Source organism: Streptomyces sp. D2-8 (genome assembly GCF_023184515.1).
GTDB lineage: Bacteria > Actinomycetota > Actinomycetes > Streptomycetales > Streptomycetaceae > Streptomyces.
Genome location: NZ_JAAHBP010000001.1, coordinates 172,413 through 229,450, shown reverse-complemented (window position 1 = coordinate 229,450; position 57,038 = coordinate 172,413). Strand labels below are relative to the sequence as shown.

Here is a 57,038-nt window from a genome sequence, read left to right as displayed (position 1 = left end):
TTTCGATGATCGCCATCGGCGGTGTCATCGGCGCCGGACTCTTCGTGGGGTCCAGCTCCGGTATCGCCACCGCCGGGCCCGGCATCCTGCTGTCGTACGCCCTCGTCGGCACGCTCGTGGTGCTGGTGATGCGGATGCTCGGTGAGATGTCGGCCGCCAACCCGACCTCGGGTTCCTTCTCCGCGCACGCCGACCGGGCCCTCGGGTCGTGGGCCGGTTTCTCCATCGGCTGGCTGTACTGGTTCTTCTGGGTCGTCGTGCTGGCGGTCGAGGCGACCGCCGGAGCCGTGATCCTCGAGGGGTGGATACCGGCCGTGCCCCAGTGGGGCTGGGCCCTGATCGTGATGGTGGTGCTGACCGCCACCAACCTCGTCTCCGTCGCCTCCTACGGCGAGTTCGAGTTCTGGTTCGCGGGCATCAAGGTCGTCGCCATCGCCGCGTTCATCGTCATCGGCGGGCTGGCCGTCTTCGGGCTGCTGCCGGGCGTGGACAGTGAGCAGGCCGGGCTGAGCAACCTCACCCAGCACGGCGGCTTCCTGCCCAACGGGGCCGGCGCCATCCTCACCGGTGTGCTGCTCGTCGTGTTCTCCTTCATGGGCAGCGAGATCGCCACCCTGGCCGCCGGTGAGTCCGAGAACCCGCGGCAGGCCGTCACCAAGGCCACCAACAGCATCATCTGGCGTGTCGCCGTCTTCTACCTCGGCTCGATCGCCGTCGTCGTGTGCCTGCTGCCGTGGGACAGCAAGTCCATCACCAAGGACGGCTCCTACGTCGCCGCGCTCGACTCCCTCGGCATCGCGCACGCCGGTCAGATCATGAACTTCATCGTGCTGACCTCGGTGCTGTCCTGTCTCAACTCCGGCCTCTACACGGCCTCCCGCATGGCCTTCTCCCTCGGTCAGCGCGGCGACGCGCCGAAGGCCTTCGCCCGCACGACCTCCAACGGCGTGCCGCGCACGGCGATCCTCGCCTCCGTCGCCTTCGGCTTCGTCGCCGTCTTCTTCAACTACAAGTTCCCGGACTCCGTCTTCCTCTTCCTCGTGAACTCCAGCGGCGCGGTCGCCCTGTTCGTGTGGCTGGTGATCTGCTTCTCCCAGCTGCGCATGCGGAAGATCATCAAGGCCGAGGCGCCCGAGAAGCTCGTGGTGAAGATGTGGCTGTACCCGTATCTGACCTGGGCGACCGCCGCGCTGATCGTGTTCATCCTCGGCTACATGCTCACCGACACCGAGCACGACGGGCGCCAGACCATCCTGCTGTCGCTGCTCGTCGCGGCGGTGGTGCTCGCCATCGCCTTCGTGAAGAAGGGACTGCGTGGGGGACGGCCGGCCGCCGACGCCTCGCAGGTTCCGACTGAGGAGCGCAACAAGGTGTCGGCCGGCTGATCCTCCGGCCGCTCGCCGTTCGTCGTGAACGGGGGCCCGTGGTGCGTGCTGCCGCACGCGCCGCAGACCCCTTACGTCTGCCTACAGCACCGTGAAACCGTCCTTGACCTCCTCGTAGACGGCGAGAGCCTCCTGCTCGATCCCGGCCTGGTACCACGTGTTCACCTGGTACGACTTGCCGGTCACGTTGAAGCCGAGCAGGCGGGCGTGCCAGTGCACGCCCTTCAGCGTGAACGTGTACTCCCAGACCACCGCCGGGTGGCCGCGGAACGTCGTCTCCTCCAGGCGGACCTTGCGGTAGTCCTGGCCCTGGTGGGCGTTGCGCTCCGAGGTCTGCCAGGTCTCCAGCAGGTCGCCGCGGGCCAGGGAGGACTTGCCGACCAGCTCCTGGGCTCCGTCCGGGGAGGTGTAGTGCACCTCCGCGCCCGTCTTCACGTCCCGCCGCCAGCCTTCGGGCGTCGCCCAGGCGAACCCGCCGGCCTCCCGGTGCGTACCGGGCGGCAGCGTCTGCGGCCTGGTGGTGCCCTCGACGGTGGGCGAGGGGGTGGTACCGCCGGTGGTGGCCGGCGCGGACGCCGAGGATCCGGCGCGGGGGGTGTCGTCACCGCCCGGAGAGCCTGATGACGTCGCCAGCAGGATTCCGGCGACGGTCCCGGCGAGGGCGAGGGCGGCTGCCGCGGCGGCGAGCACGTAGCGGCGACGCCCTGCGCCGGTACGGGAACGGGGGCGGCGGCGAGGGGTGACCGGGGCGGCGGGGCCTGGGAGTTCGCCCGGCGGCATCGGCACGGGTCTGGGGCGGGGGCGGCGCTCGGTCTCCGCTTGTGCGCGGGTGAGGGAGACGGGGCTCCGGCGGTGGGTGGCGCCGCCGGCTCGGCTTTCCGAAACGGCCGCCACCGGCTGGGCCTTCGCGGCGGCTTCCGTGGGTGTGAGTGCAGGTGTGGCGTGGTGGTGCCGGCGGGGGTCCCGTGGATCGGCGGGACCGGGAGCCGGGAGGCAGGCGGGAGTGGGTGACTCCCGTGGGGGTGCGGGGAGGGGTGTCCGCGACTGCCCTTCCGGAGCTGGTTGTTGCCCTCCAAGGGGTTCCGGGTCCGGGGCGGACGCGAGGTCCGGACCCGGCGCGGGCTCATGGGCGGACGCGAGGTCCGGGGTGGACGCGAGGTCCGGACTCGGCGCGGGCTCATGGGCCGACGCGAACTCCGGTTCCGGCTCCCGTGCTCGCTCCGGTTCCGCCTCCCGCAGCCCCACCGCGACCGTCGGGGTCGGGGCCGGAAACGCCACCGGTTCCAGCGCCGACTCCAGTGCCTCCAGGTCCGGGCGAGCCGTCGGCTCCTTGGCCAGCAGGGACGTCAGGATGTCCCGCAACGGGCCCGAAGCGGCGGGGAGTTCCGGTTCCTCGTACAGGACCGCGTGCAGGGTCGCCAGCGTGGTGTCGCGGGAGAACGGGGAGCGACCGCCCAGGGCCGCGCAGAGGGTCGCGCCGAGGGACCAGATGTCGGAGGGTGGGCCCTGGGGGCGGCCGGAGATGCGCTCGGGGGCCATGTAGTCGGGCGAGCCGACCAGCATGCCGACCATCGTGAGCGCCTTGGCGTCCTGGATCGCGGCGATGCCGAAGTCCGTGAGGACGACGCGCCGTCCGGGGCCGGAACCGGTGCCGTTGCCGCGTCCCGATCCGGCCACCCCGTACGCGTGCTCCACGAGCACGTTTCCGGGCTTGATGTCGCGGTGCAGTACGCCCCGTTCATGCACCTGCCGCAGCGCCGCGACCAGACCGAGTCCGACGCGGGCCGTCTCGCCGGGGCCCAGGGGGCCCGTCTCCGCGAGGATCCGTTCGAGGGAGCGGCCCGCCACCAACTCCATGACGATCCACAGGCGTTCACCTTCGTCGACCACGTCGTACACCCGTACGACGTTGGGGTGGTCGATCCGGGCCGTGGCCCTCGCCTCGCGCAGGGTGCGTTCGCGGCGGGTCCTGCTGTCCTCCGCGTCGAGACCGTCGATACGCATTTCCTTGACGGCGACCGGCCGGTCGAGTATTTCGTCGGCGGCTCGCCACACCCGCCCCATTCCCCCCTGGCCGATACTTTCGACCAACCGATAGCGTCCCGTCACCAATATCCCTGGAACACCGCCGCTGTTCGCATTCCCCGGCAATCCGCTGCACCCCCTCCACGACGCCGCGACCGACTCCAGTGAAACACAACGGTCACACTTCGCGCCGTACCAGGATAGTGCGGCGAAAACTTGTGGTACCTCTTTCAGTGCTGCGAATTCAGGCGCAGCCCAGGGGGACGCGAGGGGGGACGAACATGAGTTCTCGTCGTACGACAGCGGTCACGGGATCGCTGGTCATGGCATCTTTCTCGGCGATGATGATCCTTTCCGGCACGGCCGGCGCAGAGGACGAGGGACCCGCAAGCAGCAAGGGGGGAAAGGTAGTCGGCGAGGCGCCCGCGGGCGTGAAGCTCACCACGCTGCTGCCCGAGAAGATCTCGGTCGACAACGGTTCGGAAAAGACGGCTATTACCGCCACGGTGAAGAACGAGGGGAGCAAGGACAGCGGGAAGATCAGGCTGTTGGTCGTCGGTTTCGACGGGCTTGTCGTCAAGGGTGTCGAGGGATGTTCGGCGATACCCGAGAACGGACTTCCGGAGGGTTCGAACAGCGGATTCGCATGCCCGATCGACAATCTCGCGGCCGGTAAGTCGAAGTCGTACGCCGTCGACGCGACGTTCGACCTCGGCAAGACCGGGAAGATCTGCCTGCCGGTGCAGGCGAGCGACGGGAAGAGGACGTTCTGGCAGCAGGGCCCGGTGCCGTTCGGCACGAGCAACCCGTCGCCGGACGCTCCGGCCACTCCCCTGCTGCTCGGCACGGACAACGAGCCGGCGGGCCCGGGCGGCAAGGAGCTGCCGAAGACCGGTCCGGCCCGTGACGTGCTGCCGCTGGGTGCGGTCGGCGCGTCGCTGCTCGCGGCGGGCGTGGCCGGAATGTGGTGGTCGCAGCGGCGGCGGCCGGGGGCTCAGGAGGACTGAACCGGCCCCCTGTCGCGCCGTGCGGACGACAAACCGTGCGGACGACAAGAGGCCCGCCGGGGGACGTCGCGCCCCCGGCGGGCCTCTCGGCAACGCCTGCGGTGTCAGCGCTTGTTCGCGAACTTCCAGGCCGTCGGCAGGGCGCCCATCGCCAGCGCGGCCTTCACCGCGTCGCCGATGAGGAACGGCGTGAGGCCGGCCGCGATCGCGGCGGTGGCGGACATGCCGGCGGCGAGGGCCAGGTAGGGCACGCCGATCGCGTAGATGATGGCCTCGCCCACGAGCATCGTGCCGGCCATGCGCAGCATCGAGCGGTCGGCGCCGCGGCGGGCCAGGGCGCCCACGACGGTGGCGGCGAGGATCATGCCGAGGATGTAGCCGAAGGAGGGGGCGACACCGGAAGTGCCGCTCGCGAACCACGGCACGCCGGCGATGCCCGCCACGGCGTACAGCGCGAGCGCGAGGAAGCCGCGGCCGGCGCCGAGGGACGTGCCCACGAGCAGCGCGGCGAAGGTCTGGCCGGTCACCGGTACCGGGGAGCCCGGCACGGGCACGGAGAGCTGGGCGGCGAGGCCGGTGAGCGCGGCGCCGCCGAGCACGAGGGCCGCGTCCCGGACTCGGGAGGCGGGGAGCAGGTCGGCGAGGACCTGTCCGGCGCGGGCGGGTGTGGCGGCAGCGGTGCTCATGGGGACTCCGCGGGAGTGAGGGCCGGTCGGGACACCGCGACGCTATCCCAGCGCCCTCGCGCCGATCACCGTCAGCGCTCGACAAAGGCGTGGACCGGCGCTTGGTCGACTTCGAACAAAGGATGCGGGTTACAGCGAGTACGGCGTGATGCCGGTCACGGTGATGGGGTGCCATGCGACACGGAAGCGGGAATCGAGGCGTCTGTAGGTTTCCGCCAAAGGCAGCGAGTCCACCGTCTCGCCCGTCGGTCGCCGTCCGGGCAGCCCCGGGCCACTTTTCCGGCGGCGCGAACATGGTTGCCCAGGCCCGGCGCACTACGCCGTCACCGGGGACATCCCCGTGGGCATCGAGGGCGACGCCTCGCACTACACGCCGGTCGCCGCCCGGCCACACAGAGCGACGCGACCGTCCGCATAGTGGGATGCCTCTCCGTGTGAGCGGAGAGGCATCCGAGACTGGCGGCGTTTTTGCTCTCGTACGCCTCTCACGCATAGGACGAGCCGCGCCCATGCCCAGCACCACCACGGGGACGCCGCCCACCACGGACGACGCCTCCCTCTCCCATGGCCTGAAGCAGCGCCACCTGTCGATGATCGCCCTCGGCGGGGTGATCGGAGCCGGTCTGTTCGTCGGCTCCGGTGCCGGTATCGCCGCGGCCGGTCCGTCGATCGTGGTCGCCTACGCCCTCTCCGGTGTCCTCGTGATGCTGGTGATGCGGATGCTCGGCGAGATGTCGGCCGCGTATCCGTCGTCGGGGTCGTTCTCGGCGCACGCCGAGCGGGCGATCGGCCCCTGGGCCGGATTCACCGCCGGCTGGTCCTTCTGGGTGCTGCTCTGCACGGCCGTCGGCCTGGAGGGCATCGGCGCCGCGAAGATCGTCAGCGGCTGGCTGCCGGGTACGCCGGAGTGGGCGTGGGTGGCGCTGTTCATGGTCGTCTTCTGCGCCACGAACCTCGCGGCCGTGAAGAACTTCGGCGAGTTCGAGTTCTGGTTCGCGGCGCTGAAGGTCGGCGCGATCACCCTGTTCCTGGTGCTGGGTGTCCTGGCGATCCTCGGGATCCTGCCCGGCACGGACTCGCCGGGCGCGAGTCACCTCACGGACTTCCTGCCGAACGGCGGCGAGGGCCTGGTCATCGGCCTGCTCGCGTCGGTCTTCGCCTACGGCGGCCTGGAGACGGTCACCATCGCGGCGGCCGAGTCGGAGAACCCCGTCAAGGGCGTCGCGAGCGCGGTCCGTACGGCGATGTGGCGCATCGCGCTGTTCTACATCGGCTCGATGGCGGTCATCGTCACCCTGGTGCCGTGGGACTCCAAGGCGGTCGTCGAGAAGGGCCCGTACGTCGCCGCCCTCGACGAGCTCGGCATCCCGGGCGCCGGCCAGCTGATGAACGTGGTCGTCCTCGTGGCCCTGCTGTCCGCCATGAACGCCAACATCTACGGTGCCTCCCGCATCGCCTACTCGCTGGTGGAGCGCGGCCAGGGCCCGAAGGGGCTGGGCCGTGTCTCGGGCGGGGTGCCGCGGATCGCCGTCCTGGCGTCCTCGGTCTTCGGGTTCCTGTGCGTGCTGCTGAGCTACTGGCGGCCGAACGACGTCTTCCCCTGGCTGCTGAACATGATCGGCGCGGTGATCCTGGTCGTCTGGATCTTCATCGCCGTCTCGCAGCTGCGCCTGCGCCGCCGCCTGGAACGCGAGGCACCCGACAAGCTGGCCGTACGCATGTGGGCGTTCCCCTACCTGACCTGGGCCGCCCTGGCCGGCATGGCCGCGGTCTTCGTGCTGATGGCCCGGGAGCCGGACACGCGGGTGCAGTTGTACTCGACGGGCGGGATGGTCCTGGCCCTGGCGGCGGTCGGGTACGGCTGGCAGAAGGCCCGCGCCAAGCAGTAGCGCCCCCCCACCCCGGTGAAAGGCCCCCGCGACACACGCGGGGGCCATTTGCGTGCCCTGACCACCCGTTCCCGCCTTCCTGCTGCTAGCGTGCAGTTGCAAGTCTATTGCAACAAGAGGTCCGGAGGGGAACCCGCCCATGCCCGTCTACACGCTGCCTGAACTGCCCTACGACTACTCCGCACTCGCCCCCGTGATCAGCCCCGAGATCATCGAGCTGCACCACGACAAGCACCACGCCGCCTATGTGAAAGGTGCCAACGACACGCTGGAGCAGCTTGCGGAGGCGCGGGACAAGGAGACGTGGGGGGCGGTCAACGGGCTGGAGAAGAACCTCGCCTTCCACCTGTCCGGGCACATCCTGCACAGCATCTACTGGCAGAACATGACCGGCCCCAAGGACGGTGGCGGCGAGCCGCTGGCGCAGGACGGGGTGGGTGAGCTCGCGGACGCGATCACCGAGTCCTTCGGTTCCTTCGCCCGCTTCAAGGCGCAGTTGTCCAAGGCGTCGGCCACCACGCAGGGTTCGGGCTGGGGCGTACTCGCCCACGAGCCGCTGAGCGGGCGGCTGATCGTGGAGCAGGTCTACGACCACCAGGGCAACGTCGGCCAGGGCGCCACCCCCATCCTCGTCTTCGACGCCTGGGAGCACGCCTTCTACCTCCAGTACCGCAACCAGAAGGTCGACTTCATCGAAGCGATGTGGCAGGTCGTCAACTGGCAGGACGTGGCCCGGCGTTACGAGGCCGCCAGGTCCCGGGCGGACGTGCTGCTGCTGGCCCCCTGAGGCCGTGAAGCGTCCTGCCTCGTGATCGTCTTCTCACCCTCACGAACGGCAGGCGGAGAGAAGGGGACCCCCGCGAGGACGTGACTCGCGGGGGTTTCCCGTTGGGCGCGCTACGGCTTGCGGCCCAGACCGCCGTGCTGGCCGATCGGCTCGGTCGGCGCGCCCGGCTCCGGGTGCCACAGCGGCACCGACACCACGCCCGGTTCCACCAGCTCCAGGCCCTCGAAGTACGCCTCGATCTGCTCGGCCGGCCGCAGGAAGTACGGGACCGCGCCCGTCTCGTTGTAGGCGTCCTGGGCCTGCTCGTAGGCCGGATCCGTGCCGCGGGAGCCCTCGTTGAGGGAGAGGTAGCTGCCCGGCGGCAGACCGGCCAGGAGGCGGCGGACCAGGTCGCGGGCCTGCTCGTAGTCGGCCACGTGGCCCAGGATGCCGCTGAGGATCAGGGCCGTGGGCCGGGTGAGGTCGAGGGTCTTCCCGGCGGCCTCGACGATCTGCTCCGGCTCGTGGAGGTTGATGGGCTCGTACGCCGTCGCGCCCTGAGGGGTGGAGGTGAGCAGGGCGCGGGCGTGGGCGAGGACCAGCGGGTCGTTGTCGACGTAGACGATCCGCGCCTCGGGGGCCAGACGCTGGGCGACCTCGTGGGTGTTGTCGACGGTCGGCAGGCCGGTGCCGACGTCGAGGAACTGCCGTACACCGGCCTCCTCGACGAGGTACCGGATGCTGCGGCCGAGGAAGGCACGGCTGCTGCGGGCGATGGTGACGATGCCGGGGAAGACGGCGGTGTACGCGTCACCGGCCGCCTCGTCCACCGGGTAGTTGTCCTTGCCGCCCAGCCAGTAGTTCCAGATCCGGGCCGAATGCGGCACCGACGTGTCGATCTGCGTCATGTGCTCATAGTGCTACGGGGACATCCGTCTCGCACGGCACATTGAGTGAGAGGAGTGCGGCGGAACCGTCGGGGTTCATGCGCAGCTCGCTGATCGCCGCGTTCCGCAACCGCGGGAGCACTCTGCGGTACTCGCCGACCGGAATCGACAGCAGGGTGCACAACACCAGGCGCAGCAGGGTGTTGTGGGCGACGACCAGGACGCGTTCACCGGGGTGGGAGGCGGCGATGTCCCGCAGGGCGCGCACACCGCGGGCCGCCGCGGCCAGCGGGTCCTCGGCGCCGGGGAAGGAGTGCTCCACCGGGTCGGCCCGGTAGGCCGCGGCCCACTCCGGGTCCTCGGCCTCGAACTCGGCGAGCGTACGGCCTTCGAGCACGCCGAAGTCGCATTCGCGCAGGTGGGGTTCGCTCTGGGAGGTGAGGCCGAGGGCCTGGCAGGCGGGCTCGGCGGTGGCGACGGCGCGGGACAGCGGGGACGTCCAGATCGCGTCGACGGGATGGGCGGCGGCCCACCGGCCGAGGGCCTCGGCCTGGGTGCGGCCGGTGTCGGTGAGGTCGATGTCGCTGATGCCGGCGTAGCGGTTCTCGGCGTGCCAGACGGTCTGTCCATGGCGGACCAGCAGGAGGGTCGTACTCATGACCCGGAAGTATCCCTGCTCAGACGGCTGTGTGCGTGCGCGGCGACCGGACCGGGCAGCCAGTCGCGGTCCCGCAGGGCGTCGACCAGACGCGCGTACGGCTCGGCGAAGACGGCCGTGCGGCCGGGGCGGGGTTCGACGACGGTCCGGACGCGGACCATGCGCTCGGCGACGTCCGCGAGTGCACCGGCCCCCGAGGCCCCGTACGCGGCCAGCGCCGCCATACCCAGGGCCGGTTCCGTCTGCTCGGGGACGCGGGCCGGGCGGCCCAGGATGTCGGCGCGCAGCTGATTCCAGTACGGGCTGCGGGCGCCGCCGCCCGTGAAGGTGAGCGGGCCGTCGAGGGGCGCGCCGAGGTGGTGCAGATAGTCCAGGCACAGGCGTTCGGCGAAGCCGACGCCCTGGAGCAGCGCGGCCCACAGGTCGGCGTCGTCCGCAGGGTCGCCCAGGACGAACGGAGTCGCCTCCGGTGCCCGGAACGGGAACCGCTCCCCCGGCGAGACGAGGGGGTAGGCGACCGCACTCGACGGTTCGAACGCCATGGCCGGTGCGTCCATCTCGGACGGGTCGGCCTCCGGGAAGTGCGCCGCCAGTGCCCCGGCCCCGACACTCGACGCCCCGCCGGGCAGCCATGTGCCGTCCGGGGCACGGTGGTTGTAGACCACGCCGGTGGGGTCGCGGACCGGGTCGCGGGCGGCGCCCTTCAGCACGAGCGTGGTGCCGAGCACGGAGTTCCAGGAGCCGGGCCGCAGCGCACCCGACGCGATCTGGGCCGCGCAGCCGTCGGTCATCCCGGCGAGCACCGGTGTGCCGGCGGGGATGCCGGTGGCGTCGGCGGCGGCCGGACCGACCTCGCCGAGGCGCGTCCCCGGGGGGACGACACCGGGGAACAGGCCGTCGGGGACGCCGAGTCGAGCCAGCTCGGCCTCCGGCCAGCGGTCGCCCTCCAGGTCGTAGCCCGTCTTCAGAGCATGGCTGGAATCGGCCGGGGGCGGCTCACCCGTGAGCCGGGAGACGATCAGGTCGGGCTGGTGCGCCAGGCGCAGCGAGGCGCCGCCGTACTCCCCCAGCAGCCACAGCGCCTTCGGCAGCGCCCACGTGTCCTGGACCGCGAGCCCGGCCTCCCGGGCCCGAGCGGCCTCGGTCTTCGCCCGTCCGTCGTCGTACATCAGCGCGGGGCTCACCGGACGGCCCGAGCCGTCCGTCAGCAGGACCGTGCCGGACGTGCCGCACACCGCGAGTCCGCCGATCGGCAGGCCCCCGGGCGCGGAGCCGAGGGCCGCCCGGGACGCCGTGCACAGCGCCGCCCACCACCGCAGCGGGTCCTGCTCGTGCCGCACCCCGTCCCGCCGGCCCGTCAGCGGGGCCGAGCCGCTGCCGAGGACCGTGCCGTCGGCGGTCACGAGCAGCACGCGGACGCTCTGCGTGCCCAGGTCGACGCCCAGCCAGCCCGCACCCTCGTCCACCATCCGGAACCTCCCACGCCGTCGCAGCCGGATCTGTGAACTTCTCACTGTGCCCCGATATTTTCCCGTGCGCGAGGGATTGACGCCCAACTTCAGCCGTTCCACCCTCTGTTAACGAGTCGACTCGACGTGTTAACCAGGCTCCACGCGGAGGTACGGATGGACACGCACGTGCACGACCGCCGGCGCTTCCTCGCCCTCGCCGCCGGGGCGGCGACGGCCCCGTTACTCGCGGCCTGCGGCGCGGGTTTCGGCGGGAACGACGACAAGAGCGACGGCTCCGCCGCGGACGACGTCACCGGTTCCTTCGACTGGAAGCGGGAGAAGGGCACCACCGTCAAGGCGCTGCTCAACAAGCATCCGTACACGGACGCCCTCATCGCCGACCTCAAGTCGTTCACGGCGAAGACCGGCATCAAGGTCGAGTACGACGTCTTCCCCGAGGACAACTACTTCGACAAGCTCACCGTGGACCTGTCCAGCGGGCGTGCCTCCTACGACGTCTTCATGCTCGGCGCGTACATGGTGTGGCAGTACGGGCCGCCGAACTGGCTGGAGGATCTCGGCCCCTGGATGCGCAACTCCTCGGCGACGGGCGCCGAATGGGACCAGGCGGACTTCTTCCCCAACCTGCTCCAGGCCGACCAGTGGTCGCTGAAGGCGGGGGCGCCGCTCGGCCAGGGCGGGCAGTACGCGCTGCCGTGGGGCTGGGAGACGAACGTCGTCGCGTACAACACCGAGGTGTTCCGCAAGCTCGGCGTGAAACCGGCCGAGACGTTCGACGAGCTGACCGAACTCGCCGGCACCATCAAGCGGAAGGCACCGGGCGCCGGGTTCGACGGGATGTACGGGATCGCCGTGCGCGGGTCCAGGAGCTGGGCGACGATCCACCCGGGTTTCATGACGATGTACGCCCGCAACGGGCTGAAGGACTTCACGGTCGACGGCGGGAAGCTCACGCCCGCGATGAACAGCCCCGAGGCCGTCGCCTTCACCGAGGACTGGGCCCGCATGGTCAAGCGGGGCGGACCGCCGTCCTGGACGTCGTACACCTGGTACCAGTGCTCCAGCGACCTCGGCGCGAAGAAGGCAGGGATGCTCTTCGACGCCGACACCGCCGCCTACTTCCAGGCGGTGAAGGGCGCCAGCCCCGCCTCCGGGAAGATCGCCTTCCACCCCGGGCCGAAGGGGCCGGACGGGTCGCTCGCCACCAACATGTGGATCTGGTCGCTCGGCATGAACGCCAAGAGCAAGAAGAAGAGCGCCAGTTGGCTGTTCCTGCAGTGGGCGACCGGCAAGGAGCACCTGCGCAAGAGCGCGATCACGCACAACCACATCGACCCGGTGCGCAAGTCAGTCGCCGACGACGCCGCGTACAAGGACAAGATGCGGCATCTGCCGGGCTTCCTGGAGACCTTCGAGACGGTCGTCGACCAGACGAAGATCCAGTTCACCCCGCAGGCGCAGTTCTTCGACGCGACGACCAGCTGGGCCGCGGCCCTCCAGGAGATCTACGGCGGCCAGGGCGCGAAGTCGGTCCTGGACGGGCTGGCGGACGACCTCGCCGGCAAGGTGGGCTAGCCGATGGGGTGGCGGCTCACCCTGCGCCCGTACCTCCTCATCGTCCCGGCACTGCTGCTGACCTGCGGGATCCTCTATCCCTTCGGGCTCGGGCTGTACTACACGCTGTTCGACTTCTCGGCGAGCAAACCGCAGCCGGACATGGTGCGGTTCGAGAACTACAGAGCCGTCTTCACGCAGGAGGCGTTCTGGAACTCGGCGTGGGTGACGGTGCTGTACGCGGTCGGGGCGGCCCTCGTGGAGACCGTGCTCGGGGTGACCGTCGCCCTGCTGCTGCACCGCTCGACCCTGCTGGGCCGGATCCTGGAGAAGATCCTGATCCTGCCGCTGATGATCGCCCCGGTGATCGCGGCGATCATCTGGAAGCTGATGCTCCAGCCGTCGGTCGGGGTGGTCAACCACCTGCTGAGGCCCTTCGGCCTCGGCGGCGTGCAGTGGACCGACACCCCGACGGGTGCGCTGCTGTCGTCGATCGCCGTGGACGTGTGGGTCTACACCCCGTTCGTGGCGATCCTCGCCCTGGCCGGTCTGCGGTCGCTGCCCACCTCCCCGTTCGAGGCGGCGGCCGTGGACGGCGCGGGGTGGTGGTACACCTTCCGCCGGCTGACCCTGCCGATGCTGTGGCCGTACGTGCTGGTCGCGGTGATCTTCCGGTTCATGGACTCGCTGAAGGTGTTCGACATCATCTACGCCCTGACGGAAGGCGGGCCGGGTGACTCGACCGTCGTCCTGCAGATCCGGGCGTATCTGGAGGCCATCCGCTTCCAGCGCTACTCCTTCGGGATCAGCTACACGATCGTGCTGTGGGCCGTGGTGTACCTGGCCGCGATGGTGCTGGTGAAGCACCTGGGGAAGATCCAGCGGAAGGCCGCGGAGGTGACCACATGAGGAAGCGCCTGGTGGGGTGGCTGTGCGACGCCGCCCTGATCCTCTACTTCGTCTTCGCGCTGTTTCCGATCGCCTGGATGGTGATCCTGTCGCTGAAGCCGACCGACCAGCTCTTCTCCACCTATTTCTCCTTCTCCCCCACCCTCGACGGCTACCGGACGGTCCTCGGCGACAGCGAGGGCATCCCGTTCGTGCGGTTCTTCGTCAACAGCCTGGTGGTGTCGGTCGGGGCGGTCGTGCTGTCGCTGGTGGTGGGGCTGCCGGCGGCGTACGCCTCGGCGCGGTGGCGGTTCAAGGGCTCGGAGAACCTGATGTTCACGCTGCTGTCGTTCCGCTTCGCGCCCGAACTCACCGTCATCATCCCGCTGTTCGTGCTGTACCAGAAGCTCGGGCTGTTCGACACGTACGTCGGCATGGTGTGGGTGCTGCAACTCGTCACGCTGCCGCTGATCGTGTGGATCATGCGGTCGTACTTCGCCGATCTGACCCCGGAGCTGGAGCAGGCGGCCCTGCTGGACGGCTACACCCGCAAGCAGGCGTTCTTCAAGGTGGCCCTGCCGCTGGTGAAGCCGGGCATCGCGGCCGTGTCGCTGCTGGCGTTCATCTTCGCCTGGAACAACTTCGTCTTCCCCCTGATCCTCACCTCCAACGCGGCCCAGACGGTGACCGTGGGCGCGCTGTCCTTCCTCGGCGGGGACCGGCCCAAGTACAACCTCACGGCCGCCGCCGCGCTGGTCTCCGTCGTACCGCCGCTGCTGCTGGCCCTGACCATCCAGCGGTATCTGGTGCGGGGCCTGTCGTTCGGGGCGGTGAAGTCATGATCCGGCTGAGCGCGATACGCAAGGCGTACGGGAAGACGCTCGCGCTCGACGAGCTCGAACTGGACGTGCGGGAGGGCGAGTTCTTCTGCCTGCTCGGGCCGTCCGGCGCGGGCAAGACCACCACGCTGAAGACCGTCGCCGGGCTCGAGCAGCCCGACTCGGGCACGGTCGTGCTCGACGCCAAGGACATGCGGGGTGTCGAGCCGTACGACCGGGGCGTGGCGATGTGCTTCGAGAGCTACGCCCTCTACCCGCACCGCTCGGCCTACGACAACCTGGCCTCGCCGCTGCGCTCGCCCCGGCACCGGCTGCCCGCCGCCGAGGCCCGGCAGCGGATCGGCGCGATCGCCGAACTGCTCGGCATCTCGGGGCTGCTGGACCGGCCCGTCGGCCAGTTGTCCAACGGCCAGCGGCAGCGCGTCGCCCTCGGCCGGGTCCTGGTCCGCCCCGCCCGGGCCTTCCTGCTCGACGAGCCGCTCTCCCACCTGGATGCCAAACTCCGCCAGCAGATGCGGGCCGAACTGAAGGCCATCGGGGCCGTGCAGCACACCACCACCCTCTACGTCACCCACGACTCGGTCGAGGCGCTGGCGCTCGGCGACCGGATCGGGGTCATCCGTCAGGGCCGGATCGTGCAGACGGGCACCCGGGAGGAGATCTGGTACCGGCCCCACGACACCGAGGTCGCGCGGGCCTTCGGCCGGCCCCGGATCAACCTGCTGCCGGGCGTCGTGACGGAGAGCGGCGTGCGGTCGGACGGCGAGGTCGAGCTGCCGGTCCGGGCACGGGCCGCGCCGGGCACGGACGTCCTGGTCGGCCTGCGTCCCCGGGACATCGCCCTGCACGGCGAGGGCCACGAGCTGACCGGGACCGTGTACGTGACCGAGGTGCTCGGGCGGTCCGTCGAGATCACCGTCCGGCTCGGGAGCGGGGAGCAGCGGGTGTCGCTGGTGGCCCCCCGGGCCGACGCGGCGCGCCTTCGTCCGGACGATCCGGTACGGCTCGTGGTCCGGCCTGAGAACCTGCTGCTGTTCGAGGCCGACCGGCCGGAGCGACCGGGACGACGGATAGAGACACAGCCATGAGCAGCAACAGCAGTGGTGGACAGCAGGGGCCCGCGGCACGCCAGGCCGCCATGGCCGAGCAGGTGCTGGCCGACGGCTCGGCGACGGCGGCGGATCTCGCCGAACGGTTCGGGGTGAGCCTGATGACCATCCACCGGGACCTCGACGAGCTCGAACGGCAGGGCATCGTCAGGAAGTTCCGGGGCGGGGTGACCGCGCAGCCGTCGGGGGTCTTCGAGTCGAACGTGCAGTACCGGCTGAAGAGCATGCGGGCCGAGAAGGCCGCCGTCGCCGAGCACGCGCTGCGGATGGTGGAGCCCGGGATGGCGATCCTGCTGGACGACTCCACGTCCACGCTGGAGATAGCCAGGCGGCTGCGCACGGCCGAGGTCACACCGCTGACGGTCGTCACCAACTTCCTGGAGGCCATCAACCTCCTCTCCGACCAGCGGGGCATCCACCTGATGGCGCTCGGCGGCGACTACGACCCGCTGCACTCCTCGTTCCTCGGGGTGTCGTGCGTGGAGGCGGTCGAGCAGCTCCGGGTGGATGTGTGCTTCGCGTCGACGTCGGCCGTGCACGGGGGCTACGCCTACCACCAGGAGCAGCACATCGTGTCCGTGAAGCGGGCGATGCTCGACGCGGCGGCACGCAACGTCCTGCTGGTCGACCACACCAAGCTCGGCCGGGTCGCCCTGCACCGGGTCGTCCCGCTGTCCCGCTTCGACACGCTCCTCGTGGACGACGGGGCGTCGCCGGAGGCACTGCGGGATCTGGACGAGCACAAGGTCCGTTACGAGGTTTGCGGGACGAAGGGCGGCCATGACGGGACTGGAGCTACGTGAGCTGCGCAAGACCTACCGGTCGCGGGGGCGGCCCTCGGTGGACGCCGTACGCGGCATCGATCTGAACCTGCGGTCCGGCGAGCTGCTCGGACTGCTCGGGCCCTCCGGGTGCGGCAAGTCCACGACCCTGCGCATGATCGCCGGGCTGGAGCCGGTCACCGGCGGGGACATCCTGGTCGGAGGGGCGTCGGTCGTCGACCGGCCCGCCCAGCAGCGCAACATCGGGGTCGCGTTCGAGAACTACGCGCTGTATCCGCCGCTGTCGGTCGCGGAGAACCTGGCGTTCGGCCTGAAGGCCCGGCGCAAGGCCGCCCGCGGGGACGTCGACCGCAAGGTGAAGGAGATCGCCGAGCGGGTCGGCCTGACCGGCCTCCTCGGCGCCCGCCCGGCCGGCCTGTCCAGCGGCCAGAAGCAGCGCGTCTCCCTGGCCCGGGCCCTGATCCGCGAGCCCGACGTGCTGCTCCTCGACGAGCCCCTCTCGCATCTGGACGCGGCCCAGCGCGACTCCACCCGCCGGGAACTCAAGCGCATCCAGAAGGACCTGGGCCACACCACGATCCTGGTCACCCACGACCAGGAGGAGGCCCTCTCCCTCGCCGACCGGATCGCCGTGATGAAGGACGGCGTCATCCAGCAGCTCGGCACGCCCTACGAGATCTACGACAGTCCGGCCGACGTGTTCGTCGCGGACTTCGTCGGCGAACCGGCGATCACCCTGCTGCCCGGCCTCGCCGACGACGGGCACGCCCGTCTCTCCGACACGGTGCGCGTCGCGCTGCCCGTGCCGGTGGACGAGGGCCGTGAGGTGGTGGTCGGGATCCGCCCCGAGGACGTCCGGCTCACCGCCGAAGGCGGCCTGCCCGCCCGGGTCGTCGCCCACGAACCGCTGCTGGAGTCGGGCCTGGCGACCCTCGCCCTGGACGGTGTCGAACGGCATCTGGTCGTCCTCACCGACCCCGAGGTACGGCTCGCCCACGACGAGCGGGTCCGGGTCACCGCCGACCCCCGGCACACCCATGTCTTCGACGCCGAGACAGGAGCCTCACTGCGATGACCGACGGAAACAGCGTGCGTGTCCTGGCCGCCGGCGACCACTTCGTCCTGCCGTCGCTGATCACGCGGGCGGTGGAGCACGAGGTGGGGCGGGCGGACGTCAGGGAACTGAAACTCGGCTGGCCCCTGGAGCCGTTCGGGCCGGTCGCCGAGGTGCAGGAGGCCAGTGACGCGGAGGACGCGATGATCGAGGCACTGGCCGGGGCGCAGGTCCTGGTCACGCAGATGGGCCCAGTCACCGAGAAGGTCCTCGCCGCCTGCCCGGATCTGAAGCTGGTCGTGGTCTGCCGGGGCGGGCCGGTCAACGTCAACCTGGACGCGGCCGGGAACCGTGACGTGCGGGTGTGCTTCGCGCCGGGCCGCAACGCCGCCGCCACCGCCGAGTTCACCGTCGGCATGATGCTGGCGGCGCTGCGCCGCATCCCCCAGGCCCATACCCCGCTCGCCGGGCAGGGCAGTTGGGAGGGGGCGACGTACTACACGTACGAGCAGAGCGGACTGGAGCTGGAGGACCTGCCCGTCGGGCTGGTCGGGTACGGGGCCGTCGGCAGCCGGGTCGCGCGCGTGCTGTGCGCGTTCGGGGCACGGGTGATGGTCTACGACCCGTATGTGCACGGCGAGATCCACGGCCTGCGCGTGACCTCGCTCGACGACCTCCTGCGCCGCTCCCGGGTGATCACCCTGCACGCCCGGCTCACCCCCGAGACGCGGGGGCTGATCGGCGCCCGGGAGCTGGGGCTGCTGCCGTCCGGCGCCGTGGTGGTGAACGTGGCCCGGGGCCCGCTGCTGGACGAGGGCGCGCTGTGCGACGCCCTGGAGAGCGGTCAGGTGTCGGCGGCGGCGCTCGACACCTACGAGCGGGAGCCGCTGCCGGCGGATTCCCGGCTGCTGGGGCCGGCCGACCGGGTGGTGCTGACCCCGCACCTGGGCGGTGCGTCGCGGGCCGTGGCGGAGAAGGCGGCGCGGATCGCCGCCGAAGAGGTGGGCCGCTGGGTGCGCGGGGAGCCGCTCGCGCACTGTCTGACCTGAGGACCGGGAGGAGAGCCGCATGTACGTCGGTATCGATGTGGGCACGTCCATGGTCAAGGCGGCGGCCTTCGACGCCACGGGCCGTGAACTCGCCGTGGCCTCCCGCCCGGTGGACCTCTCCCTGCACGGCGGGGTCGTCGAGCAGGACATGGAGGAGGTGTACGGGGCGGTCGTCGCCGTGCTCGGTGAGATCACCGAACGGGTCCCGGAGCCGGTCGAGCTGGCCGGGCTCACGGGGCAGGGCGACGGGGTGTGGCTGGTCGACGGCGAGGGCCGGCCGGTGCGCCGCGCCGCCTCGTGGATGGACGGGCGGGCGCACGAACTGGTCGACCGGTGGCTGGCGGACGGCACGTTCGAGACGGTGTTCCGGCTGACGGGCAGCGCGATGTTCCCGGGGTGTCCGGGGCCGCTGCTGGCGTGGCTGGACCGTCGCGAACCGAAGGCGCTGGACGCCGCGAAGGCCGCCCTGTACTGCAAGGACATGGTGTTCCAGCGGCTGACGGGCACCGGACCCACGACGGATGTGTCGGACGCGTCGATGCCGTTCCTGGACCCGCGGACCCGGGCGTACGACAACCGGGTCGTCGAGCTGCTGGGGCTGACGCACCGCCGGGGTCTGCTCGCCCCGGTCAGCGACCCGGTGGCGACGGCCGAGGCACGGGGCGAGGGCCTGCCGTCCGGGACCCGGACGGCGAACGGGCCGTACGATCTGCCGGCCTGCGCGCTGGGCGCCGGGGTGACGTCCCCGGGGGACGGTCTGCTGATCGTGGGCACCTGTCTGGCCAGTCTGGTGGCCACGACCGAGCTCGACCTGACCGGCGAACCGGCGGGCCTGTACATCTCCACGGACCGGCCCGGGCACTGGCTGCGCGCCATGCCCGCGATGGTCGGGACGGCGGCGCTGGACTGGGTGCTGTCGACGACCGGGGTGCGGCACGACGAGGTGGACGGCCTGCTGGCCGAGACGCCGCCGGGCGCGCACGGCGTCCGCGTGCTGCCGTACTTCGCGCCCTCCGGCGAACGCGCCCCCTTCGTCGAACCGCGGCTGCGCGCCGAACTCACCGGTGTCTCCCTGGAGTCGACCCGGGGCGATCTGGTCCGCGCCACCTGTGAGGGCATCGGGTACGCGGCCCGGCACTGCCTGGAGGCGGCCGGCCTCACCGGGAACCTGGCGGTGTGCGGCGGCGGCACCCGCAGCTCCGCCTGGATGCGGCTGCTGGCCGATGTGCTGGGCCGGCCACTGCGGGTCGTCGAGGGCGAGGTGGGAGCGCGGGGGGCGGTCCTGGCGGCGGCCGAGCGGTACGGGGTGCCGCTGGACGCGACGGCGTGGACGAAACCGACGGCGGTCGTCGAGCCGGACCCGGACCGGGCGGCGTTCTACACCCGGGGCTACGCGGAGCACCTGGACCGGCTGGCCGGGGCACGGGCCCGCGCGAGGGCATGAACACACCTGCGGAGAAAGGGATTTGGATGCACCTGAGACGCCGATCTCTCCTGCTCGCGGCGGCCGCGGGAACGGCCACGGCGGCCACGGCCGCTCCGGCGGCGGCCGAACCCGGCAAGGGCGGCGGCCCGGTCGTCATCGGTCACCGTGGAGCGGCCGGCTGGCGCCCGGAGCACACGGCGCCCTCGTACACGTACGCCGTGCAGACCGGGGCCGACTGGATCGAACCGGACCTGGTGCCGACGAAGGACCACGTGCTGGTGGTCCGGCACGAGAACGAGATCTCCCAGACCACCGATGTGGCCCGCCACCCGGAGTTCGCGGACCGCCGCACGACGAAGACGGTCGACGGGCGGCCGGTCACCGGCTGGTTCACGGAGGACTTCACGCTGGCCGAGCTGAAGACGCTGCGGGCGGTGGAGCGGCTGCCCGCGGTCCGCAACCGCAACACCGTCTTCGACGGGCGCGAGGAGGTCATGACCTTCCAGGAGGTCGTGGACCTGGCCAGGCGGCTGTCACGGGAGCACGGCCGGACGATCGCGGTCTTCCCGGAGACCAAGCACCCCACGTACTTCCGTTCCCTCGGCCTGCCGTTGGAGCCGAAGCTGGCGGCCGCGATCCGTCGGAACCGGCTCGGCCGGCGCGAGTGCGTGGTGCAGTCGTTCGAGCCGACGAGCCTGAAGCGGATCGCGGCGCAGCGGCTGGGCGTGCCGCTGTGGCAGGCGCTGGGGACGACGGGCGGGCCGTACGACCTGGTCGCGGCCGGTGATCCGACGACGTACCAGGACATGATGAGCCCGGCGGGACTGGCGCGGATCGCCGCGTACGCGGACTGGATCGGCCCGGACAAGTCCTCGGTCGCCGGCACGTCGCTCGTCGCGGACGCGCACGCGGCGGGGCTGCGGATCGGGCCGTACACCTTCCGCGCGGAGAACCAGTTCCTGCCGGCGGAATTCCGACACGGGAGCGGAGCGAACGATTTCGGGGACGCGTTCGCCGAATACGCGCTGTACTACCGCATGGGGGTCGATGCGGTAGTAACCGACTTCCCGGACTTGGCGGTGATCGCGAGGAGGAGCTGATGACGGTGAGCCGGGCGTGCCGGACCTGCGGCACCATGCAGGAGTTCCGGATGTTCAACGCCGCCGAGCGGGCGGCCGTCCGGGCGGAGAAGGGGGCCGGGCACTTCGTGGACGACTACTGGCGCTGCACCGCGGCCGGCTGCCGGTGGTACCAGCGCTATCTCAACCGTGGCGAGGACGGGCTGCTCCCGGAGGAGCTCAGGATCCAGCCCGCCCCCGCCGGGTGAGTCCTACAGGTTGGAGAAGTCCGGGCCCTTGGTGCGGGTGCGCTTGATCTCGTAGAAGCCGGGGACCGAGGCCACGGCGAGGGTGCCGTCCCAGAGGCGGCCGGCCTCCTCGCCCTGGGGGGCCGGGGTGACGACCGGGCCGAAGAAGGCGATCTGCTCGCCGTCGGAGCCGGGCACGGCGATGACCGGGGTGCCGACGTCCTGGCCGACCTTGTCGATGCCCTCCTTGTGGGAGGCGCGCAGCTCCGGCTCGTACGGGGTGGAGTCCCAGTGCTCCAGGAGGGACTCGGGCAGACCCACGTCCTTCAGGGCGGCGGCGACGGTCTCCTTGCCGGGGCCCTCGCCCTGGTTGTGGATGCGGGTGCCGAGCGCGGTGTAGAAGTCGCCGAGGACCTCGGGGCCCTGCTCCTGCTGTGCGGCTATGACGACCCGGACGGGGCCCCACGCCTTGGTCTCCAGCAGCTCGCGGTACTCCTCGGGAAGGTCGTCCAGCTTGTCCTCGTTGAGGACGGCGAGGCTCATGACATGCCAGCGGACCTCGATGTCCCTGACCTTCTCCACCTCCAGCACCCAGCGGGAGGTCATCCAGGCCCAGGGGCACAGCGGGTCGAACCAGAAGTCGACGGGGGTCTTGTCCGACATGTCTCTCCTCAGCAGGAAACCGTTTCTCCGGCAACGCCGTTGCGCGTTCCCGTCATTCCCGGCTGCCCCGTGTCAGGTGCACGTGGCAGGATCGGCCCTGTTCAGCCCTGCCCCACGACCTTGAGGAGTGCCGCCCGTGCCCGGTGAGAATCTGTCCCGCGACGAGGCCCGGGAGCGGGCCGCCCTGCTGCGCGTCGACGGGTACGAGGTGTCCCTCGACCTGCGGTCCGCGGTCGGTGAGGACCGGGGGGACGGGCCGCGCACCTTCCGCTCCGTCACCACGGTCCGGTTCCGGTGCAACGAGCCCGGGGCGAGCACCTTCGCCGATCTGATCGCGCCAAATGTGACGGCCGTCTCACTCAACGGCCGTGATCTGGACCCCGGCGAGGTCTTCGACGGTTCCCGGATCACGCTGGAGGACCTGGCCGCGGACAACGAGCTCGTCGTCGACGCCCGGTGCGCCTACTCCCGCACCGGCGAGGGCCTGCACCGCTTCGTCGACCCCGAGGACGGCGAGGTGTACCTGTACACGCAGTACGAGCCGGCCGACTCGCGCCGGGTCTTCGCGAACTTCGAGCAGCCCGATCTGAAGGCCCCCTACCGCTTCGAGGTGCGGGCGCCCGAGGGCTGGACGGTGTGGAGCAACGGGGCCGGCGAGCAGGCCGACGGGGTGTGGCGGTTCGCCGAGACCAAGCCGATCTCGACGTACATCACGTGTGTGGTGGCGGGCCCGTACCACTACGTGACGGACTCCTACTCGCGCACCTTCGACGACGGCACGACGCTGGAGATCCCGCTCGGCGCCCTGTGCCGCAAGGGCCTCGCGCCCCACTTCGACGCCGACGACGTGTTCCTGGTCACCAAGCAGGGCCTGGACTTCTTCCACGACCACTTCGACTACCCGTACCCGTTCGGGAAGTACGACCAGGCGTTCGTGCCCGAGTACAACCTGGGCGCGATGGAGAACCCGGGCCTGGTGACGTTCCGGGAGGAGTTCATCTTCCGCGGGAAGGTGACGCAGGCGTCCTACGAGGGCCGGGCCAACGTCGTCCTGCACGAGATGGCGCACATGTGGTTCGGCGACCTGGTCACCATGGAGTGGTGGGACGACCTGTGGCTGAAGGAGTCCTTCGCGGACTTCATGGGCGAGTTCTCGCTCGTCGGCGCGACCCGCTTCGTCAACGGCTGGATCACCTTCGCCAACCGCCGCAAGGCCTGGGCATACCGCGCCGACCAGCTGCCCTCCACGCACCCGGTCACCGCGGACATCCGCGACCTGCAGGACGCCAAGCTGAACTTCGACGGCATCACGTACGCCAAGGGCGCGTCGGTGCTGAAGCAGCTCGTGGCGTACGTCGGCGAGGACGCGTTCCTGGAGGGCGCCCGGCGCTACTTCAAGCGGCACGCGTACGGCAACACGCGCCTGGGCGACCTGCTCTCGGTGCTGGAGGAGACCAGCGGCCGGGACATGAGCGCCTGGTCGCGGTCCTGGCTTCAGACGGCCGGGGTGAACTCGCTGACCCCGCAGGTGCTGCTGGGCGCGGACGGCCGTGTCGAGGAGCTGGCGGTGCTGCAGGAGGCCGCCGAGTCCCACCCCGAACTGCGCCCGCACCGGGTGGCGGTGGGCCTGTACCGGGTGACGGACGGCGGGGCGCTGGAGCGGTACGCGCGCGTGGAGACCGACGTCGACGGGGCGCGGACGGTCGTGGCGGACCTGGCCGGCGCCGACGCCCCCGACCTGGTCCTGGTCAACGACGACGACCTGACGTACTGCAAGATCCGCTTCGACGCGACCTCGCTGGCGACCCTGCGCGAGCACCTGGGCGCGGTCACCGACCCGCTCGCGCGCGCCCTGTGCTGGTCGGCACTGTGGAACATGACGCGGGACGCGCTGCTCCCCTCGCGGGACTTCGTGGACCTGGTGCTGCGGTTCGCCGGGCGCGAGTCCGAGATCGGTGTCGTGCAGATGCTGCACGCGTGGGCCGAGTCGGCGGTCACGCACTACGCGGCGCCCGCCCGGCGGGAGACGGCCGCCCGGCTGCTCGCCGAGGGCGCCCGGCGCGAGCTGTACGCGGCGGTGCCGGGCAGCGAGCACCAGCTGGCCTGGGCGCGCTTCTTCGCCCGGACGGCCACCGCCGAGGCCGACTTCGAACTGCTGCGGGACCTGCTCGCGGGCACGGCGACGGTCGAGGGCCTCGACCTGGACCAGGAGCTGCGCTGGGTGTTCCTGGAACCGCTGGCCGCGCACGGGGCCGTGGACGAGAAGGTGCTGGCCGAGGAGCTGACCCGGGACGCCACCGCCTCCGGCAAGCGCCACCAGGTGCGCTGTCTGGCCGCCCGCCCGTCCGAGGCGGTCAAGGCGCAGGCGTGGGCGCAGGTCGTGGAGTCGGACGCGCTGTCCAACGCCATGGTCGAGGCGACCATCGCGGGCTTCTCCCAGGGCTCGCAGCGGGAGCTGATCGCGCCGTACGCGGAGAAGTACTTCGCGGTGATCGAGCGGGTGTGGGCCGAGCGGTCCATCCAGATCGGCATGCACGTGGTGCAGGGCCTGTTCCCGTCGCTCCAGCAGTCCCAGGAGACGCTGGACGCCACGGACGCGTGGCTGGACGCCCACAAGGAGGCGGCCCCGGCGCTGCGCCGGCTGGTGCTGGAGTCCCGTGACGATCTGGCACGGGCGTTGCGCGGACAGGCGTGCGACGAGACCTCCGACCAGTAGCTTTGGCCTGAGATTTGGGCGTTCCTCATTCGTTACGAGATGAGTGCCCCGTGAGCCGTAACCCCTGGTCCGCACCCGAACGGACCAGGGGCTTTCGGCATCCGAACATGCGTCCTTTAGTACTGCGTTGTCCGTGTTTGTCGACGGACCTGTAACAGCGGTTCAAGGGGGGCCTGAGCGCGGGAAATTGCGGGTCATGACCCACAACACCCCCCTCTCCCCCCGCCCCCTGCACGACGTGTCCGGCGGTGGCCGCCCCCGTGTGATGACGACGGCCCAGCTCCGCTCGCACGGTGTCTCCACAGCCGAGACGAACGAGCAGTGCCGCGCGGGCGGCCCCTGGCAGCAGTTCCTCCCGGGCGTCGTCCTGCTCCACCCGGGCCCGCCGACCAGCGAGGAGCGGCTGCACGCGGTGCTGATGTACGCGGCGCGGGAGCGCGGCACCGGGGTACCGGCCCAGCCCGACGCGGGCCGGCCGCACGCCCCCGCCCACCCCGAGGCGGTGATCACGGGCCTGGCCGCGCTGACGCTGTACGGCTTCTCCTCCACTCCCCCGCTGCCGTCCCTGGACGCCATCGACGTCCTGGTCCCACGGCTGCGGCGGCTGCGCTCCACGGGCTGCGCGCGCATCGTCCGCACGCCCGTCATGCCCGCCCCCGAGCAGGTCACGGGGGTACCGGTGGCTCCGGTCGCCCGCGCGCTGGCCGACGCGGTGGCCGGACTCGCGGACGCCGGCATCGTCCGCCGTCTGCTCACGGAGGCGGTGCGCGGCGCCCACTGCGACCCGACGGCGGTGGTCCGCGAACTGAACCAGGCCCGGCTGCTGAGCCGCCCCCACGTCGTGGACGCGGTGGAGTCCCTGCTCGCCGAGGGCCGGGCACGCGCGGAGGACCGCCTGTACCGGATGGTCCACGCGTACGACCTGCCCGACCCGGTCTGGAACGTCGACCTGCGCCTGCCCGGCGGCCCCTACCTCGGCGGCCTCGACGCGTACTGGCCCGACCATGCGGTGGCGGTGGAACTCGACACCCGGGCGCCCCGGCAGGACGACGACGCCCTGTGGTCCGAGTACGCCCGCAAGCGCGAGCACTTGGAGCGCCTCGGCATCACGGTCGTCCACATCACGCCCCGCAAGCTCCGCGACTCCCCGGAGCAGCAGGCGACGGTGATCCGCACGGCCCTGATGGCCGCGGCCGACCGCGAACCGGCCGCGTACGTCGCGGTTCTGCCCCGGTAGTGGCGGACCCGGAGGGGGCGGACCAGGAGGGAGGTGGAGGGGCTGCCGGGTTCTCATCACCGGCGGCGGCCCCTCCTCGTGTCGCGGAGCCGCTACCGGCCGCAGAACTCGGCTTCGACGACCGCCGCTGTGTCCCCCGACCAGTCGCCGTTGAAATTGAAGGCGAGGGACCGGCGGCCGTCCTTCGTCGTGACCGCCTCGGAGACGGAGCCGTGGATGCCGCCGCCATGGCCCCAGACGGTCACTCCACAGGTCAGCTTCGTCTTCATCAGGCCGAGGCCGTAGGCGTTGGTCTTGTCCATCGGGACCGTGTCGGTCATCGCCTTCAGCTGCTTCGGCGGGAGAAGCCTGCCTCGGAGCAGGGCCGTGTAGAAGCGGTTCAGGTCGGCCGAGTCGGAGATCATCTCGCCGGCCGCGTAGGCGAGGGACGGGTTGAGCTTCGTGACGTCGTACGTCGGACCCGTCGCCGTCTCGGCGAGTTTGCCGTACGCGCGGCTGCTGGGCCGCGGGACGGTCGCCTTCGTACCGGGGACCGACGTGGCGGTCAGGTGCAGCGGCTTGACGACGCGGTCGCGGATCTCCGCGCCGTACGGGCGGCCCGTGGCCTTCTCGATCACCATCCCGGCCAGGACGTAGTTGGTGTTGGAGTAGTTCCAGGATGTTCCCGGCTCGAAGTCCGGCTTGTGGGCCATGGCGACAGCCACCAGCTCTTGGGGTGTCAGCGTGTCGTAGCGGTGCTCGAAGAAGCCGTCCTTCAGGAAGTACGTACGGCCGAAGTCGTCGTCCGCCGTGTAGTTGAAGACGCCGCTGGTGTGGTTGAGGAGTTGGCGCAGGGTGACGCGCGTGCCGTCGTGGCCGTTGCCCTCGACCACGCCCGGCAGCCACGTGTCCACCGTGTCGTCCAGCGACAGCCGCCCCTCCGCCTCCAGTTGGAGCAGTACCGTGGCCACGAAGGTCTTGGTGATACTGCCCACGCGGTAGCGGTCCTGCTCCGAGCGCGGCTTCCCCGTCTTGAGGTTGCCGACTCCCGCGGTGGCCGACCAACTGCCGTGCCCGTCCTTCACGGTCGCCGTCACGCCGGGGACACCGGCCTCGACCGCGGCCCGCATGGCTTTGCGGGTGGCCTCGTGACCGGCCCTGTCGGGCGCGGCGACCGCTGGTGCCGCCAGAGCCACCGTCAGCGCTGCCGCGGTCGCCGCGATCACGGTCGCACGTATGGTCATTTCTTCCCCCATCTCGCTCGGGCTTGAGCTCGTCGGGGGGACAGACCCGGAGTGCGGACGAGAAGGTTGATGCAGCTTGCGGCAGTTGAGTGCGATTCAGCCCTTCTTGAGCACCAGCTCCGTGTTGCGGTCCTTCCGGTCGCCGGCCAGGGTCGTGCGTGCGCCGGGGGCGTTGAGGGACAGCTCGCGGTAGAGGGCGGCGAGGCCGGTCTGGGAGAGGTCGGAGAAGTCCGTGCGGTGCGGGGCCGAGGACTCCACCAGGGTCGTGAACAGGGAGATCGTGCCGTCCTTGTTGTCGGTCAGCTCGATCACCCGGGCCAGCTGCGGGAAGTCGACGTGGGAGGCGGTGGAGATCTCCCAGAAGGAGCCGCCGCTCGCCATGGCGTGCGGGGTGATGACGTTCTTGTGGATGTGGCCGTTCACCCAGGCGAGCACCCTGGGGTGGTTGCCGAGCAGGGCGAGGACCTCCTGGCCGTTGTGGCGGCGCTCGCCGGGCCTCGCCGGGTCGCTGCGGAGGTTCGTCATCGTCTTGCTGGTGTGATGGCTGAAGATCACCGCGTAGGAGTCCTTGTTGTCCCGCAGCGTCTTGTCGAGCCACTTCAGCTGGGCCGTGCCGATGGACCCCTCGTAGTGGCCGCCGGCGTCGGTGGTGTCCAGGCTGATGCCGATGACGTCGTCGGAGATGCGGAAGGCGTAGTACTGGGTGCCCGCGTCCAGGTTGGCGGCGGAGTAGCCGTGGCCTGCCGGGCCGACGCCGCGGTGGGCCGGGTCCAGGTGCGCCCGGAGGTACTCGGCCTGCGTGAAGGGCGCGCGCTTCTCGTCGGGGGTGACCGAACGCATGGAGCGGGCGTGGGACTTGAGGAAGTCGTGGTAGCCGACGCCCTGGGGGTCGCGGGCCTTCTTGATCTGTGCCTGCAGCTGCTGCGCCTCGGCCGCGGTCACGTTCATCAGCTTCTTGCCGCCGACGGCCAGTTCGGTGAGGTACGAGTCGCCGTGCGAGGCGTAGCAGCCCATCGGCAGGGAGTCGTGGTTGCCGACGGTCGAGTACCAGGGCAGGTTGAGGCCGGGGCTGCGGACCTCCCGGATGGCGGCCTTCAGGAAGCCGTCGAGGTGCGGGAAGCCGGCCTGCTTGTCGCTGTCGCGGACGGCGGCGTCGGGCTGCCAGTACTGCTTGAGGCCGCTGTTCTGGACGCCCTCGTACCGGCGCGGGTCGCCGGTGTTGGGGGTGATGCGCCCGCCGCTCATGATCTTCAGATACCACTCCAGCTCGGACTTGGCGTTGTTGTCCGTGTTGTCGCCGGTGGTCATGGCGAAGTGCAGCGGGGTGCCGGTGACGGGGGCGCCGCGCAGTGCGTTGATCCGCTCCACGAGCGCGATCGCGCCCTGCACGGTCAGAGCCTCGTGCGGCCGCCAGGCGTGGATGTCGGCCGAGCGCAGGTACTCCAGGCGCAGCGGGTGCTGGGCGTCGATGATGTGCAGGTCGGTGAGCTGCACGAAGGCGGCGAGCGCGGTACGGCGGCCGGCGCGGCCGGACTTGGGCGCGGCCAGCTCGGAGCGGACGACCCGCTGCCAGCCGGGCCCGTCGCCCAGGCGCCGGTAGCCGGAGCCGCCGCGCGGGGCGGCGACGGACGCCACGGTGGTGCCCTTGGTGTACGGGGCCAGCGGCGCGGCCGGGGCCCGGCGGGAGGAGGCGGCCACGGCCTGCGTGGTCTCCTCGGCCGTGGCGGCCTGGCTGTCGCTGGGCCGCAGGGCGTAGCCGACGCCCCCGGAGAGGGCGACCGCGCCGGTGGCGGCGAGGACGGAACGACGGTGGATGCCCTGGCCGGAGCCGGCGACTGAGCGTGTGCGCGACATGCGCTTCTCTCCCCGAGTGCGAACGCGTCGGCAGTGGTCGCGGGGCGTTCACGTCGTGAACACCCCGCTCGTACTGGATCGTTGGCACCGGGGATGACCTGTGCGTGAACGAGGCGGCAACGCGCAGCGCCGATCACCGAACGTGGATCTTGGACTACCCTGCGCGTCGCCGCCTGCTCCGGATACCGCCCGGAGCCGGTCACGCGGCGTTCATCTTCCGGGGTAGTGCACCTACTCCAGGGCGTCGGCCAGCCGTCCGGTGACCGGGCGTTCGCGCCACATCCGCAGGGCGATGTCCACCATCGAGATCCGCACCAGCCCGGGCACCGTGTCCAGGTCCTGCCAGGCGGCGAGGTCGGTGGAGCCGTTCACCTCGTTGCGCAGTTCACCGCCGATGATCCGGCCCTCGTAGACGAACCGGACGCCGTGATGGTCGACGGGGCGTCTGAAGCCGTCGCGGAAGACGCGCTGCGAGGAGTTCACACCGAGCAGCCCGGTCACCTCGATGCGGTACCCGGTCTCCTCCTCCACCTCCCGCACCACGGTGTCGTAGGGATCCTCGCCGTGCTCCATGCCGCCGCCCGGCAGGACCCACTCGGGCGTGCCGTCCCGGGCGGGCGAGCGGGCGAGGAGGATCTGTCCGTCCCGGACGCATATGGCGTAGGCCGCCACCCTCAACTTCCTTCGCACTCCGGGACGTTAACCGATTTCTTCGTCACCTTCGGGACTGATGCTCACAAATCGCATCGCGGGTTTTCCCCATACATCCATTTCGTTTCGGTCAACCCTCCCCAAAGAACTTCCCCTTGCGTAAGGCTGTGCGATCGTCCGGGCTTGCCGTTCGGACCGTCTGCTACCAGGACCGATCAGTCCCGGTCGCTTCCCGCTCGTTCCTTTACCTACAAGGGATGCCGATGACCCCTCCCACCCCGCGCGATCAGATATCGGGCCCGAGACGTGTGGCACGCATCGCCGTGGCTGCCGGTCTCGTCGCCGCGCTCTCCGCGGCCGGTCCGATCCCGATGGCCTTCTCCGCCGACGGTCCGGGCGCGGACGCCCCGGCCGACCCGGGCGTCAAGTCCGCGCACGCCAAGCTCGGTTCGGACGACGCGGAGCTGCTCGCGGAGGCCAAGGCCGACGGCGACAAGTCCGTCACGATGATGATCGCCACCGCGCCCGGGAAGACCGAGCAGGTGGCCGGGCAGCTGGACGCGGTCGGCGGCGCGCTCGTCGGCAAGAGCATCGACCGGCTCGGCTATGTTCGGGTCACCGTCCCCACCAGCCGGGCCGACAAGGCCATCGAGTCGACACAGAAGCTCCCCTCCGTCCAGGCTATCGACCTCAAGGAAGAGATCGCACTGGACGACCCGGCCCCGGGCGGCAAGAACTCCGGCGGTACCGCGGCGGCGGGAGCGGGATACGCGGCACCCGACAAGAACACCCCGGCCACCAACCCGTACAACCCGTCCTTCGAGACGGGTGCCGTCTCCTTCGTGGAGGACCACCCGAAGTACGACGGACGCGGCGTGACCATCGGCATCCTGGACTCCGGTGTCGACATCGCCCATCCCGCGCTGCAGAAGACCACCACCGGCGAGCGCAAGATCGTCGACTGGGTGACGGCCACCGACCCGGTGTCCGACCGGGACGGAACGTGGCTTCAGATGACCGGCTCGGTGACCGGTCCGGTGTTCACCACCGGGGGGCGCACCTGGAAGGCACCCGCGGGCTCGTTCCAGTTCCGGACGTTCGCGGAATCGGCGGCCGCGGGCGGCGACGTGGCCGGCGACCTGAACAGGGACGGCGACAAGACGGACGCCTGGGGCGTGCTGTACGACCAGGCCGCCGGCACGGTCCGGGTGGACCTCGACAACGACGGTGACTTCACCGACAACGAGGCGATGAAGCCGTACAAGGACGGCTACCAGATCGGCTACTTCGGCACGGACGACCCGAACACGCCGATCGCCGAACGCATCCCCTTCGTGGTCGAGATCCGCAAGGACGTCACCTTCAACCCGGCCGGTGACAAGGCGGACTACGTCAGCATCGGCGTCATCACCGGCCGGCACGGCACGCACGTCGCCGGTATCGCCGCCGCCCGCAGTCTGTTCGGCGGGAAGATGAACGGCGCCGCCCCCGGCGCGAAGCTCGTCTCGTCCCGCGCCTGCTCCTGGACCGGCGGCTGCACCAACGTCGCACTCACCGAGGGCATGATCGACCTCGTCACCAAGCGCGGCGTCGACATCGTCAACATGTCCATCGGCGGGCTTCCGCCGCTGAACGACGGCAACAACGCCCGGGCCCGCCTCTACACGCGGCTCATCGACGAGTACGGCGTCCAGCTGGTGATCTCCGCGGGCAACTCCGGCCCCGGCACCAACACCATCGGCGACCCCGCCCTCGCGGACAAGGTCATCTCCGTCGGCGCCGCCGCTTCCAGGGAGACCTGGGCGGCCAACTACGGCTCGGTGGTGGACAAGAAGTACGCGATGATGCCGTTCTCCTCGCGCGGCCCGCGCGAGGACGGCGGCTTCGCCCCGACCATCACGGCGCCGGGTGCGGCCGTCAACACCATCCAGACCTGGGCGCCCGGCGCCCCGGTTGCCGAGGCCGGCTACTCCCTGCCGCCCGGCTACGGCATGCTCCAGGGCACCTCGATGTCCTCCCCGCAGGCCGCCGGCGCCAGCGCACTGCTGTTGTCCGCCGCCAAGCAGCGGAAGATCGACCTGTCCCCGCTCACCCTGCGCACCGCGCTCACCAGCACCGCCCGTCAGATCAAGGGCGTGCAGGCGCACGAGCAGGGCGCCGGTCTGATCCGCATCGTGCAGGCCTGGGACGCCATCAAGGACGGCGCCACCGCCCACGGCTACACGGTGAAGGCCCCGGTCGACACCGCGCTCGACGGTTCCCTGAAGGAGCCCGGCTTCGGCACCGGCCTCTACGACCGCGAGGGCGGTCTCAAGGCCGGCCAGAGGAAGACATACGAGGTGACCATCACCCGTACCACCGGCCCCGACCGCCCGCTGCGGCACGAGCTGGAGTGGAAGAACAACGACGGCACCTTCCGGCTCCCCGGCGACGACGACGTCGTGCTGCCGCTGAACAAGCCGGTCACCGTCAAGGTCCAGGCCCGGGCGAAGACCGGGGGCGTGCACAGCGCCATCCTCGAGGTGGACGACGAGCGCACCGAGGGCGTGGACCAGCAGATCCTCACCACCGTCGTCGTGGCGCACCAACTGGCGAAGCCCTCCTACTCGTTCAGCGCCTCCTCCTCGGTGCAGCGCAACAGCAACGTGTCGTACTTCGTCACGGTCCCCCAGGGTGCGAAGACGCTGGAGGTGGCGCTCGGCGGTCTGAAGGAGAAGAGCCAGACGCGGTTCATCTCCCTGCAGCCGGCGGGCCTTCCCGTCGAGGACTCGGCGACGATCTACTGCTACCCGCACTACTCGCTGCCGTCCGACCCCAACACCTGCCGTCCCGACCTGCGGACCTACACCGATCCGCAGCCGGGCGTCTGGGAGATCGAGATCGAGTCGCGGCGCACCTCCCCCGAGCTCGACAACCCCTTCAAGCTGGACGTGTCGGTTCTCGGCACCGCCTTCGACCCGGCGGTGACCACCGTTCCCGAGGCTAAGCCCGGCACTCCGGCCGCCGCCACGTGGACCGTGACCAACGACTTCGCGGCCCTGGAGGGCAAGCTGGAGGGCGGCTCGCTGGGTTCGGCCGCGCTCGGCACGCCGAGCATCGGCCACCAGCAGGTGCGGACGACGACGGTCGAGGTGCCGGCGGGCGCGGAACGGCTGGACGTCTCCATCGGCAAGGTCTCCGACCAGGGAGCGGACCTCGACCTGTTCGTGGTCAAGGACGGGGTGACGGTCGGTCAGTCCGCGGACGGGGACTCGGAGGAGTCCGTCCGTCTGGACAAGCCCGCCGCCGGCACCTACACGATCCGGGTGGAGGGCTACAGCGTGCCGTCCGGTTCGACGGAGTACGCCTACAAGGACGTCTACTTCACCTCCGCCCTGGGCTCGGTGAACGTCGCCCCCGGCACCACGGTCGCCCTGCCCAGCGGCACCTCCGCCAAGGTCACCGCCGACGTGCTGGTCAAGACGGCCGGTCCGGCGGGCCGTCAGTTCTTCGGCGAGGTCAGGCTGGTCAACGCCCGCGGCAGCGCGGCGGGCCTGGGCACGGTCGTCATCGAGAAGGTCACCGGCTGACGGCGACCCCTGCCACGCGATGAGGGGCGGGTGCTCCCCTGCGGCACCCGCCCCTCACCTGTCCCCGCGCCCCCCTGTGCGCGCGGGGACGCTTCGCGCAGGCGCCCTGCTCACTGCCCGACGGACAGCGCCCACCGGACCCCGGAACCCGCGGTCACCTGAAGCACGGCATCCTTGCGCCCCTTCTTCAGGGCAATCTGGTTGTAGGTACTGCTCACCTCACCGGCGACGCACTCCAGCGGGAAGTTCAGCCCCACCGGCTTCAGTTCCACCTTCAGCGTGCCCTTGCCCTGGCAGTTCACGGCGATGGAGACCGGCCCGCTTCGCACCCCGCCGTCCAGCGGCACGGCCCGGTTCCCGCGGGCGTCCGCCACCGAGGTGATCACTTCGCCGTCGACGACCTGCGGCGCCTTGGTCACCGTCTCGCCGTCGATGTGCTCGGCCCGGTCCGTGGGGGCTCCGGACTGTGCGGACGGCGTGCTCTGCCGGGCCGTGGCACCAGCCGAGTTCGCCCGCGGTGAGTCGTCCGCCGTGCAGCCACTGCTCAAGGCCACCGCCAGGCAGACCGCCACGAGCGCGGCGGCCCGGCCGGAGTTGGCCTTGCTCAGTTCTCCCACAGGTACCAGCCGACCTTCAGCGGCGTGTAGCTGGTGACGGTCTTCTTCGCCGACGTCTGGCAGTTGTCGTAGATGATGTAGCTGACGCCGGTGTTCTTCAGGCGGTAGACGCCGTACTTGGCGTTGGTGGTCGTCTTCGACGGCGTGTTCACACTGATCTTGTTGCCGAGCTTGGCCGTGAGCGAGGCCGACAGATTGACGTCGTACTTCCCCTCGATCTTGCCGATCATCGCGTTGACGCTGACCGTGAGACCGGCCGAGACACTCACGCCCACCGTACCGCTGACCTCGGAGGTGAAGGTCGACTTGGCGGTGCGTGAGGTTCCGTTGTAGTTGGACAAGGTCGGGCCCACGCCCTTGTGGTACTGCTTGCCCTTGCTCTGCGGGATGTAGACGTTGGAGCGGTCGCAGTACTCGCGGTCGGGCCGGTCCGTCGGCTTGCTCGGGGCGGGCAGCTGGATGTCCTCGCCCGGCTCCACACCGGGCTCCTGGGTGACCTGGTCCGCGGGCACGTCGACGACGTCCTCCTCCGGCTCCGCCGGCGGCTCCGTGCCGATGACGATCTCGTCGCCGGCCGGGTCCGTCCCGTCCGCGTAGGCGGTGACCGGTGCGACGGCGGCCAGTGTGGTGGCCGCGGCGACCGTGACGGCGATCCGGGTGGCCTTGCGCCAGGCGGATCTGTGCGGGCGGTGAGACATGGGCGAACTCCTGCGGAAGAAAAGGTGGTGGAAACCGGGGATGAAGCGGAACTTGCTGTTCGCTTCCCGGCGCCTCCGACACTAGGCCCGCCCGGATCACTCGGGAGTCCCATTCACCTGGCACACGGAGGCCATGACCGGGGGCTGCCAGCCCGGTGATCCCGACGGATTCGCACAGAAGATCGGGTACCGTCGGCCCATCTGACCTGACCAGTCACCGACCCAGCCAGGGGGAAACCATGCTGGAGACCGTCGGCATCGACACACTCGCCCACGACGTCTACCGGGCCCTGCTGCTGCATCCGTCCTGGACGCTGGAGGACATCGCCCGCGAAACCGGCCTCACCGACACCGAGGTGCGCTCCGCTCTCGACCAGCTCACCCAGCTGTCGCTGCTGCACGAGGCGGCCGGGCACCAGTTCATACCGGCGAGCCCCGAGGTCGTCCTGTCGCCTCTGCTGCAGCGCAAGGAGGCCGAACTGGACGAGCAACGAGCCCGGCTGTCCCGGGAGCGAGCCGTGCTGGCCGCCCTCAACTCCGAGTACGCCGCACGTGCCGCAGGCCGCGGCGACAGCGGTGTGGAGAGGCTCGAAGGCGTCGAGGCGGTGCGGGTGCGGCTGATGGAACTGGCGCACCGGGCCGACACGGAGGTCTGCACTTTCGTACCCGGCGGGGCGCTCAGCGCCGCGGCTCTCGAGGCAGGCAAGCCGCTCGACGAGCAGAACCTCGGACGCGGCGTGCGGATGCGGACCGTCTACCTGGACAGCGTCCGCAACGACTCGGCGACCGTCGACTACGCCACGTGGCTCGCCTCCGTCGGCGGAGAAACCCGTACGGCGCCCACAGTGCCCATGCGCATGATTCTGTGCGACCACAATGCGGCCGTGATTCCCCTCGACGCCGACGACAGCAGAAAGGGCGCTCTGCTGATCCGCTACCCCAGCATGGTCCGCGCGTTGGAGGAACTCTTCGACTTGGTGTGGGAAAACGCGCGGCCGCTCGGCACAGCGCCGCGGGACGCATCCGAGAACGCCCCGACTGATCGGGAGGCGGCCCTGCTCAAGATGCTGGCCGCGGGACTGACCGACGAGGGGATCGCCCGCAAGATGGGTGTCTCGCTGCGCACGATCCGCCGCAACACGGCGGATCTCCAGAAGCGCCTGGGGGTCCAGAGCCGTTTCCAGGCAGGTGCCGAGGCCGTCCGGCGCGGCTGGATGTGACGGCACGGGGCGTGTCGGCTGGGGCGCTCGCCCGGTGTGCTGGCCGCTCTTTGCCATGACAGGGGGCGGTCAGCCCGCGAGCGTCGGCGCAGCCGGGTCTCGTGCCTAAGGTCGGGCGGTGTACGCAGTCAAGGTCGTTCTCCTGCCTTCGCCCGAACCCGTCGGATCGGACGGGCCCGACCCGCCCGTGGGCATGCCCGGTGATCGACGGCTCGGCGAAATCGCCGACCGCGCCCGGATCGATCCCCAGCCGGGCATCGCCCATGTGTCGCTTGCCCGATGGGGCGGGCGTCTCGTGGGCATGACCTTCGTCGAGGCCGCGGACCTCGACGAGGCTGTGCTCCGGGCCCGGAGCGGCTGGGACCGCTGGCTGAACCTGCCGGGCCTGCTGCCCGGCTGGGTGCTCGGAGACTGTATGGCCGACCGCTATCTGACCGCCGGTCACCGTGCCCCGCCCGCGCCACGTGGCTGGCATGACGGTGCCATGTCCACCTGAGGCCAGCCCGGACCTGCTGACACCGGCAGGTGTGATCCGCATGATCGGATTCGGCGCACGCTCGCCGACCAGCTACCAACGAAGACAGAGGCACAGGATGAGACACATCACCGGGCGAGTCCGGACCGTCGTCAGCACCACGGCAGCTATCACCGCCCTGGCACTGCCGGTGGTACTCGGAAGCACCTGCCTCACGAACCCGGACAGCGTCGGCGTCGTCCGGGCCGGGCAGGCGGCGGCCGTCGACGGCACCGATCCGGGAGAGTCCGGGGAGCTTGTGGTCCCGAAGCCGAAGGACCCCATCGACGGCAAGGGCAGCTGGGTGTGGGACAAGGAGAAGCCGTAGGGGCGGAGCCGGATCAGCCGGCGGAACGGCGAGGGGGCGGGTGTCCGAAAGACACCCGCCCCCTCGCCGTTCCGCCAGCGGGGTGCCGCGGACTCTGATGCGGCGCGGACAGGGCGGCGCCTACTCGCAGCTCGGCTCTCTCACCATCGGCAGCTCCCTCAGGATCCACGCCCGCTCGCGGGCGATCTCCTTCTCCCCCGTCGTCCACAGGTCGGGCTCGGCCTGTACGCCGGAGATGCCGACGAGAGCGTGGTCACCGGCCCGGAGCCGGGGCTCGACGCCGGTCTCCATGGGGAAGGTGATCCGCTTCCGGCCCTTGTCGGGCTTGTAGTAACGCGTCACATCGAGGGTGACGCGGTCCTGGCCGTTACCGGCAACGGTCTCGACCTTTGCAACGGTGCCCTCGACGACGATCCGGGCGCAGGCGAGATACCCGGCATTGCTGAGCTTGGCGTCCTCCTCGGCGTGCTCCCGCCCGGCGGAACGGTCGGCGGCGGACGACGCGCCCTGATCGCCCCCGGCGCTCATGCCGCCGCTCTGGACGACGAGCCAGCCCATACCGATCACGAGACCGGCACCGACGGCCGCGACGAGGCCCTTCAGGGCCACGTCCAGGGGCTTGCGACGGTCGCGGCGCGCGGACAGCGGGGTCACGGAGGCGCCGCCTCCTGCCCCCGGTCCGGGCTCGGGGTCCTGCTCAGGGACCGGTTCGGAAATCCGTTCGGGCCCGGCGAGTGCCTGCCCGATGAGGTCCAGCTGCTCGCGCAGCAACGCCACATCCGCGGTCGCGGACCGGTACTCGGCCATGAAGGCGTCGTCCGCGAGGGCGTCGTCCGGTGGCGCCTCGCCGGTGATCACTGCCATCAGCGCCGCCTCGTCGCGCCCGTCCTTGTCATGCTCGGCGGTCACGTCACACCACCTCGTCCTCGTGCAGGCGGGCGCGCAGGGCCCGTACCGCCGTGTGCAGCCGGCTCTTGACCGTGCCCTCCGGAACGCCCAGCTGCTCGGCGATGGACCGGACCGGCAGGTCGGCGTAGAAACGCAGGACGACGACCTGCCGCTGGGCGTCGGGCAGCTCGTCCAGGCCCTGGGCGACGGCGACGGACAGCACGCTGCTGTCCTCGCCGGAGGGATGCGCCGGCTGGCGCAGGGCGGCCAGCCGCTCCCCGAGCCGCTCCTGGCGGCGCTTGGCCCGGTGCCAGTCCATGGCGAGGTTGGAGGCGACGACCGCCGCCCACGCCGAGACGTCCCGCGGCGCCTCCCGGCCGCTCGCGGCCCGCTCCAGCAGCCGCAGGCGGACCTGCTGTACCCCGTCCGGCAGGTCCGCCTGCGGCACCCCGCCGAGCGCGAGCACCGCCCGCACCCGGCGCTCCTGTGCCGCGTCCAGCGGGTCGGCCTCGCTCAGCGGATCGGCCCCGCTCAGCGGATCAGCCGCGTCCAGCGGATCGTCGCCGGTCCCGGCGTGCGCCTCCCGGGCGCGCCGGGCCCTTCCGCGCAGCAGCACAAGCCACCCCCCTCACCGTGTTTCCCCTACGACGCCGGGACGGCCCGGAACGTTCGGTCACCTGCCGAAAAGTTCCGGCGACTTCCGCCGAGGCGTACATCACACTTCCGTGTGGCCGAGACCGACAGGGGCAGGCGAGCTTGCGGCGCACGACCCCTGCCGGACGAATTCCTCCAGCTCAGCGGGGTCGACACCGCAGGTCCGCAACCATGGGGCGGGACAGGCCGTCCCACTCTCCGGGCAGACCGGGGAAAGAAGTGGACAGGCGGGCCGTGGTCGGCCGCATGATGGAAAAGCCTCGGCCAAGCAACGAGTACGTGAAGAGACGCAGGAGAGGGAGTCACCGTGAGGGTCGGAATCGTCGGAGCCACCGGACAGGTGGGCACGGTCATGCGCAGGATCCTCACGGAGCGGAACTTCCCGGTCACGGAGCTGCGCCTGTTCGCCTCGGCCCGCTCGGCGGGCTCGGAGCTGGACGGCGTGACGGTGGAGGACGCGGCGACCGCCGACTACACCGGCCTGGACATCGTGCTGTTCTCCGCGGGCGGTGCCACGTCCAAGGCGCTGGCCGAAAAGGTCGCCTCCCAGGGCGCGGTCGTGATCGACAACTCCTCGGCGTGGCGCAAGCACCCGGAGGTGCCCCTGGTCGTCTCCGAGGTCAACCCGCACGCGATCAAGAACCGCCCCAAGGGCATCATCGCCAACCCGAACTGCACGACCATGGCCGCGATGCCGGTCCTGCGTCCGCTGCACGACGAGGCGGGCCTGGAAGCCCTGGTCGTCGCCACGTACCAGGCGGTCTCCGGCTCCGGCCTCGCGGGCGTGGCCGAGCTGCACGGCCAGACGCAGAAGGTCGTCGCCGAGGCCGAGAAGCTCACCCACGACGGTGAGGCGGTCGACTTCCCGGAGCCGGGCGTCTACAAGCGCCCCATCGCCTTCAACGTGCTGCCGCTGGCGGGCTCGATCGTCGACGACGGTCTGAACGAGACCGACGAGGAGCAGAAGCTCCGCAACGAGTCCCGCAAGATCCTGGAGATCCCCGAGCTGAAGGTCTCCGGCACCTGTGTGCGCGTCCCGGTCTTCTCCGGCCACTCCCTCCAGGTCAACGCCCGCTTCGCGCGTCCCCTGAGCCCGGAGCGCGCCACGGAGCTCCTGAAGGACGCCCCGGGCGTCGTCGTCACGGACATCCCCACCCCCCTCCAGGCCGCGGGCAAGGACCCGTCCTACGTCGGCCGCATCCGCCGCGACGAGACGGTGGACAACGGCCTGGCGCTCTTCGTCTCCAACGACAACCTCCGCAAGGGCGCCGCCCTGAACGCGATCCAGATCGCGGAGCTGGTGGCGGCGGAGCTGAAGGGCTAGTCCCTGCGCACCTCGTAGAGGAAACAGCCGTACTCGACGGCCCGGACGTGGACGAGTGCCACGGCCGGGTCGTCGAACGCTTCCAGGAGGGCCTGCTGGAAAGCGCCGGGTTCCTGGACGAGACGGCCGCCCAGGATGCGGCCCTCGGCCGAGTAACGGCGGACCGTGCGGTGGGAGCCGGTGAAGGGGAGGCCGTCGCCGGCCGGGCCCTCGCACTCCTCGGCGTGGATGAAGACCGGGCCCTGTTCGTCGTAGGCGCCCGGGGTGGCGCCCGTTTGCGAGGCCCAGCGGCGCAGCGGGGCGTAGGAGACCAGGGCGATGCGTTCGCCCGGCTCGCTGCGGCGCAGGCAGCAGCGCAGTGGGTTGCCGCCCTCGGTGTCGGTGAAGGCGCTCGTGGGGCGGCCCGCGTCGTCCGTCGTGCGCAGTTCCTTCAGGGCGCGCGGGGCGATGGGGCGTGCGGTGTACGGGATCGTCGTCATGCTCATCAGACTCGCTCGCGCGGGGCCGTGTCACCGGCGGGATCCGGACGCCGTGTTCGCACGCCGAGTCCCACGGCCGCGTCCCACGGCGCGAGGACGTGGCGTTCGTGCCGGTGGAGGGCGTGCCCGGGTCGGCGCTCGGCCTGGTCCGGCACCACGACGAGGGGTCGGCGGCCGTGCACGCGTTCGCCGGTGCCCTCACCAGCCGAGGGGTATCCCTAGAGACGTCCCGGTCGTCGCCCGACGCCGAGCCGCCGTGGAAAGATGGCGCAACCCACCCATAACGAGGAGATGACCGCGTGCCTGGCACAAACCTGACCCGCGAAGAGGCGCAGCAGCGGGCGCAGCTGCTCGCCGTTGACTCGTACGAGATCGAACTCGATCTCTCCGGCGCGCAGGAGGGCGGCACCTACCGGTCCGTGACCACGGTGCGCTTCGATGTGACGGCCGAGAACGGCGCGGAGTCGTTCATCGACCTGGTGGCGCCGGCCGTGCACGAGGTGACCCTGAACGGGGACTCCCTCGACCCGGCCGAGGTCTTCGCGGACTCCCGGATCGCCCTGCCCGGCCTGCTGCAGGGCCGCAACATCCTCCGGGTGGTCGCCGACTGTGCGTACACCAACACCGGTGAGGGTCTGCACCGGTTCGTCGACCCGGTCGACGACCAGGCCTACCTCTACACCCAGTTCGAGGTCCCGGATGCCCGCCGGGTGTTCGCGAGCTTCGAGCAGCCCGACCTGAAGGCGACCTTCCAGTTCACCGTGAAGGCACCCGAGGGCTGGACGGTCATCTCCAACTCGCCCACCCCCGAACCGCAGGACAGCGTCTGGGAGTTCGAGCCGACCCCGCGCATCTCGTCGTACATCACGGCGCTGATCGTCGGCCCGTACCACTCGGTGCACAGCGTGTACGAGAAGGACGGCCAGTCCGTGCCGCTCGGCATCTACTGCCGGCCCTCCCTCGCCGAGTACCTCGACTCGGACGCCATCTTCGAGGTGACCCGGCAGGGCTTCGACTGGTTCCAGGAGAAGTTCGACTACGCGTACCCGTTCAAGAAGTACGACCAGCTGTTCGTGCCGGAGTTCAACGCGGGCGCGATGGAGAACGCCGGCGCGGTGACCATCCGCGACCAGTACGTCTTCCGCTCGAAGGTGACGGACGCGGCGTACGAGGTGCGCGCGGAGACCATCCTGCACGAGCTGGCCCACATGTGGTTCGGCGACCTCGTGACCATGGAGTGGTGGAACGACCTGTGGCTGAACGAGTCGTTCGCCACGTACACCTCCATCGCCTGCCAGGCGCACGCTCCCGGGAGCCGGTGGCCGCACGCGTGGACGACCTTCGCCAACTCCATGAAGACCTGGGCGTACCGTCAGGACCAGCTGCCGTCCACCCACCCGATCATGGCGGAGATCCGCGACCTGGACGACGTCCTGGTCAACTTCGACGGCATCACCTACGCCAAGGGCGCCAGCGTCCTGAAGCAGCTCGTCGCCTACGTCGGCATGGACGAGTTCTTCCAGGGCGTGCAGGCCTACTTCAAGCGCCACGCCTACGGCAACACGCAGCTGTCGGACCTGCTGGGCGCGCTGGAGGAGACCTCCGGCCGTGACCTGAAGACCTGGTCGGAGAAGTGGCTCCAGGCGGCCGGCATCAACGTGCTGCGTCCGGAGATCGAGACGGACGCCGACGGTGTCGTCACGTCCTTCGCCATCCGCCAGGAGGCCCCGGCGCTGCCCGCCGGCGCCAAGGGCGAGCCGACGCTGCGCCCGCACCGGATCGCCGTCGGCCTGTACGACCTCGACGAGGCGAGCGGCAAGCTGGTCCGCGGGGAGCGGATCGAGCTGGACGTGGACGGCGAGCTGACCGCCGTACCGCAGCTGGTGGGCAAGCGCCGCCCGGCCGTGATCCTGCTCAACGACGACGACCTGTCGTACGCGAAGGTCCGCCTGGACGAGCAGTCCCTGGCCTTCGTCACGGAGCACCTGGGCGACTTCGAGTCCTCCCTGCCGCGTGCCCTGTGCTGGGCGTCGGCCTGGGACATGACCCGCGACGCCCAGCTCGCGGCCCGCGACTACCTGTCCCTGGTGCTGTCCGGCATCGGCAAGGAGTCGGACATCGGCGTGGTGCAGTCGCTCCAGCGCCAGGTGAAGCTGGCGATCGACCTGTACGCCGACCCGGCGGCCCGCGAGGCGCTGCTGGCCCGCTGGACCGACGCGACGCTGGCGCACCTGCGGGCGGCGGCTCCGGGCAGCGACCACCAGCTGGCGTGGGCGCGCGCGTTCGCCGCGACGGCCCGCACGCCGGAGCAGCTGGACGTGCTGGACGCGCTGCTGGACGGCTCGCAGACCGTCGAGGGCCTGGTCGTCGACACGGAGCTGCGGTGGGCGTTCGTGCAGCGGCTCGCCGCGGTCGGCCGGTTCGACGAGGCGGAGATCGCGGGCGAGTACGAGCGTGACCGCACGGCCGCCGGTGAGCGCCACGCGGCCACGGCGCGCGCGGCCCGTCCGACGCCGGAGGCCAAGGCGGAGGCGTGGGCGTCGGTCGTCGACTCCGACAAGCTGCCGAACGCCGTGCAGGAGGCGGTCATCGGTGGCTTCGTCCAGACCGACCAGCGCGAGGTGCTCGCCCCGTACGCGGACCGGTACTTCGAGGTGGTCAGGGACATCTGGGAGTCCCGCTCCCACGAGATGGCCCAGCAGATCGCCGTCGGCCTCTACCCGACCGTCCAGGTCTCCCAGGCGACCCTGGACAAGACGGACGCCTGGCTGACCGCCGCCGAGCCGAACGCGGCCCTGCGGCGTCTGGTCTCGGAGTCCCGGGCGGGCGTGGAGCGCGCCCTGCGGGCCCAGCGGGCGGACGCGGCGGCCGGGGAGTAACCGGCCACGGCAAGCAGTGGGGGCGTCCGGCGCGTGCCGGGCGCCCCTTCGCTTGCCCTCGGCCCAGCCGTGGGCGGGCGGGGCCGTTGCGCCCGCGCGGCCCGCCTCTACCGTCGCAACGCCCCGTCCCGCGCGTCCGCCGCGTCGGTGCGGACGTTCCTCCCGGTCGAACCGGGGGTCCGCGACGGCCGGGTGACGAACTGCCCCGCCACCGTCGCCCCGAACGCCAGCCCCATGCCGACCAGTTGCACGGGCGTCAGCGCCTGCCCGAGCGCTGCCCAGCCGACGACGGCCGCGGTCAGCGGGGAGAGCGGGCCGAGGAAGGTGACCTGGGTGGCGGTGAGGCGGCCGATGCCGCGGAACCACAGCCAGTACGCGAGTGCCGTGTTCGCGACGGCGAGGTAGAGGTAGCCGCCGGCCGCCCGGCCGTCCAGCGCCGGCGGAGCGCCCTCGGCCAGGAAGGTGAGCGGCGCGATGAGCAGGCCTCCGGCGGTCAGCTGCCAGCCGGTCAGCGCCAGCGGTCCGACGCCCTCGGGGCGTCCCCAGCGCTGGGTGAGCACGGTGCCGGTGGACATCGAGGCCGTGGCGGCGACGGCCGCCAGCAGGCCGAGCGTGTCCAGCGCCCCCGCGGCCCGCAGGACGACGAGGCTGACGCCGAACGCGGCCACGGCCCCGGTCACCAGCGTGCGCGCCGACGGCCGCTGTCCGAGCAGGAACACCGAGAGACCCGCCACGAACAGCGGACCGGCCGAGCCGACGACCGCCGCCAGACCGCCGGGCAGCCGGTACGCGGAGAGGAACAGCAAGGGGAAGAAGGCGCCGATGTTCAGCGCGCCGAGCACCGCGGCCTTCCACCACCAGGCACCGCGCGGCAGCACCCGGGCGAGGGCGAGCAGCAGCAGACCGGCGGGCAGGGCGCGCACCAGGGCGGTGAACAGGGGGCGGTCGGGCGGGAGGAACTCGGTGGTGACGGCGTAGGTGGTGCCCCAGGAGACCGGCGCGAGGGCGGTGAGGGTGATGAGGGCCGGGCGGGAGAGGGCCATGGGAGACACCCTTCGAAGTAGGTCGGCGGAAAGTAGCTTACTGTTAAGCAACTTTCAGTCAAGCTACTTTCTTGCGGGTGACCGAGGGGCGGCCGATACTCGTGGCATGAGCGAACACCCGGAGCAGCGCAAGGACCCCGTCGACGCGATCATCGGCCAGTGGGCGACGGTCCGGCCCGACCTCGACACCGCCGCCATGGAGGTCTTCGGCCGGGTCAACCGCCTCTCACACGCGATCGGCGAGCGGGTGGGGAAGGCGTACGCGACGTTCGGGATCTCCCGCGGGGAGTTCGACGTCCTGGCGACCCTGCGCCGCTCCGGCGAGCCCTACACGCTCTCACCCCGGCAGCTCTCCGCGACGCTGATGCTCACCACCGGCGGCATGACGGGACGCCTGGACAAGCTGGAGCGGGCGGGGCTGCTGCGCCGCTCCCCCGATCCGCACGACCGGCGCGGGCTGCACGTCACGCTCACCGACGAGGGCCTCGGACTGGTCGACGAGGCGGTCGCGGCGGGGCTGGCGGTCCAGACGGAGGCGCTGTCCGCCCTGGGCGCGCAGCGGGCCGGGCAGCTGGCCGATCTGCTGCGGGACCTGCTGGCGGGGACGGACAGGCCCTGACACGACGAGGGCGCCGTCGCGGTCGTCGCGACGGCGCCCTCGAAGAGGAACGCGCTGGTCAGGCCTTGACTTCGCTCTTCGCGTCGGCCTTGGTGGCAATGTTGGAGCTGGTCGGGTCCTTCTTCTTGTGCGTCTTGTCGCCGATCACCACCAGTGCGTGGATGACCAGATACAGCACGATCGGAGCCGCGACGAAGAGGCCCAGCGTCTCGATGACGCTCAGGCCCGGGCCGGGGTCGTCACCGTCGTCGCGGGCAAGCGCGCTCGCGGGGGACGACATGAGCAGCATCATCAGCGTCGTACCGGCTGCCAGGGCGCCGGCGCGCAGGGCGTTCTTCTTGTCCACGGTGTCAAAGTATCCAACGCCGACCGGGGCCGCGCGCCCGGGGTGCCGTAAGGGGCCCGCACCTCATGCGCCGCCCTCTCTGAGCACCTCCATCAGCGCGTGCAGCCGCGGCGAGGCCGCCAGGTCCTCCAGCGTCACCGGCCGCCCCTGCGCGTCCGCGATCGGCAGGCGCCAGTTCGGGTACTGGTCCCAGGTCCCCGGGAGGTTCTGCGGGCGGCGGTCGCCGACGCAGTCGGGGAGCCAGACACCGACCATGCGGGCCGGGGTGCGCAGCAGGAAGCGGTGGACGGCCTGGATCTCGGCCTCCTCCGACGACCTGTCGCTGCCGCCGCCCGTGCCGTGCAGCAGGCCGAGCCGGGAGAGCAGGGACAGCCACTCCCCCGCGTCCGCGGCGGCCTCGGCGCGCTCCTCTTCCAGCGGGCGGGTCAGCAGGCCCAGGCTGTCGCGGAGCTCGACGTGCTCGCCGGTGAGGCGGGCGGCCGTGGAGGGCAGATCGTGGGTGGTGGCGGTGGCCAGACAGTCGGCGCGCCAGCCATCGGGGGGCAGGGGGCGGCCGTCGCCCTCCCAGTCGCGCTCGAACCACAGCACGGACGTGCCGAGCACGCCGCGCTCGCGCAGCGCCTCGCGGACGCCGGGCTCGACGGTGCCGAGGTCCTCGCCGATCACCAGCGCCCCGGCCCGGGAGGCCTCCAGGACGAGGACGGCGAGCATGGCCTCGGCGTCGTAGCGGACGTAGGTGCCCTCGGTGGGCGGGTGGCCCTGCGGGACCCACCAGAGGCGGAACAGGCCCATGACGTGGTCGATGCGCAGGGCTCCGGCGTAGCGGAACAGGGCGCGCAGCAGCTCGCGGAACGGGGCGTAGCCGGACGCGGCCAGGCGGTCGGGGCGCCAGGGCGGCAGGCCCCAGTCCTGGCCGCGGGCGTTGAAGGCGTCCGGCGGGGCGCCCACCGACATGCCGGCGGCGAAGTACTCCTGCTGCGCCCAGGCGTCGGCGCCGCCGGGGTGCACGCCGACCGCGAGGTCGTGCACGATCCCGACGGGCATCCCCGCCTCGCGCCCGGCGCGCTGCGCGGCGGTCAGCTGGGTGTCGGTGAGCCAGGCGAGCCGGGACCAGAAGTCGACCCGGTCCATCAGGCCGTTGCGGGCCTGCACGGTCTCGGCCGAACGCGGGTCGCGCAGGCCGGTCGGCCAGCGGTGCCAGTCGGAGCCGTGCACCTCGGCGAGCGCGCACCAGGTGGCGTGGTCCTCCAGGGCCTGGCCCTGCTCGGCGAGGAAGTCGCAGTAGGCGGCGCGCCGGCCGGGACCGAGCGGGACCTCGCCGAGCAGCTCCAGCGCCTCCCGCTTGAGCTCCCACACGGCGTCCCGGTCGATCAACGCGCCCTCGCGCAGCACCGCCTCGCGCAGCCGGCCGGATCTCTCCAGCAGGCCGCGCAGGCGTTCGGGGTCCTCGACGTACGCGGTCTCGGGGACGTCCTCGATGCGCAGGTGCACGGGGTCGGGGAAGCGGCGTGAGGAGGGGCGGTACGGGGAGGGGTCGGTGGGGGCTCCGGGCACGGCCGCGTGCAGCGGGTTGACCTGGACGAACCCGGCGCCGAGCGACCGCCCGGCCCAGCCGGCCAGCTCGGCGAGGTCGCCGAGGTCGCCCATGCCCCAGGAGCGGCGGGACAGCAGGGAGTAGAGCTGGACGAGGAGCCCGTAGGAGCGGCCGGCGGGGGTGGGCAGCCGGGGCGGGGCGACGATCAGGTGGGCCGTGGCGGTGCGGCCGTCGGGGGTGGTGGCGGTCAGCCGGTGGACGCCGGGTGGGAGGGCGTCCGCCGAGGCGCGGCTCTCGCCCTGCTCGGTGTCGATCCGCAGCCGGGTTCCCTCGGGGAGCGCCGCCAGGGCGGCCGGGGGGCTGCCGCTCCAGCCGACCACGGTCGGCGGCAGCAGCCGTTCGCCCACTTCCCGCTCGCGGGCCGCGAGCGCGGCGCGTACGGCGCCGGGCGTGCTCGCGTCCACGTCGAGGGCGGCCAGGGCCAGGGTGACCGCGGTGGCCGAGGCCGCGACCGCGCGGTCCGGGGACGGACTGTAGGAAGTGGCGACGCCGTGCAGGACGGCGAGGCGGGACAGGTCCTCGGATGGCGGGTCGGCCGGCCGGGGTGCGGTCATCTACATCCTCGAGTAGTCCGGGACGAAGGCCGGGGGCTCGCTGGTCAGAGGTGCGGCTTCGGCGAGCGGCGGCTCACTGGTGAGGGGCTCGGCGTCGGGAAGCGGGGGCTCGCTGGTCAGCGGCAGTTCGGTGTGGGTGCTCTCGGAGCTGAAGACGCAGTAGCGGGGGCCTGCGTAGTGGGGGTCGTCGAGGTCGGCGGACTGGTCCGCCACGGGTTTGGACTGGGCCGGGAGCGGAAGGAAAGTCATCGCAGCCACGGGGGCCTCCTTGTCGAGTACGGCTTTCAATGGGTCATCGCAGCCCTACCCAGTCGACGCGAAGGCAGACGCCCCAGACCGAAGATCGTGCTTCTGCTCACATTCCGCTCGCCCTCCACACAGTCCAGATTCCGGCATTTCGCCCACAACGGCCACTCTCGTTGACACCTTCCCCGGGCGGGTGGTGGGCTCGTTCTGCCGGTCGAACACATCTGGAGGGGGCCTGTGGGACTGCGGCGTGGGAAGCGGGCCGCGGCCCTCGCGGTCGCCGTCGTCGCCGGGAGCCTCGTCGTCCCGCCCGCCGCGCTCGCGGCTCCGCCCTCCCCCGGCACGACCACGACACCGGCCCCCGACACCGCCGGACCGGACCTCTCCGTCTGGCCGCGCCCGCAGTCGCTGCGCGCGAACGGCGCCCCGGTCGTGGTGCCGGACGAGGTCGCGCTGATCACCGGCCCCCAGGCGGACCCCCACGCCGTCGAAACCCTGCGCGAGCTGCTGCGGCAGGCCGGGGCCCGCCGGATCACGGACACGGCCGGACCGGGCGCCCTGGTCGTGCGGGCGCGGACGGAGCCCGTGCGCCCGGGTGACCGGCACGCCCTTCCCGCCGGGGGGTACGAGCTGTCCGCGGGCCAGGGCGGCGTCTCCCTCACCGGCACCGGCGAGGACGGCCTCTTCCACGCCGTGCAGACACTGCGGCAGCTCCTGCGCCCCGGCAGAACGATCGCGGCGGCCGTCGTCCGCGACTGGCCCGGCACCGCCGTACGCGGCATCACCGAGGGCTTCTACGGCACCGCCTGGACGCACCGGCAGCGGCTGGCGCAGCTGGACTTCATGGGGCGCACCAAGCAGAACCGCTACCTCTACGCCCCCGGGGACGACCTCTACCGGCAGGCCCGGTGGCGTGAGCCCTACCCGGCGCAGCAGCGGGCCCGGTTCCGGGAGCTGGCCGAGCGGGCGCGCCGCAACCACGTCTCGCTGGGCTGGGCGGTGGCCCCGGGCCAGGCGATGTGCTTCGCGTCGGACGCCGATGTGCGGGCGCTGACGCGCAAGCTGGACGCGATGTGGGCGCTGGGCTTCCGGGCGTTCCAGCTCCAGTTCCAGGACGTCAGCTACAGCGAGTGGCACTGCGGGGCGGACGCCGACCGGTTCGGCTCCGGCCCCGAGGCGGCGGCGCGGGCGCAGGCCCGGGTGGCGAACATCGTGGCCCGGCACCTGGCGCAGCGGCACCCCGGCGCCGCCGGTCTGTCCCTGATGCCGACCGAGTACTACGAGGACGGCACGACCGACTACCGGCGGGCGCTGGCGAAGGAGCTGGCCGCGGGCGTCGAGGTGGCGTGGACGGGCGTCGGGGTGGTGCCCCGCACCATCACGGGCGGCGAACTGGCCGACGCGCGCGAGGCGTTCGGGCATCCGCTGGTCACGATGGACAACTACCCGGTCAACGACTACGACCCCGGCCGCATCTTCCTCGGCCCCTACCGGGGGCGTGAGCCGGCCGTCGCGACCGGCTCGGCCGCCCTGCTCGCCAACGCGATGCAGCAGCCGGAGGCGTCGCGCATCCCGCTGTTCACCGCCGCCGACTACGCCTGGAACCCGCGCGCCTACCGCCCCGCGCGGTCCTGGCGCGCCGCGATCGCCGACCTCGCGGGCGGGGACCGGCGCCGCGAACAGGCCCTGGCCGCGCTGGCCGGCAACGACGCGTCGTCGGTCCTGGACGACGAGGAGTCGGCGTATCTGCGCCCGCTGACCGAGGCGTACTGGACGTCCCGCACGGCCGGCGGAGCCGGCAGCGACGGCGACGCCGCGCGGCGGCTGCGCGAGGCCTTCACCGTGCTGCGCGAGCTGCCCCGGCGACTGTCCGGAACCGGCCTCGGCTCCGAGGTCGCCCCCTGGTCGGAGCAGCTGGCGGACTACGGCGAGGCGGGCACGGCGGCGCTGGGCATGCTGGACGCGCAGCGCGCCGGGGACGCGGCGGCGGCCTGGGAGGCGTACCGCAGGCTCGGCGTCCTGCGGGCCCGGCTGGAGTCGGCGCCGGTCGAGGTCGGCAAGGACGTGCTGGACCCGTTCCTGCAGCGGGCCCAGAAGTCGTACGCGGCCTGGTCGGGCATCGACCACGAGCCGCCCCGCAACCCCGGCGGCGGCCGCACCCTGCGCTTTCCGCAGCCCCGGGCGCTGACCGCCGTGTCGGCCCTGACCGAGCCGGGCACCGAGGGCGGCGTCGAGGTGCATGTGCCGGGGCAGGGCTGGCGGGAGGCCGGCCGGCTGGACGAGTCCGGGGCGACCGAGGTGCGGCTCGCGACGCGAGTCGACGCCCTGCGGATCACCGGCCCCGCCCCCTCCCGTGTCCAGCACCTCATCCCCTGGTTCACCGACTCCCCCGCCACCTCCCTCGGCCTGCCCCGCGACCGGGCGGACGTCGAGACCGGCCGGACCGAGCGGCTGACCGTCCGGCTCGGGTCGCTGCGCCCCGCCGACGCCCGCGGCCGGCTCACCGCCGAGGCGCCCGAGGGCGTCCGGGTGCGGGTGCCCAAGGGCGAGCTGACCGTGCGGCGCGGCACGACGGTCGAGGTCCCGGTCGAGGTGACCGTGGAGCGTGGCGCCCCGATGCGGTCGTACGGCGTCCGGCTGGGGTTCGCGGGAGCGGGCCGCACGCTCACCGTCCGCGCCGTCCCGCCCACCGGCGGCCCCGACCTGGCCCGTACCGGCACCGCCCGTTCCTCGGGCGACGAGACACCCGACTTCCCCGCGTCGGCGGCGAACGACGGCGACCCGCGGACCCGCTGGTCGTCCCCGGTCGACGACGGCGCCTGGTGGCAGGTCGAGTTGGCCCGCCCGGCGCGGCTCGGCCGGGTCGCGCTGCACTGGCAGGACGCCCACCCCTCGTCCTATCGCGTGCAGGTCTCCCCGGACGGCCGCCGCTGGCGCACCGCCGCCGTGGTGCGGGACGGCCGGGGCGGCCGGGAGAGCGTCCCGATGGACGAACGGGACGTGCGCTTCGTGCGTGTGCAGGGCGACAAGCGGGCGACCGCGTACGGGTATTCGCTGTGGTCGGCGGAGGCGTACGCCGTCTCGGAGTGAACCCTTCGGAGGTTCGGCGGCGGACTTCTCCACCGCTCACTATTCACTCAGTACATGTACTCAGTGCATAATGATCGGCATGAGCACCCGCCACATCCTGCTGGGCCTGCTCGCGACGGGTCCGAGTCATGGCTACGACCTCAAGCGACGCCACGACGAACGCTTCCCGCAGGCCCGCCCGCTGGCCTACGGGCAGGTCTACACGACCCTGCAGCGCCTCGTGCGGGACGGCCTGGCCGAGGTCGACGGCACCGACTCGGACGGCGGCCCGGAGCGCACGACGTACCGGGCGACGGGCGAGGGGACCCACGAACTGGCCCGGTGGGCCGGGGAGATCGCGCCGCCCGCGCCCTTCGTGGCGAACGAGATCTTCGCCAAGGTCGTGGTCGCGATCCTCTCGGGCGGCGACCCGGCCGGGTACCTGAGCGCCCAGCGCGCCGCGCATATGGAACGGATGCGGGAGCTCACGACGGTCAAGGCCGCCAAGGGCGCGGACCTCGCGACCGTGCTCTCGGCGGACTACGCCCTCAACCACCTCGACGCCGACCTCCGCTGGATGAGCACCACGGCGGCCCGGCTCACCACCCTGACCGCGGAGGTCGACGCAGCATGAGCAGACCCGTGCCCCTTCTCACGGCCGGTGGCCTCACCAAGGCGCACGGCCGTACGGCCGCCCTGCGCGGCGCGTCGGTCGAGCTGCACGCCGGCGAGATCCTCGCCGTGACCGGCGCGAGCGGCAGCGGGAAGTCGACGCTGCTGCACTGCCTGGCCGGCATCGTCCGCCCGGACGCGGGTTCGGTGACGTACGACGGAAGGCGGCTGGAGAACCTGCCCGAGAAGCGGCTGAGCGAGCTGCGGCGCACCGAGTTCGGCGTGGTGTTCCAGTTCGGGCAGCTCATCCCCGAGCTGACGGTCCTGGACAACGTCGCCCTGCCCCTGCTGCTGGCCGGCACCGCCCGGGCCGACGCCCGGGCCCGGGCCGGGGAGTGGCTGGAGCGGTTCGGGGTGCGGGGCCAGGAGGACCTGCGGCCGGGCGAGCTGAGCGGCGGCCAGGCGCAACGGGCCGCGCTGGCCCGGGCCCTGGTCACCGGCCCGCGGGTGGTCTTCGCCGACGAGCCGACGGGTGCGCTGGACTCCCTGGCCGGTGAGCAGGTCATGACGGCCCTCGTCCACACCGCCCGCGAGTCGGGCACGGCCGTCCTGCTGATCACGCACGACGCCCAGGTGGCCGCGTACGCGGACCGGGAAGTCCAGCTGCGGGACGGGGCCGTGGCGGCGCTGGGGGTGACGGCGTGACGTCGCTCCGGGCCGATCTGCGCCTCGCCTGGGAGCTCACCCGGGGTTCCGACCGCGGCGAGTGGTGGCGGGTGACCCTCACGGCGACGGGGGCGGCGCTCGCGACCGGCTTCGCGCTGGCCGCCGTCGCCCTGGCGTCACTGCGCGGCAGCCACCACGTGCCCGTCGCCGCCGGCCTGCTGAACGAGCCCGGCACGCGGTCCGGTGTGATCGTCGGCCTGCTGCTCCTGCTCGTGCCGGTGCTCGGGTTCCTCGGGCAGTGCGCCCGGATCGGGGCGGTGCACCGCGACCGCCGGCTGGCCGGGCTGCGGCTGGCCGGGGCGACGCCCTGGCAGGTGCGGCGGATCGCCGCGCTGGAGACCGGACTGGCCTGTCTGCTGGGCTCGGCGGTCGCCACCGTCCTCTGCGTGCTGCTCCTGCTGCGCCTGTGGGACCGGCCCACCTCCCTGACCTGGGCGGGGGTCGCCCTGGTCGCCGTCGCCGTACCGCTGCTGGGCGCGACGGCGGGGGCGCTTTCGCTGCGCCGGGTGGTGGCCTCTCCGCTCGGCTGGGTACGCCGGGTCGGCCCGCGCGACGGCCGGGGGCCCGGGCTGCTGTTCCTGGCCGGGTTCCTGCTCGTCACGGTGCTGGCCCTGCTGACGGCGGCCACCGCGACGCCCGCCGCCAACCGGCCGGGCGGCGGGTTGCCGCTGACGCTGGCGGGCGTGATCCTCGCGGTCGGCGCGGGCGCGGTGTGGCTCTCCGGGGCCACCGCGAAGGCGACCGGGCGGATCCTCGCCGTCCGGGCCCGTTCGGCGACGACGCTGATCGCGGCGGAACGGCTGCGCGACGACCCCTGGTCGGCCGCCCGCACCCATGCGGCGGTGCTGCTGGTGACGGTCGTCGGGACCGGCTTCATGGGCATCCGGCAGGTCCTGAGCGAGGTGGTGCGCACCCAGAAGTTCTCCGCACCCGCGTCCTACTACCTCACCGGCCTCGACCTCACCGGCGCCGCCATCGCCATCGCCTTCGCGATCACCCTGTCCGGCCTCGCCGTCGGCACCGCCGAGTCCCTGGCCACCCGCCGCCGGGGCCTCGCCGCACAGGCCGCCGCCGGGGTGCCGCACGCGGTGCTCGGCCGGGCCCTGCTGCTGGAGACGGCGCTGCCGCTGGCCCCCGCGGTGCTGCTCGCCGGCCTCGGCGGGACGGCCATCGGCACGTGGTACGCCCTGCTCAGCGGCCGGCCGGTCCCCTGGGCGATCGTCCTGGTCCCCGCTGCCGTCTACGCCACCTGCCTGCTGGCCGCGGCCACCGCACTGCCCCTGCTGCGCCGATCGGTGCGCCCGGGGGAGCTGCGGTACGCGTAGGCGCGCACCCCATGGCGGGCCGGCCCGGGGGAACGGGGGTTCCCCGGGCCGGCCGACGGGCCGCACGCGGCAATACGAAGGCCCGGATCGTCAGGCGGAAATGCCGTCGATCCGGGCCATGGCGTCCTCCGCGCCGTACGGCTGCAAGTACGGCATCCAGCGCGGATCCCTGTGGCCGGTCCCGATGATGCGCCAGGCCAGGCCGGACGGCGGGGCGGGTTTGTGGCGCAGCCGCCAGCCGATCTCGAAGAGGTGCCGGTCGGCCTTCACGTGGTTGCAGCGACGGCAGGACGCCACCACGTTGTCCCAGACGTGCTTGCCCCCGCGGCTGCGCGGGATGACGTGGTCGACGCTGGTTGCGACGCCACCGCAGTACATGCACCGGCCCCCGTCACGGGCGAACAGCGCCCGGCGGGTCAGTGGAACGGGCCCCCGATAGGGAACCCGGACGAATCGCTTGAGCCGGACCACGCTGGGTGCGGGGACTGTGACGGTCGCGCTGTGCAGATAGGCGCCGGACTCCTCGAGGCAGACTGCCTTGTTCTCGAGGACGAGGACGAGCGCGCGGCGGAGCGGTACGACACCTAGCGGCTCGTACGACGCGTTGAGGACCAGGACATGCGGCACGGATGCCTCCTTGGACGCCGGCGGCGCGTGGCTCGCGCCGGGACGATTCGTAGCCAGTCTCCCCTCATGCCTGGTGGAAGCGCCACCATGTCCCCGTAACGGGCTGAGAGTGTTTTCGACCACATCCCATTCATCCCCCGGATCATGGCCCGTTCAAGCCCAGGTGAGCACGGTCTCTCCTTCACACATCCCGCGGTAGCACACACAATGCCCCGATAGTGTGGTGGTTCTGCCCCTTCGGTGACCCAGTCGTGACCTTGACCCCCCTGAACCACCGCGCCGGGGCAGACCGCTGCACCTGGAGGTACCTGCCGTGTCCTTGTCCGTTGCGGACGCCGTCCCGTTGGCCGCCGACCCGTCACCGTCGCCGACCCCCTCGGAGACCCAGTCCCCGAGAGTGCCTTCGCTCCAGGACGCCCAGGAGAGCGCGACGAACGCCGCCGGCTGGGTCGAGCAGAACTGGTCGACGTGGCTGGCGATCGGCCTCAGGGTCCTGCTCATCGTGGTGATAGCCGCGGTGCTGAGGGTCTTCGTGCGACGGGCGATCACCAAGCTGATCGACCGCATGAACCGGAACGCCCAGACCGGGGAGAGCAGCGCGATCGGCGGGCTGCTGGTCAATGTCGAACGCCGTCGCCAGCGCTCGCAGGCCATCGGTTCCGTGCTGCGCTCGGTGGCGTCGTTCCTGATCATCGGCACCGCCGCGCTGATGGTCCTGGGCACCTTCCAGATCAACCTCGCCCCGCTGCTGGCCTCGGCCGGTGTCGCCGGTGTGGCGATCGGTTTCGGCGCCCGCAACCTGGTCACCGACTTCCTCTCGGGCGTCTTCATGATCCTGGAGGACCAGTACGGCGTCGGCGACTCGATCGACGCGGGCGTCGCCTCCGGCGAGGTGATCGAGGTGGGCCTGCGCGTGACCAAGCTGCGCGGCGACGGCGGCGAGATCTGGTACGTCCGCAACGGCGAGGTCAAGCGCATCGGCAACCTCTCCCAGGGCTGGGCCACGGCCAACGTCGACGTCACCGTCCACGTCGGCGAGGACCTGGACAAGGTCAAGGCCAGCCTGGACGAGGTCGCCGAGAAGATGGGCGCCGAGGAGCCCTGGAACGAGCTGCTGTGGGGCCCGATCGAGGTCCTCGGCCTGGACAGCGTGCTGCTGGACTCCATGGTCGTGCGCGTCACGGCCAAGACGATGCCCGGCAAGTCCCTGACCGTGGAGCGCGAGCTGCGCTGGCGCATCAAGCGGGCCTTCGACGCGGCGGACATCCGCATCGTCGGCGGCGCCACGGCCCCGGTGGAGGAGCAGGCCGCCGACCCGACGGCGGGGATGGCCGCCCCGTCGGTGTACGCGAACACGGCGTCCCCGCAGTCGGCGGCGGCGTCCCCGCTCGCCCCGCACGCCCCGCACGCCCCGACGAGCACTACGAAGTAGCCGCCCCACCTCGGGAAGAGGGCGGCATCCGGTCCGGCCGGGTGCCGCCCTCTTCGCATGCCCGGATGACGACAGGCCGCCCCCACCGACAGGCAGCCCCTGCCGGCAGGCCGTCCCCTATTGACGCCCGCCCGGCGCCGGGCCTACCTTCCTCGCACCGATAGGAAACTTTCCTAACAGTGATCCGAAGGAACGGCCGCCCGATGGACTTCCCCTCCTGATCACTGAGAAGCTGAGCAGCCGAAGGGCAGGTGTGGACACGCATGGCAGGAACCGCCGGCACGCCGGGCACCCCGCGCGTCCTGCGCGCCATGAACGACCGGGCCGCCCTGGACCTGCTGCTGGAACACGGACCGCTGTCCCGCACCCGGATCGGCAAGCTCACCGGCCTGTCCAAGCCGACCGCCTCGCAGCTCCTGGCCCGTCTGGAGGCGGCGGGCCTCGTCCTGGCCACCGGCACCACCGAAGGCCGGCCCGGCCCGGGCGCCCAGCTCTACGAGGTCAACCCGGCGGCCGGTCACGCCGCCGGACTCGACGTCACCCCCCAGCGGATCCTCGCCGCGGTCGCCGACATCACCGGCCGCACCGTCGGCCGTCACGAGCTGCCCACCCCCGGCAGGCGCACCGGCACCCCGGTCGTCCAGCAGGTCACCGACGCCCTGGACGGCGCGGTGAAGGCGGCCGGTCTCGCCCGGGGCGACATCCACCGGCTCGTCATCGGCACCCCGGGCGCCTTCGACCCCACGACCGGCCGGCTGCGCTACGCCTCGCACCTCCCCGGCTGGCACTCCCCCACCCTGCTGGACGAGCTCGCCGCGGCCCTGCCGATGCCGTTCGAATACGAGAACGACGTCAACCTGGTCGCGCTCGCCGAGCAGCGCCTCGGCGCGGCCCGGGGCCACGCGGACTTCGTACTGCTGTGGAACCAGGAGGGCCTGGGCGCCGCCCTGGTGCTCGGCGGCCGGTTGCACCGCGGCTGGACCGGCGGTGCCGGCGAGGTCGGCTTCCTGCCGGTACCGGGCACGCCTCTGGTCCGCCAGGTCACCAAGGCCAACAGCGGCGGCTACCAGGCGCTGGCCGGCTCCCAGGCCGTCCCGCGTCTGGCCCGCGACCTCGGCATCGAGGACATCCCGCCCGGCCCGTACACCGAGGCCGCCGCCGAGCTGGTGGCCAGGGCGGCACAGGCCGGCGACGACGCCCACCGGCACCTCCTCCAGACCTACGCGACCCGGCTGGCCACCGGTCTGGCCTCGCTGGTCTCGGTCCTCGACCCCGAGCTCGTCGTGCTGAGCGGCGCGTCCCTCACCTCGGGCGGCGAGCCCCTGCGCGCCCTCGTCCAGGCCGAACTGGAAGAGCTGGCCGCCTCCCGCCCGCGCCTGGTCGTGGGCGACGTCCGTGAACACCCCGTGCTGCGCGGCGCGCTGGAGAGCGCGCTCAAGACCACGCGCGACGAGGTCTTCGACACCTCCCGCTGACCCACCCCCCTCCCCCGGTATTTCCCTTCTTCCCCCGTGCCTCAGGGAGCTCTGCCATGCCCGGAACATCCAGAAAAGCCGCCCTCGCGCTCGCCGCCTCCGCCTCCCTCGCCCTCCTCGCCACCGCGTGCACCGGCCAGTCCGAGGCGGGCGCGAGCGACGACGCGTCCAAGGAGACGACCATCAACTTCTGGCACGCCTGGAGCGCGCCGTCGGAGGTGAAGGCCGTCGAGGACCTGGTCGCCGGATTCGAGAAGGCGCACCCCGGCATCCACGTCGACGTCGTCGGCAACATGACGGACGACAAGATGAACCAGGCCCTGCGCACCGGCGGCGGCAAGGCCCCGGACGTGATCTCGTCGTTCACCACGAACAGCGTCGGAAAGTTCTGCTCCTCGGGCGCCCTGGTGGATCTCAACCCCTTCTTCGAGAAGTCGGGCGTCGACCCGCGGCAGACCTTCCCGAAGGCGATGAACGAGTACACCCAGTTCGACGGAAACCGCTGCGCGGTGCCCCTGCTGGGCGACGCCTACGGCCTCTACTACAACAAGACGGCGTTCAAGAAGGCCGGTATCGCCGCCCCGCCGAAGACCTGGTCGGAATTCGAGCGGGTCGCCAAGAAGCTGACGATCCCCCAGGGCGACACGTACAAGCAGCTCGGCTTCATGCCGAACTACCACGGCTGGGAGACCACCACCGAGCACTACCTCGGCCAGTTCTCCCCCACGTACTTCGACAAGGACGGCAAGTCGAACGTCGGCAAGGACCCGGCCTTCGAGCAGGCGTTCACCACGCAGAAGAAGCTGGTCGACGCACTCGGCGGCTACCGCAGGCTGGAGACCTACCGCTCCGGGCTCGGCGACGAATGGGGCCCCAAGCACCCCTTCCACACCGGCCAGGTCGCCATGCAGCTCGACGGCGAGTGGCGCCTGGGCATGGCCCTGGACACCAAGCCGAAGTTCGACATCGGCGTGGCACCGCTGCCCGTGCCCGACGACCAGGCCGACCAGTACGGCAAGGGCTACATCACCGGCACCATCGCCGGTATCGCCGCGACCAGCACGAAGCAGAACG

At 71.7% G+C, this 57,038-nt stretch carries 49 protein-coding genes (2 of these 49 cut by a window edge); 30 read left to right on the top strand and 19 right to left on the bottom strand.

The features are described 5' to 3' along the window. Positions 1–1,385, top strand: partial view of an amino acid permease gene (locus tag G3I77_RS00980; protein WP_248500487.1) — the 3' portion only. It extends 106 nt beyond the left edge of the window; the window shows 1,385 of its 1,491 coding nt (coding positions 107–1,491); its start codon lies off the left edge, out of view; it ends in the stop codon at positions 1,383–1,385. 81 nt (positions 1,386–1,466) lie between these two features. On the opposite strand, the gene G3I77_RS00975 is transcribed toward G3I77_RS00980, so the two are convergent. Continuing rightward, positions 1,467–3,494 (bottom strand): protein kinase, encoded by a 2,028-nt coding sequence (locus G3I77_RS00975; RefSeq protein ID WP_374385103.1) that lies wholly within the window; start codon positions 3,492–3,494, stop codon positions 1,467–1,469. Between the two features lie 197 nt (positions 3,495–3,691). On the opposite strand from G3I77_RS00975, the gene G3I77_RS00970 reads away from it, so the two are divergent. Further along, the gene (locus G3I77_RS00970) at positions 3,692–4,417 is read left to right on the top strand and encodes an LPXTG cell wall anchor domain-containing protein (protein ID WP_248500486.1); all 726 of its coding nucleotides are present in this window, start codon (positions 3,692–3,694) and stop codon (positions 4,415–4,417) included. 104 nt (positions 4,418–4,521) lie between these two features. Here G3I77_RS00970 and G3I77_RS00965 read toward each other — a convergent pair whose 3' ends face one another. Continuing rightward, a complete protein-coding gene (locus tag G3I77_RS00965) occupies positions 4,522–5,103 on the bottom strand; it encodes a biotin transporter BioY (RefSeq protein WP_248500485.1) in 582 nt (193 codons plus the stop codon). Positions 5,104–5,612: 509 nt separating this feature from the next. Between G3I77_RS00965 and G3I77_RS00960 the strand changes: the two genes are divergently transcribed. Together G3I77_RS00960 and G3I77_RS00955 are read left to right on the top strand one after the other, a co-directional pair. Next, positions 5,613–6,992 (top strand): amino acid permease, encoded by a 1,380-nt coding sequence (locus tag G3I77_RS00960; RefSeq protein WP_248500484.1) that lies wholly within the window; start codon positions 5,613–5,615, stop codon positions 6,990–6,992. A gap of 139 nt (positions 6,993–7,131) precedes the next feature. After that, the gene (locus G3I77_RS00955) at positions 7,132–7,779 is read left to right on the top strand and encodes a superoxide dismutase (RefSeq protein ID WP_248500483.1); all 648 of its coding nucleotides are present in this window, start codon (positions 7,132–7,134) and stop codon (positions 7,777–7,779) included. Positions 7,780–7,889: 110 nt separating this feature from the next. Here G3I77_RS00955 and G3I77_RS00950 read toward each other — a convergent pair whose 3' ends face one another. Genes G3I77_RS00950 through G3I77_RS00940 form a run of 3 tightly spaced genes read right to left on the bottom strand, consistent with a single transcriptional unit; the run spans position 7,890 to position 10,772 of the window. Beyond that, on the bottom strand, positions 7,890–8,666 hold the full coding sequence (locus tag G3I77_RS00950) for an SAM-dependent methyltransferase (RefSeq protein ID WP_248500482.1): 777 nt from the start codon (positions 8,664–8,666) through the stop codon (positions 7,890–7,892). A 4-nt stretch (positions 8,667–8,670) separates the two neighbouring features. Then, positions 8,671–9,303, bottom strand: a complete 633-nt coding sequence (locus G3I77_RS00945) for a histidine phosphatase family protein (RefSeq protein WP_248500481.1) — start codon at positions 9,301–9,303, stop codon at positions 8,671–8,673. Next, a complete protein-coding gene (locus G3I77_RS00940) occupies positions 9,300–10,772 on the bottom strand; it encodes an FGGY-family carbohydrate kinase (RefSeq protein WP_248500480.1) in 1,473 nt (490 codons plus the stop codon). Before G3I77_RS00940 ends, G3I77_RS00945 begins: the two co-directional genes overlap by 4 nt. A 156-nt stretch (positions 10,773–10,928) precedes the next feature. On the opposite strand from G3I77_RS00940, the gene G3I77_RS00935 reads away from it, so the two are divergent. From G3I77_RS00935 to G3I77_RS00890, 10 genes are read left to right on the top strand one after another with little or no spacing between them, the layout of a single operon-like run. Next, positions 10,929–12,350 (top strand): sugar ABC transporter substrate-binding protein, encoded by a 1,422-nt coding sequence (locus G3I77_RS00935; RefSeq protein ID WP_248500479.1) that lies wholly within the window; start codon positions 10,929–10,931, stop codon positions 12,348–12,350. Between the two features lie 3 nt (positions 12,351–12,353). After that, on the top strand, positions 12,354–13,238 hold the full coding sequence (locus tag G3I77_RS00930) for a carbohydrate ABC transporter permease (protein WP_248500478.1): 885 nt from the start codon (positions 12,354–12,356) through the stop codon (positions 13,236–13,238). Beyond that, entirely contained in the window at positions 13,235–14,059 is an 825-nt protein-coding gene (locus tag G3I77_RS00925; RefSeq protein WP_248500477.1) for a carbohydrate ABC transporter permease, read from the top strand. The genes G3I77_RS00930 and G3I77_RS00925 overlap by 4 nt, the downstream gene beginning before the upstream one ends. Next, a complete protein-coding gene (locus G3I77_RS00920) occupies positions 14,056–15,144 on the top strand; it encodes an ABC transporter ATP-binding protein (protein ID WP_248500476.1) in 1,089 nt (362 codons plus the stop codon). Before G3I77_RS00925 ends, G3I77_RS00920 begins: the two co-directional genes overlap by 4 nt. Continuing rightward, the gene (locus tag G3I77_RS00915) at positions 15,141–15,968 is read left to right on the top strand and encodes a DeoR/GlpR family DNA-binding transcription regulator (RefSeq protein ID WP_248500475.1); all 828 of its coding nucleotides are present in this window, start codon (positions 15,141–15,143) and stop codon (positions 15,966–15,968) included. Before G3I77_RS00920 ends, G3I77_RS00915 begins: the two co-directional genes overlap by 4 nt. After that, positions 15,946–17,022: an ABC transporter ATP-binding protein gene (locus G3I77_RS00910; RefSeq protein WP_248500474.1), complete on the top strand. Its 1,077-nt coding sequence runs from the start codon at positions 15,946–15,948 to the stop codon at positions 17,020–17,022. The genes G3I77_RS00915 and G3I77_RS00910 overlap by 23 nt, the downstream gene beginning before the upstream one ends. Then, on the top strand, positions 17,019–18,050 hold the full coding sequence (locus G3I77_RS00905; RefSeq protein WP_248500473.1) for a 2-hydroxyacid dehydrogenase: 1,032 nt from the start codon (positions 17,019–17,021) through the stop codon (positions 18,048–18,050). Before G3I77_RS00910 ends, G3I77_RS00905 begins: the two co-directional genes overlap by 4 nt. 19 nt (positions 18,051–18,069) lie before the next feature. Next, a complete protein-coding gene (locus G3I77_RS00900; protein WP_248500472.1) occupies positions 18,070–19,494 on the top strand; it encodes an FGGY-family carbohydrate kinase in 1,425 nt (474 codons plus the stop codon). A 26-nt stretch (positions 19,495–19,520) separates the two neighbouring features. Then, positions 19,521–20,576 carry a glycerophosphodiester phosphodiesterase family protein gene (locus G3I77_RS00895; RefSeq protein ID WP_248500471.1) on the top strand — a complete coding sequence of 352 codons (1,056 nt, stop codon included), beginning with the start codon at positions 19,521–19,523 and terminating at the stop codon, positions 20,574–20,576. Beyond that, positions 20,576–20,803, top strand: a complete 228-nt coding sequence (locus tag G3I77_RS00890) for a hypothetical protein (RefSeq protein WP_031106210.1) — start codon at positions 20,576–20,578, stop codon at positions 20,801–20,803. The genes G3I77_RS00895 and G3I77_RS00890 overlap by 1 nt, the downstream gene beginning before the upstream one ends. Before the next feature lie 3 nt (positions 20,804–20,806). On the opposite strand, the gene G3I77_RS00885 is transcribed toward G3I77_RS00890, so the two are convergent. Further along, entirely contained in the window at positions 20,807–21,445 is a 639-nt protein-coding gene (locus tag G3I77_RS00885) for a DsbA family protein (protein WP_248500470.1), read from the bottom strand. Positions 21,446–21,581: 136 nt separating this feature from the next. Between G3I77_RS00885 and pepN (G3I77_RS00880) the strand changes: the two genes are divergently transcribed. Beyond that, the gene (gene pepN, locus G3I77_RS00880) at positions 21,582–24,161 is read left to right on the top strand and encodes an aminopeptidase N (protein ID WP_248500469.1); all 2,580 of its coding nucleotides are present in this window, start codon (positions 21,582–21,584) and stop codon (positions 24,159–24,161) included. Positions 24,162–24,357: 196 nt separating this feature from the next. Further along, positions 24,358–25,398 (top strand): hypothetical protein, encoded by a 1,041-nt coding sequence (locus G3I77_RS00875; RefSeq protein WP_248500468.1) that lies wholly within the window; start codon positions 24,358–24,360, stop codon positions 25,396–25,398. A 92-nt stretch (positions 25,399–25,490) separates the two neighbouring features. Here G3I77_RS00875 and G3I77_RS00870 read toward each other — a convergent pair whose 3' ends face one another. The 3 genes from G3I77_RS00870 to G3I77_RS00860 all read right to left on the bottom strand — a co-directional run bounded on the left by G3I77_RS00870 (position 25,491) and on the right by G3I77_RS00860 (position 29,147). Beyond that, positions 25,491–26,621, bottom strand: coding sequence for a serine hydrolase (locus tag G3I77_RS00870; protein WP_248500467.1), 1,131 nt, complete (start codon positions 26,619–26,621; stop codon positions 25,491–25,493). Between the two features lie 96 nt (positions 26,622–26,717). Further along, complete coding sequence (locus G3I77_RS00865; RefSeq protein ID WP_248500466.1) at positions 26,718–28,475, bottom strand: TIGR03767 family metallophosphoesterase; 1,758 nt, start codon at positions 28,473–28,475, stop codon at positions 26,718–26,720. 231 nt (positions 28,476–28,706) lie between these two features. Further along, positions 28,707–29,147 (bottom strand): NUDIX hydrolase, encoded by a 441-nt coding sequence (locus tag G3I77_RS00860; RefSeq protein ID WP_248500465.1) that lies wholly within the window; start codon positions 29,145–29,147, stop codon positions 28,707–28,709. Between the two features lie 242 nt (positions 29,148–29,389). On the opposite strand from G3I77_RS00860, the gene G3I77_RS00855 reads away from it, so the two are divergent. Continuing rightward, on the top strand, positions 29,390–32,695 hold the full coding sequence (locus G3I77_RS00855) for a S8 family serine peptidase (protein WP_248500464.1): 3,306 nt from the start codon (positions 29,390–29,392) through the stop codon (positions 32,693–32,695). A 110-nt stretch (positions 32,696–32,805) separates the two neighbouring features. On the opposite strand, the gene G3I77_RS00850 is transcribed toward G3I77_RS00855, so the two are convergent. Together G3I77_RS00850 and G3I77_RS00845 are read right to left on the bottom strand one after the other, a co-directional pair. After that, positions 32,806–33,312, bottom strand: coding sequence for a hypothetical protein (locus tag G3I77_RS00850; RefSeq protein WP_248500463.1), 507 nt, complete (start codon positions 33,310–33,312; stop codon positions 32,806–32,808). Next, positions 33,300–34,010 carry a hypothetical protein gene (locus G3I77_RS00845; protein WP_248500462.1) on the bottom strand — a complete coding sequence of 237 codons (711 nt, stop codon included), beginning with the start codon at positions 34,008–34,010 and terminating at the stop codon, positions 33,300–33,302. The genes G3I77_RS00850 and G3I77_RS00845 overlap by 13 nt, the downstream gene beginning before the upstream one ends. A 239-nt stretch (positions 34,011–34,249) precedes the next feature. On the opposite strand from G3I77_RS00845, the gene G3I77_RS00840 reads away from it, so the two are divergent. The 3 genes from G3I77_RS00840 (at position 34,250) to G3I77_RS00830 (ending at position 36,072) form a co-directional block, all read left to right on the top strand. Beyond that, complete coding sequence (locus tag G3I77_RS00840; protein ID WP_248500461.1) at positions 34,250–35,230, top strand: helix-turn-helix domain-containing protein; 981 nt, start codon at positions 34,250–34,252, stop codon at positions 35,228–35,230. Between the two features lie 118 nt (positions 35,231–35,348). Then, positions 35,349–35,726, top strand: a complete 378-nt coding sequence (locus G3I77_RS00835) for a hypothetical protein (RefSeq protein ID WP_248500460.1) — start codon at positions 35,349–35,351, stop codon at positions 35,724–35,726. 97 nt (positions 35,727–35,823) lie between these two features. Beyond that, positions 35,824–36,072 carry a hypothetical protein gene (locus G3I77_RS00830; protein WP_248500459.1) on the top strand — a complete coding sequence of 83 codons (249 nt, stop codon included), beginning with the start codon at positions 35,824–35,826 and terminating at the stop codon, positions 36,070–36,072. A gap of 120 nt (positions 36,073–36,192) precedes the next feature. On the opposite strand, the gene G3I77_RS00825 is transcribed toward G3I77_RS00830, so the two are convergent. Next, a complete protein-coding gene (locus tag G3I77_RS00825) occupies positions 36,193–36,981 on the bottom strand; it encodes a hypothetical protein (RefSeq protein WP_248500458.1) in 789 nt (262 codons plus the stop codon). A gap of 1 nt (position 36,982) precedes the next feature. Then, positions 36,983–37,573, bottom strand: coding sequence for an RNA polymerase sigma factor (locus G3I77_RS00820; RefSeq protein ID WP_374385338.1), 591 nt, complete (start codon positions 37,571–37,573; stop codon positions 36,983–36,985). A 348-nt stretch (positions 37,574–37,921) separates the two neighbouring features. On the opposite strand from G3I77_RS00820, the gene G3I77_RS00815 reads away from it, so the two are divergent. Beyond that, positions 37,922–38,938 (top strand): aspartate-semialdehyde dehydrogenase, encoded by a 1,017-nt coding sequence (locus tag G3I77_RS00815; protein ID WP_248500457.1) that lies wholly within the window; start codon positions 37,922–37,924, stop codon positions 38,936–38,938. On the opposite strand, the gene G3I77_RS00810 is transcribed toward G3I77_RS00815, so the two are convergent. Next, positions 38,935–39,417: a DUF1203 domain-containing protein gene (locus G3I77_RS00810; protein ID WP_248500456.1), complete on the bottom strand. Its 483-nt coding sequence runs from the start codon at positions 39,415–39,417 to the stop codon at positions 38,935–38,937. The genes G3I77_RS00815 and G3I77_RS00810 overlap by 4 nt on opposite strands. 299 nt (positions 39,418–39,716) lie before the next feature. On the opposite strand from G3I77_RS00810, the gene pepN (G3I77_RS00805) reads away from it, so the two are divergent. Next, positions 39,717–42,296, top strand: coding sequence for an aminopeptidase N (gene pepN / locus G3I77_RS00805; RefSeq protein WP_248500455.1), 2,580 nt, complete (start codon positions 39,717–39,719; stop codon positions 42,294–42,296). Between the two features lie 107 nt (positions 42,297–42,403). Here pepN (G3I77_RS00805) and G3I77_RS00800 read toward each other — a convergent pair whose 3' ends face one another. After that, complete coding sequence (locus G3I77_RS00800) at positions 42,404–43,339, bottom strand: EamA family transporter (RefSeq protein WP_248500454.1); 936 nt, start codon at positions 43,337–43,339, stop codon at positions 42,404–42,406. A gap of 106 nt (positions 43,340–43,445) precedes the next feature. On the opposite strand from G3I77_RS00800, the gene G3I77_RS00795 reads away from it, so the two are divergent. Beyond that, positions 43,446–43,958: a MarR family winged helix-turn-helix transcriptional regulator gene (locus G3I77_RS00795; protein ID WP_248500453.1), complete on the top strand. Its 513-nt coding sequence runs from the start codon at positions 43,446–43,448 to the stop codon at positions 43,956–43,958. A gap of 58 nt (positions 43,959–44,016) precedes the next feature. Here the strand turns inward: G3I77_RS00795 and G3I77_RS00790 are convergent, their stop codons facing one another. The 3 genes from G3I77_RS00790 to G3I77_RS00780 form a co-directional block, all read right to left on the bottom strand. After that, positions 44,017–44,304, bottom strand: coding sequence for a hypothetical protein (locus tag G3I77_RS00790; RefSeq protein ID WP_248500452.1), 288 nt, complete (start codon positions 44,302–44,304; stop codon positions 44,017–44,019). A 63-nt stretch (positions 44,305–44,367) separates the two neighbouring features. Continuing rightward, complete coding sequence (malQ, locus tag G3I77_RS00785) at positions 44,368–46,452, bottom strand: 4-alpha-glucanotransferase (protein ID WP_248500451.1); 2,085 nt, start codon at positions 46,450–46,452, stop codon at positions 44,368–44,370. Continuing rightward, positions 46,453–46,710 carry a hypothetical protein gene (locus G3I77_RS00780; protein WP_248500450.1) on the bottom strand — a complete coding sequence of 86 codons (258 nt, stop codon included), beginning with the start codon at positions 46,708–46,710 and terminating at the stop codon, positions 46,453–46,455. It abuts the gene before it with no gap. A gap of 225 nt (positions 46,711–46,935) precedes the next feature. Here G3I77_RS00780 and G3I77_RS00775 point away from each other — a divergent pair, with 225 nt between their 5' ends. From G3I77_RS00775 to G3I77_RS00760, 4 genes are all read left to right on the top strand, one after another. After that, complete coding sequence (locus G3I77_RS00775; RefSeq protein ID WP_248500449.1) at positions 46,936–49,788, top strand: beta-N-acetylglucosaminidase domain-containing protein; 2,853 nt, start codon at positions 46,936–46,938, stop codon at positions 49,786–49,788. Positions 49,789–49,867: 79 nt separating this feature from the next. Further along, the gene (locus tag G3I77_RS00770; RefSeq protein ID WP_248500448.1) at positions 49,868–50,401 is read left to right on the top strand and encodes a PadR family transcriptional regulator; all 534 of its coding nucleotides are present in this window, start codon (positions 49,868–49,870) and stop codon (positions 50,399–50,401) included. Further along, complete coding sequence (locus tag G3I77_RS00765) at positions 50,398–51,084, top strand: ABC transporter ATP-binding protein (protein WP_248500447.1); 687 nt, start codon at positions 50,398–50,400, stop codon at positions 51,082–51,084. The genes G3I77_RS00770 and G3I77_RS00765 overlap by 4 nt, the downstream gene beginning before the upstream one ends. Next, complete coding sequence (locus tag G3I77_RS00760) at positions 51,081–52,430, top strand: FtsX-like permease family protein (protein WP_248500446.1); 1,350 nt, start codon at positions 51,081–51,083, stop codon at positions 52,428–52,430. The genes G3I77_RS00765 and G3I77_RS00760 overlap by 4 nt, the downstream gene beginning before the upstream one ends. A 90-nt stretch (positions 52,431–52,520) precedes the next feature. Here the strand turns inward: G3I77_RS00760 and G3I77_RS00755 are convergent, their stop codons facing one another. Next, positions 52,521–53,057, bottom strand: a complete 537-nt coding sequence (locus tag G3I77_RS00755; RefSeq protein WP_248500445.1) for an HNH endonuclease — start codon at positions 53,055–53,057, stop codon at positions 52,521–52,523. 313 nt (positions 53,058–53,370) lie between these two features. On the opposite strand from G3I77_RS00755, the gene G3I77_RS00750 reads away from it, so the two are divergent. The 3 genes from G3I77_RS00750 to G3I77_RS00740 form a co-directional block, all read left to right on the top strand. After that, the gene (locus tag G3I77_RS00750; RefSeq protein ID WP_248500444.1) at positions 53,371–54,489 is read left to right on the top strand and encodes a mechanosensitive ion channel family protein; all 1,119 of its coding nucleotides are present in this window, start codon (positions 53,371–53,373) and stop codon (positions 54,487–54,489) included. A 263-nt stretch (positions 54,490–54,752) separates the two neighbouring features. Continuing rightward, the gene (locus G3I77_RS00745; RefSeq protein WP_248500443.1) at positions 54,753–55,964 is read left to right on the top strand and encodes an ROK family transcriptional regulator; all 1,212 of its coding nucleotides are present in this window, start codon (positions 54,753–54,755) and stop codon (positions 55,962–55,964) included. Between the two features lie 56 nt (positions 55,965–56,020). Beyond that, positions 56,021–57,038: the 5' portion of an ABC transporter substrate-binding protein gene (locus G3I77_RS00740; protein WP_248500442.1), read on the top strand. 320 nt of this gene lie beyond the right edge of the window; only the first 1,018 of its 1,338 coding nucleotides appear in the window; its start codon is at positions 56,021–56,023; its stop codon lies beyond the right edge, outside the window.

Bases quoted from the DNA above. Each gene is read 5' to 3' on its own strand.
- G3I77_RS00830 (WP_248500459.1), top strand. From the start codon at position 35,824: ATGAGACACATCACCGGGCGAGTCCGGACCGTCGTCAGCACCACGGCA.
- G3I77_RS00865 (WP_248500466.1), bottom strand. From the start codon at position 28,475: ATGTCGCGCACACGCTCAGTCGCCGGCTCCGGCCAGGGCATCCACCGT.
- G3I77_RS00890 (WP_031106210.1), top strand. From the start codon at position 20,576: ATGACGGTGAGCCGGGCGTGCCGGACCTGCGGCACCATGCAGGAGTTC.
- G3I77_RS00875 (WP_248500468.1), top strand. From the start codon at position 24,358: ATGACCCACAACACCCCCCTCTCCCCCCGCCCCCTGCACGACGTGTCC.
- G3I77_RS00795 (WP_248500453.1), top strand. From the start codon at position 43,446: ATGAGCGAACACCCGGAGCAGCGCAAGGACCCCGTCGACGCGATCATC.
- G3I77_RS00840 (WP_248500461.1), top strand. From the start codon at position 34,250: ATGCTGGAGACCGTCGGCATCGACACACTCGCCCACGACGTCTACCGG.
- G3I77_RS00900 (WP_248500472.1), top strand. From the start codon at position 18,070: ATGTACGTCGGTATCGATGTGGGCACGTCCATGGTCAAGGCGGCGGCC.
- G3I77_RS00765 (WP_248500447.1), top strand. From the start codon at position 50,398: ATGAGCAGACCCGTGCCCCTTCTCACGGCCGGTGGCCTCACCAAGGCG.
- G3I77_RS00810 (WP_248500456.1), bottom strand. From the start codon at position 39,417: ATGACGACGATCCCGTACACCGCACGCCCCATCGCCCCGCGCGCCCTG.
- G3I77_RS00965 (WP_248500485.1), bottom strand. From the start codon at position 5,103: ATGAGCACCGCTGCCGCCACACCCGCCCGCGCCGGACAGGTCCTCGCC.
- G3I77_RS00955 (WP_248500483.1), top strand. From the start codon at position 7,132: ATGCCCGTCTACACGCTGCCTGAACTGCCCTACGACTACTCCGCACTC.
- G3I77_RS00910 (WP_248500474.1), top strand. From the start codon at position 15,946: ATGACGGGACTGGAGCTACGTGAGCTGCGCAAGACCTACCGGTCGCGG.
- G3I77_RS00800 (WP_248500454.1), bottom strand. From the start codon at position 43,339: ATGGCCCTCTCCCGCCCGGCCCTCATCACCCTCACCGCCCTCGCGCCG.
- G3I77_RS00855 (WP_248500464.1), top strand. From the start codon at position 29,390: ATGACCCCTCCCACCCCGCGCGATCAGATATCGGGCCCGAGACGTGTG.
- G3I77_RS00870 (WP_248500467.1), bottom strand. From the start codon at position 26,621: ATGACCATACGTGCGACCGTGATCGCGGCGACCGCGGCAGCGCTGACG.
- G3I77_RS00915 (WP_248500475.1), top strand. From the start codon at position 15,141: ATGAGCAGCAACAGCAGTGGTGGACAGCAGGGGCCCGCGGCACGCCAG.
- G3I77_RS00895 (WP_248500471.1), top strand. From the start codon at position 19,521: ATGCACCTGAGACGCCGATCTCTCCTGCTCGCGGCGGCCGCGGGAACG.
- G3I77_RS00845 (WP_248500462.1), bottom strand. From the start codon at position 34,010: ATGTCTCACCGCCCGCACAGATCCGCCTGGCGCAAGGCCACCCGGATC.
- G3I77_RS00920 (WP_248500476.1), top strand. From the start codon at position 14,056: ATGATCCGGCTGAGCGCGATACGCAAGGCGTACGGGAAGACGCTCGCG.
- G3I77_RS00885 (WP_248500470.1), bottom strand. From the start codon at position 21,445: ATGTCGGACAAGACCCCCGTCGACTTCTGGTTCGACCCGCTGTGCCCC.
- G3I77_RS00935 (WP_248500479.1), top strand. From the start codon at position 10,929: ATGGACACGCACGTGCACGACCGCCGGCGCTTCCTCGCCCTCGCCGCC.
- G3I77_RS00940 (WP_248500480.1), bottom strand. From the start codon at position 10,772: ATGGTGGACGAGGGTGCGGGCTGGCTGGGCGTCGACCTGGGCACGCAG.
- G3I77_RS00770 (WP_248500448.1), top strand. From the start codon at position 49,868: ATGAGCACCCGCCACATCCTGCTGGGCCTGCTCGCGACGGGTCCGAGT.
- G3I77_RS00945 (WP_248500481.1), bottom strand. From the start codon at position 9,303: ATGAGTACGACCCTCCTGCTGGTCCGCCATGGACAGACCGTCTGGCAC.
- G3I77_RS00905 (WP_248500473.1), top strand. From the start codon at position 17,019: ATGACCGACGGAAACAGCGTGCGTGTCCTGGCCGCCGGCGACCACTTC.
- G3I77_RS00745 (WP_248500443.1), top strand. From the start codon at position 54,753: ATGGCAGGAACCGCCGGCACGCCGGGCACCCCGCGCGTCCTGCGCGCC.
- malQ (WP_248500451.1), bottom strand. From the start codon at position 46,452: ATGACCGCACCCCGGCCGGCCGACCCGCCATCCGAGGACCTGTCCCGC.
- G3I77_RS00925 (WP_248500477.1), top strand. From the start codon at position 13,235: ATGAGGAAGCGCCTGGTGGGGTGGCTGTGCGACGCCGCCCTGATCCTC.
- G3I77_RS00930 (WP_248500478.1), top strand. From the start codon at position 12,354: ATGGGGTGGCGGCTCACCCTGCGCCCGTACCTCCTCATCGTCCCGGCA.
- G3I77_RS00970 (WP_248500486.1), top strand. From the start codon at position 3,692: ATGAGTTCTCGTCGTACGACAGCGGTCACGGGATCGCTGGTCATGGCA.
- G3I77_RS00960 (WP_248500484.1), top strand. From the start codon at position 5,613: ATGCCCAGCACCACCACGGGGACGCCGCCCACCACGGACGACGCCTCC.
- G3I77_RS00950 (WP_248500482.1), bottom strand. From the start codon at position 8,666: ATGACGCAGATCGACACGTCGGTGCCGCATTCGGCCCGGATCTGGAAC.